Genomic DNA, 57,671 nt, shown 5'->3' with positions numbered 1-57,671 from the left:
AAAAGGATAACTTACGCCCACATAGTGACGCTCACCATCATCATTATCAGCGTATTCGAGGCGGCCTCGATAACGTGTAGACATAATATTAGGATCATCATAAACAAAGAGATAACCAGAGCGGTCTTGATCTTTTGTATGAGTGAGTGAAAGGCGCTTACCCCAACCGAATAAATTACTTTCACGAAAGCCAATTCGTGATGAATTTTCTCCTCCGCTGCGGCTAAAGCTTAAATCTGGTAGCAGTGTCCATAAATCTCGGGTCACCACAGTTACTGTGATATTGCCTTCGCAGTTTTCATCTGCATAGACTCGTGCATCATACAAATAGCTTTGTTTTCGCAGTAGACGTTCTGACTCTACAATTTTTTTGATTGAGTATTTATCTCCTTCTGAGAATAACAACAATGTCATTATGACCGTCGGTTCAGTGGTAATATGGGCTTGATTGGCAAAGCGAAATACTGGGTTATCTTCTGCAGGAATACTGGTATCAAACACATTTAACTGTGCTAGTTTTATGTGCGATATTGTTTTGTTGTGTCCCTCTTTAGGTAAATCTGTATTGGCGTCAAGCTGCCGAGTGAGGGTGATATCATTATCGGTAACGTGTGTTTGACTTACACACGCTTCTGTATGGAGGTGGTCAAGCACTGAGGGGGCACTATAACTTAAGAAAGAGCAAAAACAGCATAATATGAGCGTTATTTGTGTTTTTATACTCACTTTCATAGCACTCCAAAATGATCAGCAATAAATAGTACTAACGAGACACGTACGACAGTTGATTATTTAAGTTTATCTGATTATTGGAAACTTGTTAGTAAATATTTAGATAAATTAATGAGTTGCTCTTGTGATCCCGTGCCTTCAGGCGCTATCCATATACTGTCTGTATAGTGTTCAAAGTTAATGTTAAATGTCCCATTTTCATAGCTGAAGCGGGTTTGGTGGCGATCTGCACCTTCAAGCTCTTCTACGATAGTAATATCAGGTTGGTGTAAAAATAGCTTAGCCCAGAATAAAAATTCGTCTGCTTCAGGGATCTCAGTAGGCGTAATTAATAAGACATGATGGATTGGATCTAGTGTTATGTTGGTCATAAGTAGCTCTGGGTATATTTAACTTGTGGCTAGGTAGTTGCGGATCAGTTGCATAAAAGGCGCACCGTATTTACTGAGTTTGGTAAAGCCAACTCCAGATACAGAAAGAAATTCGCCATCGGTTGTGGGTGTTAATTGGGCCATTTCTGCAAGGGTTTTATCGTTAAAGACTACATAAGGAGGTACATCATCTTCATCAGCGAGCTGCTTACGCAGGCTACGCAATTTGGCGAAGAGTTTCTTATCATAATTAAATTGGGCTAATTTATCCTGATATATGTGCTTAGCTTGTAAACGCGGCTCTGCTAATTGCAGTGCATATTCATCTTTTAAAACTGAACGGGCTGCTTCGGTGAGCTTTAAACTTGCACCTTGCGTGATGTCTTGCGTTAAAAGACCATGATGGATCAACTGTCGTAAGACACTTAACCAAAATTCATTACTTTTGTCTTTGCCAAGTCCATAGGTGCTTAATTCATGATGTTGATTATCTCGAATACGACTGGTGTTTGCCCCTCTCAACACATCAACAATATAGCCTAAGCCAAACCGTTGTTCGGCGCGGTAGACGCAAGAAAGTGCCTGCTGTGCGACTAAAGTGCCATCAAACCTTTTTGGCGGGTTGAGACAAATGTCACAGTTGCCACAAGGCTCTCGTTGATATTCACTAAAATAGTTGAGTAATATCTGACGTCGGCAAGTCTGTGCTTCAGCAAAACTGGCCATAGCATTAAAGCGCTGTTCTTCAACACGTCGGCGTTGCTCGTCTTCGATGTCTTCAAAAAAGCGTTTCACTCTGCCTATGTCTGCAGGGTCGAAATACATGATGGCTTCAGCGGCTAAACCATCACGGCCTGCTCTGCCGGTTTCTTGATAGTAAGCTTCAATACTTTTTGGAATATCATAATGCAATACAAAGCGCACATTGGGTTTGTTGATCCCCATACCAAACGCTACGGTGGCGACAACAATATGAATATCATCACGCGCAAAGGCACTTTGCACAAATTGCCTTTGTTCATTACTCATACCAGCATGATAAGCTGCGGCATTAAAGCCTGCATCAGCGAGCTTTTCTGATATTTCATCAACGCGTTTACGGCTGGTGCAATAAATAATACCGCTTTGATTCTGTTGTTCTTTTAAATACCGCATTAATTGCGATAGAGGTTTAAACTTTTCTTCGATGGTGTAACGAATATTCGGTCTATCAAAACTACCAGTATGGATATACGGGTTCTGTAAACTCAGCTGGTTGACTATATCATAGCGAGTTGCAGTATCTGCTGTCGCAGTTAATGCCATCATGGGGATCGCTGGAAAGTGCTGTTTTAATTCGCTCAAGCGGCAATAATGTGGTCTAAAGTCATGTCCCCAGTGCGATACGCAGTGCGCTTCGTCTATCGCGAATAAACGGACCGGTAAATGATGCAGGCGTTCAATAAATTCGTACTGCAGTATTTTTTCTGGGGCAACATAGAGTAGCTTTACATCGCCATCATGGACTCGTTGATATATAGCATACTGTTGTTCTCGAGGTACGCTGTTATTTATAAACTCAGCATTGACCCCTAATGCTTGTAATTGCGCTACTTGATCTTGCATAAGTGAAATGAGCGGAGATACCACCACAGTGATCCCATCAAGTACCAATGCAGGGACTTGATAACACAGTGATTTACCACCTCCTGTAGGCAGTAGTACTAAGCTGTCTTGACGCGCTAAAGCAGCATCGATCACCGCTTTTTGACCATCTCGAAATTCACTGTAACCAAAAATATTTTTTAGTACAGAGTCCGCGTTATGTTGAGTATGTGCAAGAGTATCCATCGAGGGGCATTTTAGAGGTTTTTTAGCGCCTTGTCTGTAACTTTCCTGACTTGAAAAAAGTAGCGAACCAGCGTAGCTTTATCTGGTCAGATGAGTTTGAGGTGAGTATGGATAAATCACAAGTAATGAGTACCGTAACCAACATATTTGTTAAACAAATGCCATTTAATCAATTTCTCAGTATCACGGTTCGCCATTTAGATGCTGAGCGCGCCGAAATTGAAATGCCATGGCAAGATAATTTTATTGGTAACCCATCACAGAAAATTTTGCATGGTGGTGTTATTTCGGCTGTGCTCGATAATGTTGGGGGCATGTTAGCAGCTGCATCTATCGTTGATAAATTGGCTGAAAGTGAGCTACAAGGGGTCCCAAAAAAACTGGCAACCTTGGGCACCATTGATATCAGAACAGACTTTTTAAGGCCTGGCCGAGGTGAGTACTTTATCGCGAGTGCGAGCTTGATCCGTTCAGGCAATAAAGTGTGCGTATGTAGAATGGAATTACATAATGACCAAGGCACTCAAATTGCTTTTGGAACTGGTACTTATTTAGTTGGCTAGTGAATTTACCGTTTGTCAGTGCATTATTTCATAATTAGCACGTATAATACTGGCCTCTTTGCATCCGGTATCATTGAATATGCCAAATAGTAATAACAGCCAAGGCTATCTTTATGCAGTACTTGCCTTCGTAATGTGGGGACTTGCCCCTATTTATTTTAAACAGCTCGACCAGATAAATGCACTCGAAATTTTAACGCATCGTATTGTGTGGTCAGTGCTATTTCTAGCTTTGATCATAGCGGTCACTAAACAGTGGCATAAAATCGCACCTGTCATTAAACAGCCGAAGTTAATTTTGTTGCTGTGCTTAAGCTCCAGCTTGTTAGGCTTTAATTGGGGACTGTTTATTTGGGCAGTTAACAATGGGTATATGCTTGATGCAAGTTTGGGTTATTATATTAATCCTCTATTGAATGTGCTTTTGGGTGTGTTGTTCTTATCTGAACGTTTACGTTTATGGCAAAAAGTGGCAGTAGGTATGGCATTTGTTGGTGTTACTTTGCAGGTGCTTAGTTTTGGTTCATTCCCTGTGATTGCGTTTTCATTGGCAACCTCGTTTGCAATTTACGGATTGCTACGTAAAAAAATGCCTGTGGAGTCGATCCCTGGCTTATTACTTGAAGCGGCTATTTTGTTACCCGCAGCACTGATTTATTGGTGGGTGAGTGACCCTTCAGCCACAACCAACATGGCGAATAATACGGATTTAATCAACGTATTATTGATCAGTGCGGGTATTGTGACGACGTTACCTTTGTTGTGTTTTATTGCGGCAGCGAAACGGTTACCTTATTCAACTTTAGGCTTATTTCAATATATAGGTCCTAGTATCATGTTTGTTTTGGCCGTTGTGCTTTATGGCGAAACATTTACAACTGAGCGAATTTTAACGTTTGCGTGTATTTGGACTGCACTTGCTTTGTTTAGCTGGGACAGTTATCGCGTTTCAAAGTAATGGTTATGTAATTACTTATAATAAAACAGGGCCAGACAGGTGGCCCTTAATGTATAATTCTGTTTCTGCCTTGCTCTTTTGCATCATACAGTTTTACATCTGCGGCCTTGAGTAACGCATCAATTTTTTGTTCTACCATAGAAACAAAGCCGATGGAGATGGTGAAGTGAATTTTATGTGGGGTTAAAGACACACTATTTGAGTCTAAATATTGCCTAAAGAGTTCTAATTGATTTAGATTGTCTTCAATAGAACCTTGTTGAAAAAAAATTGCAAATTCTTCGCCGCCTAATCTAGCTTCCAAATCATGCTCAAAAAACTTATTAAATGTTAATGCAAGGGCGCTGAGTACGTCATCTCCTGCATCGTGTCCATATTGGTCATTGATACTTTTGAAGTGATCAATATCAATCATCGCGAGCGTACTATTTTGCTTTTGTATTGCTCGTAATTTTAGCGCTTTTGTTGTTTGCTCGAAGAAATACCGGCGGTTTGGTAATTTCGTTAAGTAGTCAGTATTTGCTTGTAATCTAATGGTGGCGATATTGTCGAGCATATCAACGTTTTGGCTTAATCGACAATAAAACTCCTCGGCGTTAAAAGGTTTTCTTAGGTAGTCATTGGCACCATTTTTCAAAAATCGGGCAGATAAATGCGAGGTATGGGACCCTGAAATTCCAATAATTGCTTTATCATCGTTGCTGTACAGCCGACGAATTTCTCCACATAACTCAACACCGCTCATTATGGGCATTTCATTATCTGTAATTATCACCGAGATATCAGGGTGTTTTTGTAATACATCTAAACCTTCTTGGCCATCTCCAGCTTCGAGCACTTGATACTTATGCCGTTCTAGCAAGCCACTTACGTAGCGCCTAGTTTGACGAGAATCGTCTACCACTAAAACTTGGACGCTTTCATTACGTGGCAAACGTTGTAGCTGCCTTTTTAGATACTGGTAAGCCTGCTTATTCTCTTTGGTGATGTAGTCAATGATAGGGTATTTTTCGACTATTTCCCGGGTTTGACTGTCTAAATTACCAGTCATAACAATCGTTGGTATTTCAGCTTCAATAGCACAAGGGATTGCCTCTCCATTTGGGGCGTCAGGCAAGATAAAATCAACCACAGCGCAAAAATAGTGATTTTGACTAATGAGTGCTGTTGCTTCCGCGAGTGAGCTCGCAATATCCGCAGCATACCCAGAAGACACGGCGATGTGCTTCTGAACTTTGGCAATTGTGGGTGTATCTTCAATGATAAGTATTCGTCGAGTCACTTAAGTAAGCCTAGTATATTCGCTAATACGCACATCCTAGTTGTAAACCTATCTGGTGAAAAAAGCAACGCTTAAATATCAGGGATAAGTTTATAACTAATTGTTTTTCGTTATATTGTAATAATACTAGTCTAAATATATACGATGGCAAGTAGGTAATGAGATGTCGTGGTAAGTTATGCTCCATTTTTATCGTTTATGTGTCTTACTCACGTATGGCTGAGTATTTAAGTAGATTCTTTGTGTAATTAGTGTGTTGAATTACAGAATATCTTTTGGCCCATGCCGCGATTATGTGGGTGTAAGTCGCTTGTTTCGCTTTAGGTAATTTGAGTACATACGCCGTGATCTCTGCACTTGGTAAATTCGCTAAATGATTGTTCGTCATCTATCCCTTACATACAGTATGTGTACTGTGGTTTTTTACTGTGTGTCTAAATGCGCCTTTGACACCTATTTAGGGGGTAATGTGGATATTGAGCTACTAAAAACTTTTTTAGAAGTGGTCAAAACACGGCATTTTGGCCGTGCCGCAAATAATTTGTATATCACGCAATCAGCGGTCAGTTGCAGAGTGCGGCAGCTAGAGCAAAATCTAGGCGTGAGTTTGTTTTCTAGACAGCGAAATAATATTCAGTTAACGGTATCGGGTGAGTGCTTACTGCCTCATGCAAAAACAATATTAGCTGATATGCAGCGTGCAAAAGCAGATGTTGCGCTCACGTGTGATCAGCCTATGCAATTCACATTAGCGGCGACCGCCAATGTGTGGGAAGTTTTTTTACAAAATAAAATGCATCAAATCGTCAGGTCGCTTCCTGATACCGCTTTATTAGCTGAGGAGAAGGGGCGGCAAGAAAGCATAAAGCGACTATTTGATCACTCGTTAGATTTGGCGTTTATGTTTGATCCACCTGACGTCGATGAGCTGGTTGTTAAGCAAGTTCAGACATTATCCATTATTGCTGTGAGTACGGTTGCCAGTCAAAATATGGCAACCTTCTTTAATGAGCAGTATGTCTTTGTGGACTGGGGAAAAGCATTTTCCCAGTGGCATGCCAAGCAATTTAAGGAGGTAGGAATACCGCGTATCAGCACCAGTACTGAAAAGGTTGCACTTGATTTAATATTAGCGTTAGGCGGAAGTATGTTTATGGATAAATCGCACGTCGCTCACAAGTTAGCCTCCGGCATATTACATCATGTGACGCAGGGACCTCAGTGCCCAGTCGCTATTTATGCTGTTTACCATAAAAATACAGAACAAGTTGAAAATATCTCTAATACGTTATGTGATTTCACTTAAATGTATTTTTTATGAATAAATCATGTTGTTTTTTTATTCTTTATTTTTATTTAAGCTTTTGTTTTTTATTTTATTTTTTATTTCAGTTTCATTTTGGTTTCATTTTTAAGGCAAAATATTGACTGCAATAATGTCAGTGTAATATTTCTGTCATTATGAGCTGGCACACTGCGCCTGTCTAAAAAATTACGTGTTACGATATTGAGGAATATAAACATGAAACCAGTTAAATCAACGCTTTTATTATCAGTATTAAGTGCCCTATCTTTCAGCGCTCAAGCTGATGTGACAGTGTATGGTAAAGCAAACGTTTCTGTGCAATCGAGTGATGAAGGTGAAGGGTCTGTTACTGAATTAAAGAGTAATGCTTCACGTTTTGGGTTCAAAGGTGGTGAAAAGCTCGATAATAATTTGGAAGTTTTCTACCGTTTTGAGTTTCAAGTTGATATTACAGACGCTGATTCTAAAGGTGACAAAGACAATATCACAGCACGTAATCAATATGTGGGTGTTAAAGGTAATTTTGGTGAAGTCCTCATTGGTCGAAAGGACACGGTATTTAAAGTGTCTCAAGGCCGAGTAGACTTATTTAACGATGTTGAAGGTGATATCAAAAACCACCTTAAAGGTGAGAATCGTTTAGGTAACTCAATTACTTATAACTCTCACAGCTTCAATGGCTTTAAGGTCCATGGCACTTTCATAGCCGAGGATGACGCGGATGGCAAAAATGGTTACTCGGCGGCAGTATCTTATGGCGACAGCAAACTGAAGAAAAGTAATATTTATGGCGCAATATCTGCTGACAGCGATGTAAAAGGCTATGATGCAGTCCGTTTAACCGTGCAGGGTAAAGTGGCTGATGTAAAGCTAGGTGCAATATACCAAACCCAAGAACGTGTTGATGGCTCAGATAAAGCAGATGGTTACGTATTAAGCGCTTCTTATAAAATGGGCGCCAATACGCTTAAAGCACAATATCAAGTTATGGATTTTGATCAAGGAGATAAAATTGATGGTGTCTCTGTGGGAATTGACCATAAATTAAATAAAGTAACGAAGATATATGGTTTTTACACTTCATTCGACGGTGATAACCAAGTTGAGCGTAACTATTTAGCTGCAGGTTTTGAATATAAGTTCTAATATACTGAGCGCTTCGTATAATCGATATTATATATGGGTTATACGAAGCGTCTTTACCTCATTAGCCCTGCTGAGTGAGTATTAGATACCTTTCAGCTAATGTCTCTAAGCTTTCTCGTTTATTGGGATCGGGTTTAATACAATCAATGGGACACACGCTTACGCAAGTAGGTGAATCATAATGGCCGACACACTCGGTGCATTTGTCTGGGTCTATCTTATATATTGTTTGACCAAAATAAATGGCTTGATTCGGACATTCCGGATCACACATGTCACAGTTAATGCATTTATTATTGATTAACAAAGCCATACTAAATCCTATTTAAATGGGGTTACGCGTATCTTGGTTTTCACCTAAATTACGCATCAAAATCGCATGCTCTAAGTTAATGTCTTCCGGTAATGGGATCTGCACAATATGACCAGACCCTTTTGCATCTGTAATACGCTGCCCTTTTTTGTTTTCTATATGCGTCAAATTAAAGGCAATATTGCCTTTTGGTGTCATCAGTTCAAGGCTGTGGCCTGTACAAAATTTATTTTTAACGTCGATTTCAACTAACCCGTTGGCGTGTCTACCCAGTACTTCCCCCACAAATTGCTGTTTATCACTGATTGAATGCCCGTATTCATAATTTTGATAATCTTGATGTGCATGTCGTTTTAAAAAGCCCTCGGTGTAGCCTCGATGTGCCAGATTTTCGAGTGTACGCATTAATGTAGGATCAAAAGGTTTACCTGCCGCTGCATCGTCTATTGCTTTTCTATACACCTGTGCCGTGCGCGCAACATAGTAAAAAGATTTGGTTCTGCCTTCAATCTTAAGGCTATGCACCCCCATTTTGCTCAGTTTTTCGACATACTGTACCGCGCGTAAGTCTTTGGAATTCATAATATAGGTACCGTGTTCGTCTTCAAAAGCAGGCATGTATTCGCCTGGCCGCCCGGGTTCTTCTAGCATAAATGTAGCGTTGGTAGGGGCACCAGAGCCAAGTGTCGGGAGTACCTCTCTGGGGTCAATTTGATGTACAAGATCGCCCGTTTCGTTTTCTTTGGCAGGCTTTGCATCATATTCCCAGCGGCACGCATTGGTGCAAGTTCCTTGATTTGGATCGCGTTTATTGATGTATCCTGATAGTAAACAGCGGCCTGAGTAAGCCATACACAAAGCGCCATGTATAAATACTTCTAGTTCAGTATCTGGGCAGTGAGTGCGAATTTCGTCAATTTCATCAAGCGACAACTCTCGAGATAAAATGACCCGTTCTATCCCTTGTTGTGCCCAAAACTTCACACTCGCAAAATTGACGGCATTGGCCTGTACAGATAAATGGATCGGCATATCAGGCCACTTTTCTCGCACCAGCATGATCAATCCAGGATCTGACATGATCAATGCATCAGGCTGCATTGCAATGACAGGTTCAATGTCTCTTAGGTAGGTTTTTACTTTACTATTGTGTGGTGCAATATTGGATACGACATACAGCTTTTTATTTTGTTGATGTGCTTCATGGATCCCCAATGCTAAATTGTCTAAATCAAACTCATTATTGCGTACCCTTAAACTGTAGCGGGGTTGTCCGGCATAAACTGCATCGGCACCGTACGCAAAAGCGTAACGCATATTCTTTATACTACCGGCAGGTGAAAGGAGTTCTGGTATAAGCATAGTAAATAAACCTCATCATTGAACTGGGTTCAAGCCAGCTGTGGGGTCAATAATTGACGTAAAAGTTAAAAGCGGCGCAGTATAATGGGCGTTTGCTTGTTCTTAGTTGACGCAGATCATCATTTCATTGACTGTTGATTTACTTTGCTTCTCTTTTCCCTATCAAGATAGCGGGCGAATCTAGTAGGTTTTTTCTGGCAAAAGGCGTATAATTCGCGGCCGTTAATATTCATAAACTATTTTGGAGCAAAAAAGATGGCTTTAGAGCGTACTTTTTCAATCATCAAGCCTGATGCGGTAGCTAAAAACCACATCGGTGCAATCTATAACCGTTTCGAATCAGCTGGTCTTAAGATCGTTGCTTCTAAAATGGTTCACCTTTCTCAAGAGAAAGCTGAAGGTTTCTATGCAGAGCACAAAGAACGTCCTTTCTTTGGCGCACTTGTTTCTTTCATGACGTCTGGCCCAGTAATGGTTCAGGTTCTTGAAGGTGAGAACGCAGTACTTAAAAACCGTGAAATCATGGGTGCTACTAACCCTGCTGAAGCACTAGCCGGTACTTTACGTGCTGATTATGCAGACAGCATCGATGAAAATGCGGTACACGGTTCAGATGCTCCAGAGTCTGCTGCACGTGAAATCGCTTACTTCTTCGCTGAAGAAGAGCTTTGCCCACGTACTCGTTAATATCGAGCGAAAGCAAAGGAAAGAAGGGCTTTCGGGCCCTTTTTTTGTCTTTATTGAAAGTCTGTTTTGCAAAATGTTTAGTCAGTCTTAGGTATGAACCTTTTGCAAAGCAATCAACAATGATTGTTAATTTAGCCTGTTTTTTGTACAATGCGCGGCTACCTTATCGTTGTTATACCGTCACCTGAATTGAGGTTGTTTCATGGCCACTACTGAGAAAAAAATTAATTTACTTGATCTAAATCGCGAGGGGATGCGCGAACTTTTTGCATCTTACGGAGAGAAACCGTTTCGTGCAGATCAGGTGATGAAATGGATTTATCACTTTGGTATTGATGATTTTGAGCAAATGAGCAATATCAATAAAAAGCTTAAAGCAAAATTATCTGCTGATTGTGAGATTGTTGCGCCAGAGATTTCAGTTCGACAAGAAGCCAGTGATGGTACTATTAAATACGCTTTGGTACTCGAAGGCGGTCAAGAAGTTGAAACAGTCTGGATCCCAGATAAAGATCGAGCCACATTATGTGTCTCTTCACAAGTTGGCTGTGCGCTAGAGTGTACATTTTGTTCGACAGCTCAGCAGGGCTTTAACCGCAATTTAAAAGTCTCTGAAATTATTGGTCAAGTATGGCGAGTGGCAAAAGATATTGGTTTGCATGACGGAGACAGCACTAAGCGTCCGGTGACGAACGTAGTAATGATGGGGATGGGTGAGCCTCTACTTAACGTGAACAACGTTGTTCCTGCGATGGAATTGATGATGGATGATTGGGCATTTGGTTTATCTAAGCGCCGAGTTACATTGAGTACGTCTGGGGTAGTACCTGCACTCGATATTTTGAAAGAGCGTATTGATGTCGCGTTGGCCATTTCGCTTCATGCGCCAACAAATGATTTACGTGATGTGTTGGTACCGATTAATAAAAAATACCCAATTGAAGAATTTTTGGCTGCATGTCGTCGTTATATTGATGGCTCTAAAGCGAATAAAGATGTCACCATTGAATATGTTATGCTGCAAGGTATTAACGACAGTACAGATCAAGCCCATGAGCTCGTGAAAGTATTAAAAGGGACACCGTCAAAAATTAATTTGATCCCATTTAATCCATTTCCAGGCAATGAATATGGTCGTTCAAGTAATAGCCGTATTGATCGCTTCTCTAAAGTATTACAAGCCGCAGGGTTAACCTGTATTGTTCGTCGTACTCGTGGTGATGATATTGATGCAGCATGTGGTCAATTAGTCGGTGACGTTGTCGATAGAACGAAACGTTTAGCTAAAAAGCAAATGCGTGAAGATAACGCCATTGCGGTTTCTGTTAAGGCCAGTTAAGTAAATCAGTTTATAAAAGCCCTTTTGTCTAAAAAATAGATGAAACATAAGGGCTTTTAGGTAATATAGAGGCTCGATGTTCTTACATAATGGGTGGTGCATGCGTTCTTGCTTAATATTATCTGTGGTTTTGCTTTTTCTTTCAGGGTGTGTGACAGAAACGAGCTCTGTTACACGTAATAACCCCAGTGCTAAAAATACAGTTAATAATCAAGACGCAGCGAAAACTCGAATCGCATTAGCGTTGCAATACCTTAATGCTGGTAACACCACACAAGCAAAATTTAATTTAGAACGAGCCGCTTCTTTTGCACCAGAATTACCAGAAGTACACTATGCGCTAGCTTATTATTATGAGCAAGTAGGTGAACCACAATGGGCAAAAAAAGCGTATGTAACTGCACTCTCTCTTAATCCCAACGACCCCAATGCGTTGAATAATTACGGGACGTTTTTGTGCCGTATTGAGGACTACGATGGGGCGTCAGAGCAGCTTTTAAAAGCGATTAGTATTCCCAGTTACCTACGTGTTGCTCAAAGTTATGAAAACTTGGCGTTGTGTGCGGTAAAACAAGATAAATTTGCCCTTGCACTAGAGTATTTAGAAAGTGCAGTTCAACATAATGGCAGACGACCTTCAGCACTGATCGCTTTGGCTGCTTTGTTTTATGCAAAAAGTGACTTACACCAAGCTGAAGGTGTTTTAAAGGTATATAAAGAACGCGGCTTTATGTCGGCGCGTGCCTTGTTGTTAGAACATTTATTGCATCAGCGCATGGGGCATTTACAACAAGCACAAACGTTATCAGATAGCCTGATCAAAAACTACCCGAGTTCACGTCAGGCATCTTTGGTGTTGCGAGATGAGTTGAAGCGCTCTGAATTTGAAAAGCTAAAAGAGCAATACCGTCAGGCACAAATCAAACAAATTACGCAAACCGACACAACACATGTGGTGAGCCAGCCAAAGATAAAAATTACGCGCAAAAAAGCATCCAGTTTAGCAAAACCAGCAACTTTTAAAAAAGCTGCGTTAACTGCGAATTCTGGCAGTGTTTCTTTACGCCGAGAGCCAACTCAGTTCACAACGAGTTCACCTGCCACGGTTACAATACCGCAATTTAAAGAAGCAGTAGAAAATGATAATGTGGTGCGTAATGTGGAGGCTGTAGATGTAAGTGACACGGTGAGTAAGAACGGAGTCGATGATGAAGTGACAGTGATATCATTTGGTGATAGCGTGGAAAAAAGTGGACCTTCAGAGAGTGTTGTACAGTTTTATACGACAGATCCAACTGAGGTTGTGTTTTCAGAGCCGAGTACGTTGAATACTCCGACCTTTAATACTGCTCTTACCACTGACCAAAATAATATAGCACAACGACACATGCCATTACTCAATGGTGAAGTAATTCTCCCTAATGTGCCTTTTCACATTGTGAAGGTAGCCGAAAACTTATTTAGCTTGTCGGTTCGCTATGAGATTAAAATGGCTAAATTGTTAGCTTGGAATAACCTTAAAGCGTCTGACAAAGTGTCAGCGGGACAAAAGGTCTTTTTAAATAATCCTCAGATCACGCATAACATACGATCTGATGATACTTTACTGAATATTGCGACTCAGCATGGATTGCAGATCGATGATTTAATGCGATGGAACAAATTGACACCTGATGTTGCCTTAATTGAAGGCCACAGTTTACTTATTGTAGATCCGAATAGTTACGTTTTATGAATCAAGAATCAATCGAAACAGAAGAGATATCTCCGTCTTTAGGACGTGCATTACAAGTAGCGCGTGAAGCTGCTGAATTATCTGTTGATGAAGTGGCGGAGCGCTTAAAGCTCAGCCCACAGCAGATCCGTCAGTTGGAGCAAGATGATTATAACAAACTCGGGCCGCTGACTTTTGTGCGTGGGTATTTAAAAAGTTATTGTGCGGTACTGGGTTTACCAGTGGAAGATACGCTGACTTTATTTAAAGCACCAGAGGTACAAGTGACAACGAAGCATATGCAAAGCTTCTCACGTCGCACAGAAAAAGAGGCCAGTGATAACCGTTTAATGATCATCAGTTACGTTATTTTAGTGATCATCCTCGGTGCGCCGGGGATTTGGTGGTGGCAGTCAAGTACAACAGTGTCAACGCCCGAGGTAGCTAATACGTTACCGGCGAGTACAGCAGAAAAACAAGTCATAGAAACCATAGTTGCAGAGCGAGGCACGTCGGACGCAGTTGTGACTGAGTCCGCTGAACTTGAGCAAGTTGAGCAGGTGACAGTTGAGACCCCTGCGACTATTGAATCAATACCACAGACTGTTACGAGTGAGCCGGTAAATACCGTCAATGAGGCCGAGAACGCAACTGGCTTAAGTACCATAGTAATGCGCTTTAGCGATGACAGTTGGGTTGAGATTTTTGATGCGACGCAAGAGCGCGTTGCGTTTGGTGTTAAAAAAGCTGGATATACGATGACTGTGCAAGGTGAAGCGCCATTTTCAGTCGTACTTAACAAGCATTTGATGGTAGAGGTTGAATTAGATGGTAAATTAATTGATTTGACCGCCCTACCGAAAAACCGATTAGCAAAATTTAAATTACCGTTAGTAGAGTAACCGTCATGTTTTCAGAATCTCCTATTAAACGCAGAAAATCGACCCGAATTAATGTAGGTAATGTGCCTATTGGTGATGGTGCGCCGATTGCTGTGCAATCAATGACGAACACCAATACCATGGACATTGACGCGACGGTCGCACAAATTCAAGCGATACAAGATGCGGGGGCTGATATTGTACGTGTTTCTGTGCCGACGATGGACGCTGCTGAAGCCTTTAAGAGTATAAAAGAGCAAGTTGATATTCCATTGGTAACAGACATTCATTTTGACTACCGCATTGCGCTTAAAGTGGCGGAGTATGGTGCGGATTGTCTGCGTATTAATCCGGGAAATATTGGCAGTGAAGACAGAATACGCGCCGTGGTTGACGCGGCGGGAGAATGTAATATTCCTATCCGTATTGGGGTCAATGGCGGGTCGCTAGAGCGCGATTTACAAGAAAAGTACGGCGAGCCGACACCTGAAGCGTTACTCGAGTCTGCGATGCGCCACGTTGAAATATTACAGCGTTTGAAGTTTGATCAGTTTAAAGTGTCAGTGAAAGCGTCTGATGTCTTTCTTGCTGTGGGTGCTTATCGCTTGTTAGCGAAAGAAATTGATCAGCCATTGCATTTAGGGATCACTGAAGCAGGTGGTTTTAGATCGGGCTCAGTGAAGTCAGCTGTTGGCCTCGGCATGCTGCTAGCCGAAGGGATTGGAGATACATTGCGTGTGTCTTTGGCAGCTGATCCTGTCCAAGAAATTAAAGTGGGCTTTGATATTTTAAAATCATTGCGTATTCGTTCACGAGGCATAAACTTTATTGCGTGTCCAAGTTGTTCACGTCAAGAGTTTGATGTTGTCAATACTATGAATCAGCTTGAAGAGCGGTTAGAAGACATCGTGACTCCGATGTCTGTTTCAGTCATTGGGTGTGTCGTAAATGGACCAGGTGAAGCTTTGATTAGTGACATCGGACTGGCCGGTGCCAATCGCCGTTCTGGGCTTTATATTAATGGCGAACGTCAAAAAATGCGTATCGATAATGATAATATTGTTGAGCAATTAGAAGCGCAAGTGCGAGACTTTGTCGCTAAAAAAGAAGCACAGCCAGTGATTGATATCAAAATAGTCGAATAAATACAGAAACGATGTGATTCACGCACGGATTATCGGTGTAGAGTCGTTTACGTTTTAAGCGAGCACGGTATAATGAGCGATTAATTTTCAACGCATTATTGTGCGTTTATCGTGCTTGTATCAGTTTTAATAATTATTAGTTAGGATTTTCAGTGGCGAAACAAATTCAGGCAGTTCGTGGAATGAACGATTGTCTGCCAGGTACTACACAGATTTGGCAGAAAGTAGAGCAAACATTACGTCAAACGGTGGCGTCTTATGGATATCAAGAGATCCGTTTTCCTGTTGTTGAATCTACTGATTTATTTAAACGCTCTATTGGTGAAGTAACCGATATCGTTGAAAAAGAAATGTACACTTTTGAAGATCGTAGTGGTGATAGCCTTACACTACGTCCTGAAGGCACCGCCGTATGTGTGCGTGCGGGAAACCAAAATGGTTTGCTTTACAACCAAGAACAGCGTTTATGGTACATGGGCCCTATGTTCCGTCATGAGCGTCCACAAAAAGGCCGTTACCGTCAATTTCACCAGTTTGGTGTTGAAACCTTTGGCATGGCGAGTGCTGACATTGATGCGGAAGTTATTTTATTAACCGCACGTTTATGGCAAGCATTTGGTATTACGGATCACGTACGTTTAGAACTTAACTCTCTTGGCTCAAATGACGCGCGTGCTGAGTACCGAGATGCACTAGTAGCCTTTTTAGAGCAGCATATTGAACACTTAGATGAAGACAGTAAGCGCCGTATGCATTCAAACCCATTGCGTGTGCTAGACAGTAAAAATCCAGATGTGCAAGCTATTTTGGTGAATGCTCCGAAGCTATCGGAACACTTAGATGAAGAGTCTCAAGCACATTTTGCAAATTTATGTGAACGTTTAGATGCCGCTGGCGTCGAATACCAGGTTAATGAAAAGCTGGTACGTGGCTTAGATTATTATAACCGCACCGTATTTGAATGGGTAACTGACAGCTTAGGTGCACAAGGCACTGTCTGTGCTGGTGGTCGTTATGACGGCTTAGTTGAGCAACTGGGAGGCAAAGCAACTCCAGCCGTTGGTTTTGCAATGGGGCTAGAGCGTTTAGTGCTTATGTTGCAAGAGTTAGACTGCGTGGGTGATATTCGCCGTAATGCCGATGTATATGTGGCGGCTATGGGTGAAAAAGCCAGTATTCAAGCCCCTGTGATTGCTGAGGAACTACGTAGCGACGTAGCTGGATTACGTGTTATGGTGCATGCTGGTGGCGGCAATTTCAAAAAACAATTAAAACGTGCTGATAAAAGTGATGCTTTAGTTGCATTAATTTTAGGTGAAGATGAATTGGCTGAAGGTAAAGTAACCGTTAAGTATCTTCGCGAACAAAAAGAACAAGTGACCTTGTCTGTTGCAGAGGTGAAAACCTTACTTGCAGACTTGGCTGAATAAGAGGTAACAATGGAAATTTATTCAACAGAAGAACAACAAGCAGAAGCAATCAAGCAGTTTTTCCGAGACAACGGTGTTTCATTGGCTTTAGGTATTGTGCTTGGGTTAGGTGGCTTATATGGTTGGAAAGCGTATAACCAAAGTCAGATCACTAACGCAGAGGCTGCTTCTAACGCTTATAGTGAGATCGTAGAAGGCGAAGAAGTGTTAGCCAATGCTGAGTCGTTCATTGCCAATAATAGCGACTCAAATTATGCAGTATTAGCAGCATTTGTTGCTGCAAAAGAAGCGGTTGATAAGCAGCAATATAGTGTTGCGACGGAAAAACTACGTTTTGCTGCGGATACAGTTAAAAACCTTGAACTTAAAGCTACAGCTTTAACGCGTTTGGCGCGCATTCAATTGACACAGCAGAAGTTAGATGAAGCATTGGCAACGTTAAATACGCCAATGCCAGCTAGTTTTGATGCTCAAGTGTCTGAAATTAAAGGTGACGTGTACCTCGAAAAAGGTGATAAGCAATCAGCCCGTACACATTATCAAGCGGCGGTGAGCGCCAGTAAAGATGCCAATAATACGTTATTGCAAAACAAGCTAGATGATTTAGCCACTGCACAGCCTGCAGCATAAGGAGCTAACATGAAACAGCTTAGTTTGGCCACTTTGGCGTTATGTATGGCGTCATTATTGAGTGGGTGCTCGTCGAATGACGATGATGAAGATGTTTTAGTTCTGCCTGAAATAAATAATCAATTTGACACTCAGGTTGCATGGCAAGAAAGTATAGGGAGTGGCGTTGAGCATTATTTTTCTCGCTTAACGCCAACTGTGTATGAAGACAAAGTGTTTGTCGCTGAGCGCAATGGTGAAGTGAAAGCCCTAGACATTAATACGGGCAACACATTGTGGGAAACTGAAACACGAAAAACCCAAGCATTTTGGCCTTGGGAAGACAGTGACAGTGCCAAGCTCTCCGGTGGTATTTTACAAGCGTTCGGTAAGATCTACATTGGCTCAGAGCATGGTGAAGTTATTGCGTTAGATCGCGAGTCTGGTGAGATTATTTGGCGTAAGCCTGTGCCAGGTGAAGCGTTATCTTCTCCTGCTGCAGGGGATGGTTTGATTTACGTGAATTTAGGCTCAGGTAAATTATTAGCATTACACCCAGATACAGGCGAAGAGCGTTGGCGCCATGAGCAAGAGGTACCAGCGTTAACACTGCGTGGTTTAAGCTCGCCAACAAGTGCAAATGGTGGTGTGCTGTTCGGTGAAGAAAGTGGTAAACTATCGGTCTTAATTGCAGAAAATGGTTACTCTGCTTGGAGTGCTGATGTTGCGCTTGCAAAAGGTGCGTCAGAATTTGAGCGATTAGTTGATGTTGATACCAAGCCGATTGTTAGTGGTTCGAACGTATATGCGATTGCTTACAATGGCAATTTAGCTGCAGTTGATGTACGAAATGGTAATGTTATTTGGAAACGTGAATATAGCAGTTACCGAGATTTTAGCATTGAGTTGAATTCCATCTATATTGTAGATAGCGAAGGTGTTGTTTATGCACTAGATAAAGACTCAGGCATTGAGCGTTGGAGCCAACCAGCGTTGCGCGGATGGTACTTAACGACGCCAACGGTTGCTGGGGATTATTTGGTGGTAGGGGACCAAGAAGGTAACTTACATTGGTTAGATAAACAAAGTGGTCAGCTGGTATCAAGGGAAAGCTTTGATAGTTCAGGTTTCTTTGTAGAACCTGTTGTTTATGGCGACAAGCTAATTTTATACACCCGAGATGGTGAAGTTAGCGCCGTTAAAATTCCATAACACTTAGTTATTATTAAGTTTGTTAAGGCTTCGCTTTGCGAAGCCTTTTGTTGTTTATTAAAGAGGTAGTCTATGCTTCCTGTGATCGCTCTTGTCGGGCGACCTAATGTGGGTAAATCCACGCTATTTAACCGTTTAACACGTACTCGTGACGCGTTGGTAGCGGATTTCCCTGGTCTTACACGTGACCGTAAATATGGCCAAGCCAGTTACGATGGATATGAATTTATCGTAGTGGATACCGGCGGTATTGATGGCTCTGAAGAAGGCATTGAAACCGAGATGGCTGAACAGTCGCTATTAGCGATTGAAGAAGCTGATATCGTCTTGTTTTTGGTGGATGCCAGAGCAGGTATGAACGCCGCGGATCAGGCTATTGCACAGCACCTTCGTAAACAACAAAAGAAGTGCTTTCTTGTTGCGAATAAAACAGATGGTATCGATGCAGACTCGAACTGTGCTGAGTTTTATCAATTGGCTATCGGTGAGGTGTATCAAATCGCCGCAGCGCATGGTCGTGGTATTACCCAGCTGTTAGACCTGACGTTACAGCCTGTTATTGCTGAATTAGCCGCTGAAGAAGATGAACTTGTACAAGATGATGCAGACTTAGCTGAACTTTACCTAGAAGGTGAAGAGGGCGCACACGAAGATAGCAAGACTGGGTTTGAAGACAAGCCAGTTAAACTTGCCATTATAGGGCGTCCAAATGTGGGCAAATCGACGTTAACCAACCGTATTTTGGGTGAAGAACGGGTGATTGTGTATGATATGCCTGGTACAACCCGAGATTCAGTTTATATTCCAATGACGCGTAATGAACGTGAATATGTCTTAATTGACACCGCAGGTGTTCGTAAACGCAAGAAAGTCAGTGATGTTGTTGAGAAGTTTTCTGTAATCAAAACATTGAAGGCCATTGAAGATGCCAACGTAGTATTGATTGTGGTGGATGCCCGTGAAGGTATCTCTGATCAAGACTTAAGTTTACTTGGCTTTGCATTGAACGCAGGTCGTTCATTGGTGATTGCGGTTAATAAGTGGGATGGTCTTGATGATTACGTGAAAGATCGTATTAAGACTGAACTTGACCGCCGTTTAGGCTTCATTGATTTTGCACGCTTACATTTTATTTCAGCACTGCATGGCACTGGTGTTGGTCATTTATTTGAGTCAGTGGATGAAGCCTATGCTTCTGCGACTAAGCGGATCAGTACTGCGATGCTGCGCCGTATTATGGATATGGCACAAGCCGATCACCAACCCCCCTTGGTACGTGGTCGCCGGGTGAAGCTTAAATATGCTCACGCTGGGGGCTATAACCCGCCAAGGATCGTGATACACGGCAACCAAGTACACGATTTACCTGATAGCTATAAACGTTATTTGATGAACTATTATCGTAAAGCGCTGAATATCATGGGTACACCGATTAAGATTGAATTTAGAGAAGGGGATAACCCATTCTCAGGTCGTACCAATAAGATGACGCTGTCGCAAAAACGTAAGCTAAGAGCATTTACGAAAGAGAACCGTAATAAATAAGCACGTTTTTCTTACTGATAAAATGGCGCCATTGAGCGCCATTTTTTATGGGTGAGAGTAGCATGCATGACTATGTGTATCAAAGTTAGAGTGTGTGATTTACTTAGGAGTCATTTGAGTTAAGCGATCTAATGTAACAGATATACGCACCTATACCTGCTGTTGGTAGTGTTAATAATATTGCCCACCTGCTGTATAAGCGACTGCTAGTATCATGCCTATATCATAATTAAACAGTCTGCAATCAGTAGGTAAAACCGCCTTGACAGTACACTGTAGTATGGTTGATGTGAGCTCTGCACTGAGCGAAATGAGTAAAGGTAATATCGCTATTGTTGCGAAGAATATTGCTAATCTTTGCATTTTTATTGCAGAGACATTCTGTATTTCCTTATATTAAACGACTTCAATTTTGCAAGTTACGTCATTGAATGTCTGATCTTAACGATTCGTCGGTTAATTATATGGCGTAGTAGATATTTATATAACCACTTTTTAGCACCGGATAGATTTCGATGCTGCTGGTAAAAGCAATCCGGATCCGCAAAGTACCCTAGTGAGGTAATAATGCTCTCACGCTGAATATATGTACTTTGCCCGTGAAATTGATTTTTGGGATTTTGTAAGCAGGGAGTAGCAATCCCATACCCAACAAAGCGACCATGGTGTGTTTTAAATCGGGATTGAACTGCACTTAAATAAGCATTATCAATAATATAGCCTTCTAACTCTAACCACGTACCATCGAGATATACTTCGACCCAACTGTGAATTATCTGAGCAGGTGCTAACGCAAGAACCCATCTCGGCATAACACCCCGTTTTAAGTTATTACGGATGGTGAACCCTTGCAATCGACAAGGGATCCCGACGCCTCTTAATAGCGTCATAAGTAACGTACCTTTGGTATTACACTGACCATAGCCTTGGTGCAAAACTGTTGATGCGTTGAGCGTATCTTCGCTGCTGTAACCAAATTTTATATCATCCATCACGAAATTATAAATTGCGGTGAGCGCTTGCTGTGGGTTAAGTGACAACCACTGCTTTTGTGTGATCAATGTTTGAATGTGATGATGGGTATAGTTCAATAAATAGGTATTTAGTAAATACTGTTGCATGGTATTTTTCCTCAGAGTTAATAGAGGTACTTTGCCTTAACTTTAAAATCAATAATTGAATAAACTGGCTATCGGTGGAGAAGATATGGGCTACTCAATACTGGCGATTAAAGTGTATGTCTTTAATCCAAGGGAAGCTCAAATGGGTCTGACAAGTATTACCTGTTATTTAATGCGGTCAATTTTTGTAATGTAATCCCAAAGTGTTTTTTAAACGTGCGGCTTAAATGGGCGCTATCGGAAAACCCAGCCATATAAGCGGCTTGTGTTGCACTATGGCCTGCCTTTAATGCCGTGATAGCGCAAATGAGTCGCCGCCATAGTAGATATGCGCGCCATGGTAACCCCATATTTTCTTTGAATAAATGTAAAAACCGACTTTGCGAAAGATTAAGTTGTTGAGCAATGTCTTTGGCTAACCAGTGATCAGGCTTAATGCAGGGACCCGCTAAGCATTGATCGAGTTGCTTAAGCAGTTGGCTGATCCGTGGGTCATATTGATGAGTTTGCTGCTGATAGCGTAAGTTAAATAGCCCAAGGAGGGTGGTTAGAGGACTGAACTCATTGGGCACATGGGGTATGTTCAGTGAGCGTGTTTCTCGCCCTGCGAGCATAGCGCTCACTTGTAAACCCACCTGACTTGTAGGCTCGATAAGTATGACCCAGCCTGAGTGCATGGTGAGCTGGTGAGGCACATTTTCTTTGAGTACGAGTGCTGTATCACGGTAACTTCGTATACCGTCAGTGGTAGGAGTGCTCAGGTGAGCTGACCCTGTTGGTAATGTGAGCTGCTGCAAAGCGTGTTGGTGGCTCGCGGTATCGAGTACTTGAGTATGTACAGCAAGAATACCTGGCTCAATGAAAATTATAGGCATTCAATTACACTAACAAAAAACCGAAGCAATCGCTTCGGTTTTTTATGGTACATAGGCTATTTAAGCAAATGCATCTTGTAGAGGTGGTACTACTTGCTTTTTACGGCTTAGCACACCATCTAGCCATACACTACTTTGCTCTGGCGTTACTTTGTACGCTGTTTCAATAATGCTTTCATCATCAGATGCGATCAACATTTGTGATCCTTCTTTCATGATATCGGTAAGTAGTAACAACACAGAGTGGCGGCCACCCTCTTCTTTCAATTTAGCAATATCGGCTTCTAAATCAGCTTTAATATCGTCAAATACAGATAGGTCGATAACTTCTAACTGGCCAATACCAACGAGTTTGCCATTCATATTAAAGTCTTTAAAGTCACGCATTACTAGGTCTCGAGCGGGTGTGCCTTCAACCGCAGACTTTACTTTAAACATGTCCATGCCAAGTTCTTTTGCATCAGCAACACCTGCTATTTCAGCCAATGCTTCAACACATTTAATGTCGGCCGTCGTACAGGTTGGTGATTTAAAAATAACGGTGTCGCTTAAGATTGCGCATAACATTAAGCCTGCGATATCTTTAGGGATTTCGACGTTGTAAAAGTCGTACATCATCTTGATAATGGTGTTACTACAGCCTACTGGGCGGATCCAACACTCTAATGGTGTTGACGTCGTTAAATCACCAAGCTTGTGGTGATCAACTACGCCAACGATAGTTGCTTCGTCAATATCATCTGGCGCTTGTGTCTTTTCAGTATGATCAACAATATAAACCTCTTCGCCTGCGTAGCTCAGTTTTAACTCTGGCGCGTCAAAGCCAAAACGGTCAAGGATAAATTGTGTTTCAGGAGAAACATCACCAAGACGTGTTGGAACGGCGGCTTCGCCAATTTGGTTTTTTAAATACGCAAGTGCAATTGCGCCACAAATAGAATCTGAATCTGGGATCTTATGACCCACTACATACATTGCCATGGACGGAGCTCCTTAAATTTTGCCCAATATTCTATCAAACTATGTTGGTAATAAAATAGCTTTGTATCGTTAAATTAGACATAAGTGCTAGCGAATAAACATATAGCGAGTATGGATCACTGTTTTGTGTTTTTTCAGTGGCGTGACTTTAATGGTATTTTTATGATTTAAGGGTATCCTTGTTACTTTTTGTTAACAAAAGTGGTGGATGACATTAATTAAATATGCCCAGTTTTACAGCATACTGGCAGGCCCTGAGCTATCGTGACGGAAGTGCATTAACGTATTAAGGTGTACACAGATTGAGTCTGTGATGTTTGTTTGTGTGGTTAAATATGGCTACACTGCAGACATCATTTTTTACAGGAAAGTTAATGGGCCTTAGTCGTAAAGCGTGGAATAACGTTGTCATTTTTTCGATGCTACTAATGATTTTTTTTCTCAATGGGGTGCATCATAAATTAAATCCGAGCAATGAAGTCAGTGGGCCGCAGCACTTACTGCCAGAGCAAAGCTTTGTGCTTACATTGGCATTCCCAGGCTATAAAGTTGAGCGAATCGGCACATCTTGGCGTATAGATGGACCTTGGCAAGCAAAACCAGAGCAAGTGCAAGCGCTGGTCAATGCGTGGTTAGCAGTAAAGTTAGAGGTGGCTGATGTGACTTTAAGTGCGGACAAAGCCCTTTCCGTTGCGCGCTTTTGGCTAGCAGGACAGGAATTACCTGTGAGTTACCAGCTATATCTGGATCAAGGGCAATACTATCTGTTTGATAAGCAGCAGCAGCTTTGGTTGCATGTGCCCAAAGAATTAGTCCAAACACTATTTTTACCTTTAGATATTGGCCAGTCACAACAGTGATAGGTCTAAAAATATATTACAGAGAACATAATGCCTGAATTACCAGAAGTAGAAGTGAGCCGTTTAGGCATAAAGCCCCATATTAATGAACAAGTTGTGAACAAAGTGCTTATCCATAATACGCGACTCCGCTGGCCTGTACCTGATGAGGTTAAAACCATTGAAACGCTCAAAATCATTGATGTGCGTCGTCGAGCTAAATATTTATTGTTAGATACCGAAATCGGCAGCGTTATTTTACATTTGGGGATGTCAGGTCATTTACGGATTGTGCCCATTGAAGAGCCATTAAAAAAGCACGATCATGTGGAGCTGCATTTTGCCAATGGTAAGGCGCTGAGGTTGAATGACGCACGCCGGTTTGGCGCATGTTTGTGGCAAACGCCGGGCTGTGATCATACGTTATTTGCTAAATTGGGCCCTGAACCATTAACCGACGACTTTACCGCTGTGCACCTGTATGAACGTTCACGTGGCAAAAAGGTGGCGATTAAACAGTTCATTATGGATAATCATGTTGTTGTTGGGGTAGGGAATATTTATGCCAATGAGTCACTGTTTAAAGCAGGGATCCATCCACAGAAAGAGGCGGGCAAGGTCTCACTGAAACGTTTCCAACTTTTGACTCCTATCATTAAAGACACGTTAGCAGCGGCAATTGAGCAAGGGGGCACTACGCTAAAAGACTTTTCACAATCAGATGGCAAGCCAGGGTATTTTGCACAGCAATTATTGGTTTATGGTCGCAAAGGTCAGCCGTGTATGAGCTGTGAAACGATTTTACAAGAAGTGCGATTAGGGCAGCGCAGCACCATATTTTGCAGTCAATGCCAAAAATGATGCTTAGCAATTAAACCGTTAAGTTGAAGGTGCGAGTACTGAGGAAACGTGGGGGTTTGTTGTCACGTCTTTGCCATGGCACCACGCGAGAAGGATACGAGTGACCTGCGCCACTCTTAGCTCAAAGCTAGACTTAAGTGCGCGCTCATGCATAGTATGGTCGCCGTCTCCATAAGGGCCAAAACCATCCAGAGTAGGTATACCTGCAGCTGAGACAGTATTCGCATCAGAGACGCCGCCACGATGTTCAACGGGCAGATCATGCTGTAAAATCTCAGCTATCTCTTCAAGTAATTGCGCTTGCGGTGGCGTAGGAGTCATCACTGGACGTTGTAATCCACCACTGATTGCGATTTCAACACCGGTAATTTCAACCGCCAAGCAGATGCTTTCAATGCCTTTTAGCAAACGTTGTTGTTCTGCTTGTGTTGTAAAGCGTGCCTCGACTAACATATTAGCTTTAGGTGAAATGGTATTAGCCCCCAGACCGCCAGAAATTTTGCCGACATTCACAGTACTACCCTGTTTAAGGTTTGTTAGGCTCGTCATTTCCAGCAGCAAATTGGCAAGGGCAAAATTAGCATCAATTCCGTCACTGTAATGGTTCCCCGCATGGGCGGCTTTACCTGTCACTGTAATATTAAATGTTGCTATACCTTTTCTGGCGACGACGATTTCATGGTCTTTTCCTGCGGCCTCAAAGACTAAACAGGCATCGTAATTTTTGGCCAGTTCAGTAGTGAGTGTTTGGCTGTCATCACTGCCAATCTCCTCATCACTAACCAGTAAAAAATCAACATTATATAAGGGGCCACATTGCTTACGGAGTTCTCTCAAGGCATTGAGTGCAACAAAGTTCCCTCCTTTCATATCGCATACTCCAGGCCCATACACCCATTCACTGTCTTGTTGAAACTGAGTGAATGTACCTTCAGGAAATACGGTATCTAGGTGGCCGAGTAGCAGGACTTTTCGACCGGCTTGTTTGGGCGTGTGAAAGAGTAAATGATCGCCAATGTTATCTCTTTGGTAGCGCGTTAATGAAAAACCAAGGGGTGCTAGTAACTCAATCATCTGCTCACCATGTTGGTCAACATTCACTTTATTTTTACTGTGTGAGTTGCAGCGGATCAGTGCTGCTAATTCATCATAATTTAACTGCGTCATTATCGATTCCCTGAGTTTTGTTATTACCGATCCTCGCTAGATCCAGTTGCATTTAAGTGAAGCTTTTATGAACAAATTTTGTCTGTGGCTTTTGGTCAAAAATATGTCATACAGATCCTTTTAAATTAGCGCTCAGTTTAAAAGCTATGCAGCTCACCAAGGAGAAAATTGTGACAGCACCTCATGTTGGTATTTGGATGTATGAAAATGGCGGTGGCTCAGCCATCGAACACAAACTGGTTCATGCACTTGCTGAACGCGGGATCCAAACCAGTACCGGGTTGAACTTACGCGATGCACGCGCACAAGGGGGTGAGATTGTGTGTAATGGTGTGGCTATGGAGCAACTCGATGCGTTTTTAAGTTACAACGCAGGGCAGCAGACTCAATATCAGTTGTATTTATATCAAGTGCTTAGCCAGACTATTCCTACCTTAAATAATTTTAATGCTTTTTCATTGGCGGAAGATAAATTTCGCACTGCACATTTATTGAGTAGTCACGGCATTGCCACTGCGGATTACCGTTTATGCCATAAAAATGATATCGATGGGTTAAAAGCGGCGATTAGAGACTTTGGCGGCAAGTTAGTATACAAACCAACCGATGGGTGGGGCGGGGTCGGTATTGTAAAAATTGACAGTGAACAGGCGCTTGATATGTTGCTGCCATTTTTGAGTCGCACTGATCTGAGGTACTTTTATGTAGAACGTTTTATTAATTATGACAATACGGATTACCGCATTGATATTGTCGATGGTAAATGTGTGGGCTGTTATGGCCGCAAAGCGCCAAAGGATGATTGGAAAACGAATATTACCAGTGGTGGAACAGTATTTATCCGTGAGCCAGGTCAGGAGGTGATTGATTTAGCTATTAAAGCAACGCAATTACTGGGACTGGAAATCGCAGGGGTCGATCTCATCTATGACCGAGACAAAGAAGAATATGTGGTACTAGAAGTGAATACCATTCCAGCATTTGCAACGCCAGAGCAAGAGGCGTTGGGGATCAACTTTAATCAGAGCAAACTCGATGCCATGGTCGATTTAATCGACAGCACGGTTCAACGCAAACTCGCACTTCATTCAGCCAAGGTGGCCTAAACAATGACTGTAAAATCTTCATTACCTAAAATTGGATTATTGTATTTAGATTACGTACTACGCTTTTTTGATAAGTCTAACTTTAAAGGCTGGCCCGATAAAATTGAACAAGTGACCTATCATTGGGGCGATGATAAAGCGCGGTTCATCAGTGAAGTGAAAAAGAAAAAAATAGAGGTATTAATTGGCAATATTCCTGCGACGGCGTACGAGGCATTTCGTGATATTGCGCGCGCGTTACCTGAAGTGCGCTTTTTACCTTCACTAGATAGTCAGTTTTCTAATAAGTCTAAAGAAAATGTTACCCATTTTTGTCGTAAATATGATTTACCAACCCCTCATACTGAGATTTTTTATATCCCAGAAAAGGCAAAAAATTATTTAGCCAGTGCCGAATATCCAAAAATTATCAAACGTTCCTATGGACCTTCCAATTATGGTGGCTATTTTGTTCATAAAGTTGATAGTGCTGCTCAAGCGCAGCAGTTGCTTGGTGAAAAACGATACTACCCGGTGTATGTACAAGATTTTGTGCCCATGGAAGCCGATATTCGGGTTATGTTGATAGGTCATAAACCCGTATGCGCCTTCTGGCGTCGACCGCCAGAAGGCGAGTGGTTAACGAACACCAGCCAAGGTGGCAGTATGGATTACCAAGCTGTGCCTAACTCAGTACTAGAGCTGGCTATTCGCACTTCAAAAGCAGCCAATGCTGAATACTGGGCGTGTGATATTGCACTGGGTAAAGATGGTAAGTTACGAATTTTAGAGTGTGCGACAGCCTTTGCTGCTTTTCCATATATACGGGATTGGATTGGGCAGTATTTGATGTGGTTATTGGGGGATGGTCGTTTTGCGTTACCGCATATTCCAATTTATAACTGGGAAGAGCTAGGTAAAATTGATATGCGACTTTTGCGTACCATGCGCCACATTGGTTTTTCTCGTTATACACCTAGCCAAGATTGCGGTGAAATGTTCACGGATCTAGATGAGAAAAATTATCCAATTTTAGATACGCAGCCTATGTCACAAGAAGAGTGGCCGAGTGAAGTGTGGAATTTACAAGATAACTTTGTGCTTAAGCACTCGGTGAATATAGCCCAGCCTATGCTGCACAGTGTGGCGGGAGGAGATGAAGCCGCCAATGATAATGCTGAGCAGTTACCGATATATAGTGATGTACAAATACGGGCAATATTGTCGCAAGTCAAAGGCATTGGCGAGAAGATGCTCGATGAGATCATGCATACTTTTGGTGCGCATGGCGTGGTTGATGTTCTGAACACTGAGCCTGAAAAGCTTTGTGTGGTGAAAAACCTTAAAGATAAAAAGCTACAAAAAATTGTCTCTCATTGGCAGCAAGTTGCCATAGGAAAACCATGTCATTAGGCATGGTTTTTTTCTCTTTGCCACTTTCAGCCATTAGGGAACACTATGAAAATTCAATACGCTTCGTATCAAGATACCATCGATTTTTTGCAGCAGGCTATGAGCGAACATCCCCACTTGATCCGATTACAAAGTATTGGTCAAACGTGGGAAGAACGACCTATTATGCTGGTCACGTTATCACTTGATGTTACCTATGCTGATGATAAGCCAGCTTTGTTATACACAGGGTCGATCCATGCAAGAGAGTGGATTGGCAATGAATTGGCGATTAAATTTATAGAATATGTGATTGATAATTACCGCTTCAACCCTAAATTACAAACGGCATTAACACGAAATACCCTCTATATGGTGCCATGCTTGAACCCTGATGGGTTTGAATATTCTCGTAATCACTTTTCATTTTGGCGTAAGAATCGTCGCAATAATGGTGATGGTACTTTTGGCGTGGATTTAAACCGTAACTTTGATGCCAAATTTATGCGTAATCAAAATACGCATATGAATACTTATGGCGGCCCTCATGCCTTTTCTGAACCAGAAACATGTGCGATTAGAGACTTTGTTGAATCACACGACAACATTCGTATCGCGTTAGATTACCACTCACAAGGCAACGTGTTTTTTCCGGCACATAAATTTAATCATGAAGTAGAGATTGAAGGCACGGATTTAAATGTATTGTGTGCCAATATGAATAATGAAATTCGCAAGGTAACGGGGCGACAATATGGTATTCATCGCGGTAAGCCGCCTGCTCAGTTGATCCAAGGTAGTGGCAGAGAATACTATTATCGCAAGGGGATTATCGCCACAGTAGTCGAAGTGGGCACCCGCAATATTCCTGATTATATGAAGAATATGTCGCAAAGTGTGGCAGAGAATATTCCCGCAGTTGTTCATGCGTTAAGTGAAGCAATAAACTACTCTCCTCTGGCGCCAAGTCGGGTGTCAGATTTTACCATTGGAAAAGTGACTCATGACACGGTTGAATTGCAGTGGCAGTATGATCAGCGTGATGATATTTATTTTGAAGTCTATCGTAGTGAGCACAATAAAAGTCCATGCACGGAAGAAAACTTAGTGGCGATCACTAAGTCACAGACCTTTATTGATACTCAGTTAAACAGTGGTCATTTTTATTTTTATAATATTCGCGCCGTAGACAAGGTCACTAAAATTAAATCACCTTTTCGGCCTGAACTGCGTTTAAAAACCACATTAGCAACGCATCAATGTGGGCGTACGCTGTTTCCTGCTAGGGAGCAAGTTGGTTACTTGTCGCAAAATTTTAGTACGAAGAATAAAGAACATTTTGGTTATAACTCGATGTTTATTGGCGTTGATAAAAACCGCGGCGTGAGCTTAGGGGTCGTGGCATATGATTTAAGTACCATTCCAATAGGTTCTACTATTGAAACCGCGCAGTTTTTTTTATATCCCATGAATCGGGTTGCCACCAAAATAGAAAAATATGGCGAGTGGTCAATCTCAATTTTAGACTCGACCTTGATCGATGATATCTATGACTTCAATAAAATTGCTGAAGCAACGCCGTTACACACTTTAGGGCAAACTATTGAATCAGATAAGATGACTCAAGGTATTTGGTTAAAGTGGGCTTTTAATGGGGTTGAACGCACATTATTGAATAAGCTCCTCGGTGATAAAACCGTGTTGTTACGCCTGCAGGGCCCAGATAGTTTACCATTGGGTAATGACTCTCAAGTTATGCAGTTTGACATCGGCTATGGCCCGTTTGGCAGCGGCTTGCATTACCGTCCTAATTTAGAATTGATTTATCAGCTGCCAGAACAAACGGTGGCGCTGGCAGTTTCTTCATGTAATACCATTTATCAAGACAAAGTTGTGAATGATAAATTGGCCTCAGGGTTTGATACTCAAGGTAATATTGTTTATGGGCAATTAGCCTTTGAGCATTTACAGCAGCTCGACCCGCTGAGAACCGTGTTTACTCAGGCATGCTTAACATTATATAGCCGCAATAGTTTGTCGTCAGCGAAAGATGTCCGCTTTACGGTTGAGTTGGTTGAGCTAAAAGATGTTGATTTTAAACATGTAAAGCAGCGGCAAAAAATCGAATATATTGGCTATGAAGTCAGCAACGAGCAACTCAAAGAGCGCAGCGCGCATAACTTTATTTTTGATAGTTATTCTTTACAAGAATTAGCTCGTTTGCATAAAGCACAAACACCTTATTACTTTATTATTCGTGCGACGGCAGAATCTCAAGCACGTAATGCCTTAGTGAATTGGGCTGATTGTTATGCAGAGCAGGCTGCGACGCTCAATATTAACTATATTGAACGGCGCAATGAGCCGTTACCAGCGCCGACTAACTTGCAAACTCAAGTCGAAAATGGGGTGGTAAAACTCATGTGGGATAACCCAGATAGCGGTGATTTAGTGGGGTGTTTTGTGGTTAGAAATCGTTTTCACCCACCTCGTTCTCCATTTGATGGCGTGAAGCTGTATGGTGGGCCCGATATGTATACATTGGATAACTTTGGTAATGCAGATTTGAGTAAGTACTATGGTGTATTTAGCTACGATCATGCGCCGAATTATTCTGAACCTGTCGTCATCTATTACCCAGGTAAAGACGGCAAGTAACTCAAGCTAGCGGGTGCTTACTTAAAGATCAGAAGGGTATATAGTTTATCATTCGATAGAAAAAACCATATTCTACTGAGTGATTTAATGCCATGATATGGCCTTTATTGATGTCTAATGAAGGAAAAGTCATGGCACAAATTAATGCGCTATTTGTGATTGTACCATCGGCTCACACGCCAGCTATTGTGTCGAATGAAAGCTATGCGCCAGCATCGTTAACACAAGAAGGCTATATTCATGCTTGTGAATATCACCAAGTTGATGACGTTGTTAGCCAATTTTTTACTGATCAGACCGCGTTATCTTTATTGGTGATTGACCCGACTTTACTTGATGCTGAGGTACGTTATGAAGCACCGTCACGCAGCATGAATTCAACGGATCTGTTTGCACATATTTATGGTGTGTTAAATCGTGATGCAATTGTCGACGTGTGTGAACTGGTACATTTTAAACATCAGCCTATTACACCACAGGTAATGGCGGTATTACGGCATTATCGGTTTGAACGTTTGCCGGTTGAAAGTACGTTATTTAAAAGTACATGGCGTTCTAGTTGCAATAATACACTGGGTGAACCCGTTGGTACGGCAATGATTGGACTATATTGTGACAGCTTAACCAGTATATCGTGCTTTCATAAGCTGACTTTTGACGAAGTGTGGCACTTTTACGGTGGTGATCCACTCGAATTGACCCTTTTACACCCGGATGGTCGCTCTGAGCAAGTGGTACTGGGTGCTGATTTTGCCAATGGGCAGGTTTGTCAATACCGCATTCCTGCGGGAGTGTGGCAGGGGGGCTGTTTAGTCGAAGGCGGCCAGTATGCGTTATTTGGTTGCACAATGGCACCTGGTTTTACCGGTAATTGTTTTACGGCGGGGGTTGCTGATGCATTGATTAAAGACTATCCAAATGAAGAGAAAATCATTAAAAAGCTCTCTATAAATGGCCATCAAACAACCATGCCTGAAGGGTTTGCGACCTAGTATGATGTAAGTTGCGTAGATGGAGTATATTCGCGACTATTAGTTTAAATTATCATTATAATTGTCTATTTAGGGGGTTTTATGATCCTTGATTTTGAGAGTTTGTCAGCAAATAAGGTATACCATACGTTAACGCAAACTGTGGTACCTCGCCCTGTTGCATGGGTATTATCTAAAAATAAAACAGGTACATTGAATTTAGCGCCATTTTCGTACTTCACAGCAGTCAGTTCTGATCCTGCTTTGTTGATGTATGCGGTGGGGGTAAAGCCCTGTGGTGAATATAAAGATTCTGCATTAAATGTTGAAGCCACAGAAGAGGTCGTTATTCATATTGCGGACAGTCGTTTAGCGGATGAAGTGACCTTATCAGCAGCAACTTTACCTAATGACCAATCTGAATTGGACTCACTTGATTTAACGCTTAGCGATTTTTCAGGATCAGCTTTACCCAGAGTTGCGCAATGTAAAGTGGCGTTTGCATGCAGGCTACATAAAGTAGTTGAAATGGGCGAACTACCCATGAAGCTGATGTTTGTACAAGTGACACATGCGTACATTGACGATGATATTGTAAAAATGGACAGTAAAGGACGTAGTAAGGTGGATGCACTCGCGCTAGATCCGATCGCACGATTAGGTGGTGGTGAGTATGCAAGTTTGGGGGATGTGTTTAAAATCACTCGTCCAGCATGATAACACAGTGCAGTAATACGTTATTTTTACTGCACTGTTTATTAAACAATTTATGACGTGTTTGGTTTATAGCTCGAAAGGCGCCACGCCGACGGCTTGCATGGTGTAGCCTGTTTGCGCTAATTCACCTTTCCATGTTTCTACTTTAATTGTGCCAGTAACTGTAATGGCATCATAAAGGCTATCAATAGGGACGCCATTTTTAATCTTTACATGCACAATTTGATTCGGTGGTGGCGGCGGTACATGAATACAAGCACCAAAGTAAGGGACTAATAAGAACTCAGTGATGATCTCGTTATCACCTTCGAGCGGCACGACAAACCCGGGTAGGCTGACGGATTGCCCGTCTAAACTTTTTACGACGGGGGCATTCAAATCAGGCTGCACCCAGTTTTGATCTGCGCCATCATGACTGGCAGCATCTTGGTTACTGATCTGTACGTGTCCTTTAGGCACTAAATCGTCCCAAAAAATCTCTTTTGGGGCTGCGGTATGGCCAAAAAAGCTCATTGCAGCGAGCAGTATTAAGGTAAAAAATCGCATGTTATTTATTGTACTCCTAAATTTTAATGCTCATGCCATCAGCCAGTGAATAAAAATAGGCTCTTGCAGCGGGGAGCAACCCCATTAACGTACCGGCGGACATAATAACGCCTAACAGCGTGAGTTCATAGTTTGACAGCCAGCCAATGGTTAAGCTGATGCCAAATTGGCTTTGTAATAGCGGATTGGCGGTGAGCAGTAGTCCGTAAAATAAGATGCACCCAGCTACACAACCCATAAAGGTGATGAGAATGGCTTCACTGCTCATTAAGGCGAATATATGAATGGGTCGTGCACCTACGGAGCGCAAAATAGCCAATTCTCTGCGGCGCTGACTGAGTGTAGCAAGTAAGGTTGTTAACATACCCAATAAGCTTACGAGTACCACGACGATAGAAAATAAAAGTAGGATTTTTTCTACAATATCGAGCATGTCCCATAACTCTCGAAGAGTAAGACCCGGCATAATGGCCAGCAAAGGCTCTGCTTTATACATGTTGATATTACGTCTGACTTGCAATGTATATAACGGAGAGTCAAAGCCCATTAAAAAGGCGGTTATTTGGTTTGGGGAACCGACTAAATCGCTAGGCTCGGAGTCAAGCGTGCCATGAGGGTGGTCATGTTCATCATGTTCGTTATGTTCATTATGTTCATTATGTTCCTCATGTTCATTATGTTCATTATGTTCATCATGTTCATTATGTTCATTATGTTCATTATGTTCATTATGTTCATTATGTTCATTATGTTCGTTATGATGCGAGTTGTTATCCTCCGCATGTTGATGTGTATTGCCGTGTTGATGTTGTGCATGGTCGTTTTGTTGTGATTTTTTGCCAATCATCATCGGTTGTGTATGGCTTGACTTATGCATTGCATCGACAGCAATTAAAGGAATATGCAGTGTTTTGTCTACAGGGGTTCCAGTTGGCGCTAATATACCTACAATGGTCATTGGGTTATCATCATGATGATGAAAACTGGTGTTGCCCATACCATGAGATATAACAATTTGATGCCCGATATGATAATGCAGCTTGTTGGCTACGTCGCTGCCAAGTACCACCTCTTGCGCGTTATGAAAAGCTCGACCGTGTTGAAACGCCAAGTGTTGTTTTTTTCCGTAGCGATAGTGCGTGAAGTACGTTGCATCAGTGCCAAGTACAGCATGCCCTTTATGACTATCACCTAGACTGATAGGGATGGTCCAGGCAACCCCTTTTCTCTCTTTGATATCTAGGTAACTTTTCCATGAAACGGCATTGTTGGTATGTCCGATGCGAAAAACACTGGATAGCAGTAGTTGAATATCTCCTGTGCGGGCGCCAACAATTAAATCTGTGCCTGAAATTGTATTACTAAAACTGCTTTTTGCATCGTGTCTGACACGTTCGATGCTTAACAATAACATGACGCTGATTGCGATGGTGCAAAGTGTAAGTAACACGCTGGCTTTACGGTTTAAGGTACTTTTTATCGCGAGTTTAAGCAATGTCATGTCATACCCCATTAATATCTAATAAACTGATCTGACGATCAAATAACGAAGCAAGGCTCTTATCATGGCTTACAAACAACACGCTGGCTTGATAATCTCCAGCTTGATTAAATAGTGTTTCGATGAAGGCATGACGGCTATCTTCATCCAGCGATGATGTGGGTTCATCGGCAATGATAAGTTCAGGTTCACCGATAAATGCTCTGGCGGCGGCAACACGCTGTTGTTGACCTATACTGAGTTTTGACACGTGTTGCGTGAGCTGAGAGTCATTTAATCCGAGCGCTTTTAAAAGCCGGATGGCTTCGGTTGTCATATCGGTTTTTTTGTCAGTCAAACGTTTACGTCGTTGTTTAGAAAACTCACATCCTAGCGTCACATTTTCGAGGGGATTTAAGTAAGGAAGCAAGTTAAAACTTTGAAATATAGTGCCAATGTGATCAGCTCTGAAGCGGTCTTTATGGGTATTTTTTATTGTGGATAAATCGGTATTTAAGATTTTTATCTGGCCTGATTGTAGCGCATTGATACCGGCGAGCAAGCCGAGTAAAGTCGATTTTCCGCAACCGCTTGGGCCATGCAAGAAAACGCGTTCCCCTTTGTCGATGTGTAACGCTTTAATGTTGAGCGTGGGGTGAGACTGGGTAGGCCAAGTATGAATAAGGTCTGTGATTGTGATCATAATGAAACCAAGCGGGCTAATGTCAATGAGATAGTATTACAGTTTTCATCTTAGCAACACCGAGTTTGGTTTAAATGCCGACTTTTGGCGATGAAACACCAACCTGATGGGATCCTGTTTAGTGGCTGTGTTTTCGTACGAACTTTTCGGCTATAGATTGTGATTTAAGCCCTAAAAGCTTATTATAGCGCCTCCTAACCCCCTCATATTTTTGTGCCCTTTAGCAAGGTGCATCCGGCCTTGGAGTAATAATGAGTAGCTACAAAGTTTTAGATGTAAATGATGATCTGCCAATTCGCACCAAAGGTGCAGTACATAGCGGTAAAGTGCGTTCAGTATATTGGTTAACTGATGCAGACAGCGCCCGTTTAATTGCAGATAAACAGTACGATGTACCCCATGGAACTGAATTAGCGATTATGGTTATTTCAGATCGTATCTCTGCTTTTGATTGTATTTGGCAAGGCGAGAATGGTTTGAATGGTGTACCAGGTAAAGGTATTGCCTTAAACAGTGTAGCAGCGCATTGGTTTAAGTTATTCGATGACGCGGGCCTTGCTGGCAATCATATTGTTGATATTCCACACCCATATGTGTGGATCGTAAGAAAAGCCAGTACAGTTAAAGTAGAAGCAATCGCTCGTCAGTACATTACGGGTAGTATGTGGCGCGACTATAGCAAAGGTGTGCGTAATTTCTGTGGTATTGATTTACCTGAAGGTCTAGAAGCGAATCAAAAGCTAGATGATGTTTTGATCACGCCTTCAACTAAGGGGATCATTACGGGTGTTGCAGATGTACCAGCCGTTGATGATGTGAATATTACCCGCAAAAATATTACTGATAACTTAGCTGCATTCAATTTTAATTCTGAGCAAGATGTTGCAAAATATGAGCAGCTACTTAGCGAAGGCTTTGCACTTATTAGCAATGAATTGGCTAAGCTCGATCAAATCTTTGTGGATACCAAGTTTGAGTTTGGTTATGTCGAGCAGCAAGATGGCAGCCAAAAGTTGATTTATATTGACGAAGTTGGTACGCCAGATTCAAGTCGGATCTGGGATGGCCCAGCGTACCGTGATGGTAAGATTGTTGAAAATTCAAAAGAAGGTTTCCGACAATTATTAATTAATAACGTGCCAGACAGTGACGTGCTACTTAATAAAGATCGCATGACTGAGCGTGAAGCGCTTGCTCATGGCTATAAACTGCCTGTAGATGTGTTGATGTCGGTATCTGATACCTATGTCGGTATTGCCAGTAAAATAGTGGGTAATCAATTGACTATTCCTGCTGATCCGCGTGCTGAAGTGATTGCGATCCTAGACCGTGATTACGGATTAATTACCGAGAAATAAAGCCAGTCAAACGTATGGTATTTGCCCAATAAACAGTAATTTAAATTGTTTATTGGGCGTTATCTCGCAAATACCTTGCAATTAAGCTACCTGTCACTTTTACTTAGGGTTATAAAGTAAAACTCTGATGGCAAGGTCAGCCTTTCATGTTTGTTACTCGTAGTGTTATTATTTTGTGTCTTATCAGTCTTACGGCTGCGCATGTGTGTGCAAAAACACTACAGATAACAGACCAAAACGGTCAACCATTACCAGGTGCTGTGGTGGAGGTTGAGCATGACATTATCATGGCCGCAGACACTACAATCGCCGTTATGGATCAAGTGGGTAAGCGTTTTTCTCCTCGGTTATTAACCATTAATAAAGGGCAAGCTGTACGGTTTCCCAATAGTGATGATATTCGTCATCATGTTTACTCTTTTTCAAAAACAAAGCCCTTTGAGCTAAAATTATATGCAGGTACGCCTAAAGCCCCCATCAATTTTGAACAAAGTGGGATAGTTGTGTTAGGTTGCAATATTCATGATTCGATGGTTGGCTATATTTATGTGGCTGATAGTCAATCAGTTTATGTGAGTAATGCGCTGGGTAATATAGAACTGCCTGATTTTACACAGCGTTATACTGTATGGCATGAAAGGCAAACGCGAGATATAAGTGAGCGTATTGAGTTCAACTGGCCTATTCGGCAGCGACATCAAAAAATAATAATTACAACGTCAGTACCTTTACCGCGCAACACCTTTGGTGAAGTATTTAAGGAACATCATGGGCACTAGTTTAAAAAACCGTATCATTTTATTGTGTGTGGGCTTGGTTTTACTGACCTCAATGGCAAGTTTAGTGAGCTTTTGGTGGTCGACTAGCCACTTTAATGAAAGACAGGTTCAGCAAGATTTAAAAGTGGCACAGAATGTTTACCAGCAATATTTAAAAGCCAAAGAACGTTTATTGGTGACAGCAGCCACTGTATTGACGGCTGATTTTGGGTTTAAACAAGCTGTTGCAACTCGAGATGCCGACACTATTCGCAGTGTGCTATACAACCACAGCCAGCGTATTGACGCAGATTTAATGCTGTTGCTTGATGTACATGGCAAGATGATCTCCGCAAATCAAGTTGATATTGTTCTCCCTGATGATAGCCGTGCGTTGATGAAAGCCTTACTGGCAAATGGTGAACGTTCGACTTTCATTGTGATCAGCGGCAAACTCTATCAAGCCATTATTCTACCCATAAAAGCACCAAGAACAATTGCATTTAGTATTGTAGGATTTGCGATTGATGAAACCGTTGCATTGGAACTAAAAGACCTCACCAGTATGGAAATGAGCTTTATTGGCCATGCCAGTGGTTTGAAAGCCAGCTCTATAATGGAATATCCGTCTGAGCAAGGTTTATTGGGGTACATTCATGGCCAAAGACTTAACCGTTGGTTTAAAGAACATCCGGTATTTATTAGTGCGGAGGTACCTTTAGCCGCGTTAGAAAGTAACCCGATTAGTGTGGTATTAAGTGCTGATTTGAGTCGTCATTACCAAGAGTTTGACCAATTGGTTCTCACCATTATTCTGTTATCTTGCGGTACGATTGTTTTAGGTTTTATTGCCAGCGGTATATTGGCAAATAACTTAACGACACCACTTCAACAACTCACGGTGATGGCTAAGCAGTTCGCACAAGGTAATTATTTGGCCACGCTTACTGAGACCAAACCCAGTAAAGAAATTTGTGAACTGGTGGATGCATTCCACGAGATGGGTGAAGACATTCAAACGCGTGAGAAGCAAATTCGTTTTCAAGCACGCCACGATAATCTTACCGGATTTTATAACCGCTCTGCTGCGTTGGATTTATTAAGCAAGCATTTATCTGGTTCTGAACAATTTTACTTGGTGGCCATTGATATTAAAGGTTTGCGTCATATCAATGATAAGTTAGGGCCGAGAGTTGGTGACAGTTGTATTCAGGCTGTAGCTGAGCGGATGAAAAGTGTCACAGAAGCAATGAAAGGGTTTAATGCACGCTTGGGAGGAGATGAATTTTTAACGGTGTTATCAGCGAAGCCTGGCAGCACGAAACAGGCGTGTGTAACTCAATTACTGAGCTTACTGACTGATTGCTATACCATTCAAGGGCTTGATATTACCCTGCGTTTTAGCGTCGGTGTGGTTTGCTATCCAGAACAAGCACAGACCCCTGATGATTTGATCCGTAGAGCGTTAATAGCGGTCGATACTGCAGCGCATGCGGGTGATGAAGTTTACTATTATCAAGATGGCGAAGATGAAGAACACTTAGAACGATTACAGATCATTGATGAACTGAAACAAGCCTTGATTGCCGACGACGGGCAATTATTTATGACGTACCAGCCTAAGCTTAATTTAAATAATCAACAAATCGATAAAGTCGAGTCACTCATTCGTTGGAAACGCAGCAACGGGGATTGGGTCTCGCCCGAGTTATTCATTGATTTAGCGGAGCAGTCAGGGTTAATCGTTGAATTAACTCAATGGGTGGTCAGCACGGTTGTGATGCAAGTGAGTGAATGGTTATCACAAGGTTTGACAATGAAAGCAGCCATTAATGTATCAGCACAAGATATTGCCGACGATGGTTTTTTACCGCATTTGAAGCGAATATTAGCTGATAATACTGTGCCAGCGAATCTCATCACTATTGAGCTAACCGAGCGAGATATGATTGAGAATGAGGCGAAAGGCATTGCGGTGTTACAAGCCCTTAAATCGTTAGGAGTAATGATTTCTTTAGATGATTATGGTGTGGGCCAAACTTCGTTAGGGCGTTTGAAAATGTTACCTATTGACGAATTGAAATTGGATAAAGTCTTTATTTTAAAATTAGACGAGTCTCATCAAGATCAGTGCATTGTTCACTCTACAATCACTTTGGGGCATCAATTAGGGTTTTGTGTGGTTGCTGAAGGCGTAGAAAATCAACCATCACTGGATTTATTAGAGCAGATGAAATGTGATTATGCTCAGGGTTATCATTTGAGCCGGCCCTTAGCTGCCGCGGATTTTTCCAAGTGGTTGGGCCGTTATCATGAGGTGGGCTAAGTACGTTATCTTACTGTGCGGGTTTTTTATAGAGGCGAAGGCTGCTGAAGGTAAGCTATTAGCCACACCGGGCACTTCATCAATTGATGGCAGTGCTGGTGGCGGGATAGTGCCTTGGGCGCAATTATCTAATTATGCAAGTGACAATGAGTGGGGAGGGAGTGCGTTTTGTAGTGGCGCGGCGCTCAGTGATTATCGCCTGAATGTATGCGGAGCGCAGCTTAATCTATTCGATAGGTTAGAACTCAGTGTTGCTGATCAAGCTTTTACGGTAGTCGCGACGGATACGATGATCAAGCAGTCTGTATTGGGTATGAAAGTACGATTGTATGGTGATGTGGTGTATAGCCGCTGGCCGCAAATGAGCGTGGGAGTTATGCACAAGTCATTGTCTGATGATGCAGTTGCCCAGCAGCTAGGCGCATCTGAATCGCAAGGCAATGATCTTTATTTCGCAGTAAGTAAGTTACAATTAGGCGCGATCGCAGGGTATCATTGGTTTTGGAATGCGACTACGCGATATAGTGAAGCGAATCAAAATGGTTTGTTAGGTTATGGAGGGCCAGATCACTCGAGCCGTTGGCACTTTGAAGCAAGTTCTGCAATTTTCCTGACTCCACATATGGCCGTTGGCTATGAATTTAAAGAAAAATCTCAAAACCTTGGGCTTGGCGAATCACATTGGCGTACTGCTTTTTTGGCTTGGTTTCCTAACAAATCGATGACAGTGACCGCTGCTTGGTTAAATTTTGGCTCAATCGCTGGGTCTAAATCACAAAAAGGGGTGTATGTGTCACTTACGGGGTACTTTTAAGCTGATGCAACGTTTTTTTAGAAGCGTGACCTTATGCATTACTCTCATAAGTCTATTTGGGTGTCAGACGCTCCATAAGCGTAATTCGTTATACCAACAATTTGGTGGTCAGGCCAAAATTGAACACGTTATAGATGCGTTTATTCTACGGATAGGGGCTAACTCACAAATTATTCATTACTTTTCAGACAGCAATATATCGCACTTTAGAGCTGGCTTTATTAATCATATGTGTGCTTTATTAGAGGGACCCTGTGAATATAACGGCGATTCAATGGTGAAAATACACACAGGGATGAATATTAATGAACGAGATTTCAATCTGGTGGTTGAATTATTCATCAATGCGATGACTGATGCACATATTCCTTATCAAATACAAAATAAAGTACTCGCTAAACTCGCCCCATTACGCTGTGAAATCATCGAGGTTTAATGACTTTGTTCAAATCCCCAGAAATTTTTTTACGTTGTAAATACATGGCAATTCGGTGCTTTGCATTTCTTAAAAAGGTGCTTCTATTAGAATGAGCCCCAGCATTCGCGTTTGCAATTTCGCTTATAAAAGAGAGGTCTTCACTGAGTGGGTATGGCTTAATTCCGACTAAATTTAGATTTACTTCACTGTGAAATTGGATATCAACGTCTACAGGTCTGAAAAAAGGTTTACGCTGTAAAAGCTTTTTAGCGCCAGATAAGCTAATGGCATAGCCTTGAGTCCCATTGGGGACCTTAAAGTAATTGCCTAGTGTTAGTGGTGTGGCTAAAGTGAAACTTTCAATAAAAGGGTTTGCTCGATTATCAGATAACTTGATCATATCCCAGTTGTTGAGCATATTTAATTGGTCGATTGTTTTACTGAGATGTTCCTCAATGATTAGGTCATCTTCTAAAATGATAGCCGCGGGCATATTTTTATCGTGTATATGCTGCCACACACGCATATGGCTAATGTAGCAACCTATTTCACCTGGAGTCATATTTCGATGGTGTTTACGTAAATTAGCGTCAGCATCATACCATGTTGAGATTTCAGCTTCGCTCAGTGATTTTCCTACGGTTGCTTCAAATCTCACACACTCTAAGCCTAAGCTATGCAGTCTACTATGGGTTTTCTGCCAGCGCTCGGCGCTGCTCTTCATATTAATAACAAAAATTGGTAGCGGCATGTCGATACTACGTAAACTAAATATTTATATATAATACCGAAAATACAAATAAATGTAGAGTGTTAACGATTTAATAACCTCAGTCCTGCTTTTACAATACCATGTGGCGTAATTGAGGTGATAATGTTTGACTCAATGAGACTGGTACTATTACTTCTAATGGCAATGAAATTGTCATTTTTAGGTTCAACAATAGACCAAGGTGATGTACCAAAACCGACCAATGCGATACATGGAGTACCGACAGCACAGGCCATATGCATAGGCCCAGAATCAATGCTTATCATTAAATCCATTACCGCAATGTTATCAATAAGTATGGGTAAGGTTGTTTTACCACTTAGGTCTGTTATTTGCACCTCATGATGGTAGTGAGCATGGCGTAAACATGCGTTATCTTGACTTTCGCTTTGATCTCCAAAAACAAAAAATTGGCACTGAAGTTGTTTGGTAAGCTGTGTAATTACTTGTTGAGCAAGTTCTGTTGGATAATGACGGCTCCCCTTATTTTGACCACCAAAATATAGCCCGACCTTTAATGCCGAGTTGTCAGGTAAAGGGCTCTTTAGAGGACTAGAACGCAATTTGGGTGCTGAATAAGTCTCGAACGGTTGCCCATGAGTGTCATTCACTAACCTACAGTAGCGATGAATATAATGATGGCATGGATTGAGTTTGAGTGCATGACTGAGAAAACCTGAACGTAAATTTTGCGCATATCCTATGACATGCGAAATACCTACGAACTTACATAAAATAGCTTCTCGTAGGGAGCCCCTTAACAGTAATGCAAGTGAAAAATGATAACTTTTAAGTAGGCTAGCTAAGTGCCAAAACGACTGTTTTTGACCTTTTGTATATCGGTTGTCTTCAATCACTTCTATATTTGGGATGGTCGTCTTTTGCAATAATTCGATTAAATGGGGGCGAGCGAGTAAATAAATATGCTGCTCGGGGTATAACTTACTCAGTAACTCAAGTGCAGGCAGAGTATTAATAACATCCCCAATAAATTTAGGTAACACGACTAATAGTGGGCCTGTAATGAAATTCGGGTTTATTATTTTCATAGCAATGAGTAAGTTTATTACTGTTTTTATTCGATTTAATATTACAGTACATGATATCTGAAGTTAAATTATAACATAGAGCTTTTATGAAAAACTTGAAAAGTTGTGCATGGGTAGCAAAGCATTTAGAGAGTGTTTTGGTGTTTGATGCGGGGATTGTGAAACCAGGACAAGATGAGCCCTATAAGCCTTTTACAATTGTTAAGGGGGCGCAACGCTTTGATATTAGTTACGCTTTGTCTGAAGAGAATACGGCACTGTCTAATATGATGTGTGATCAATACCAATTTCAGGCTCACATGCGTCAATTGGGTGTGAACCAAACTGATACCATTGTGGTGTATGACGATAAAGGGCTTTTTTCAGCTGCGAGGGCTTGGTGGATGTTAAAAAGTATGGGATTTGAACAGGTTTTTATTATGGATGGGGGCTTGCCAGAGTGGGTACGGTGCGGCTATGCAACTCAGCAAGCGTATAGCAAAACAAACGAAATTGGTGACTTTATAGCGCAACCTGATATCACCAGAACGTATTTTATTGACAAAGAAAAGGTGCTTAACTCTATACCTGACAGTGATAGTTTGTTACTTGATGCACGCAGCCCGCTGCGCTTTTCTGGGGGGGAGCCCGAGCCCCGCATAGGTATGCGTGGTGGTCACATCCCGAACAGCAAAAATTTACATTACAGCGCTTTATTATCTGAAAGTGGGTTAGTTCGGCCGTTAGCTGAATTACACATTATTTTTAATCGATTGGATTGCACAGACAAAAGCTTACAGTTTAGCTGTGGATCAGGTGTGACGGCATGCATATTGGCACTTGCTGCGGATGAATGTGGGTACCGTGATTTATCCGTTTACGATGGCTCATGGAGTGAGTGGGGGAATTCGGCACTCAGTGGCGAACTTCCTATTCACTGTGATGAAGGGTAGATCAGAGTGTGTAATTCGGATAAGGCAAGTTGCGGCGTAATTTCTAATGTGTTTGTACTATTCGGGTCTAGCGCAGCTTGCAATGGCAGAGTTGAACACCCTTTTAACGCGATATTGGCGTCATCAGTGCTTTGATTACACGAATAACTTTACGCTCACCGTACTGCGAGATAGAGGGAATAAAAGGCCATAATTGTGCAAGCAGCGAATTTCACAACCAGTCAGATGTGTCACCGCCGATAATAATTGTTTGCGGATTCAGTAGTGACTCAATGGTATGTATAGCCAGTCTCAACGGCTCTTTCGCTTTTATGAGCCAGTTAGCGTGTTGTGTAAGGGCAATACCGGCAATTATTACCACAGCATTTTCCACGTTTTAAATGAGCCCATCGCGTCATAACCATAAAACCTTCTTCCATGTCGTAATCAAGCCCTTCAATAAAAGAGTTTGAGTGGGCGTATTGTTTTGCCAACTTTACTTGTTGGCGGATCGGCTGGTTTGCCATTTTTTCAATTTTTTGACGAATAGATGATATTAAACAGGTGCGACACAGGCAGCCTTTATCTGTTTGTAATGGCATAATATTAGGCATGTCCATGCACCAGCAGTGTTCACTGTTGCGACAAGTGAGTATTTGTTGGCAGTGATTACAGTGCATACGGTGATCTCCTGAGGCTGAACAAACATCAAGTGACGCATAATACCACAACTCGCTTTTTAGGTTTTTATGTTGATGGTTTTAATGCAAAAAGAAGATTGGTTTTTTCTATTGTAATAATATCGGTAACTTAATAATGACTGACAGATTCACCCATATTGAGGCAATTAAAGCCGTGGTTTTTTTCGGCGAACAGCGCAATGATGCATTTTCAGCCTTGTTGCAATTTGAGCAAAGCCAAATAGTTTATACGGTAACGAATGCTGACTTAACCTCGGTATTACAACGGGTTTTGTCATTAGAAATAAACTGTGATGATTTAGCGTTATGGGCAAACTTATTGGAAATTAGAGGTGATATTGATCATACACAGGTTGAAGGGGCGCTTTATGCGTTAGCCAACCCAGATCAAATGGGGGCACTCACGATGGATAAGGTGAGCAAGCTGATAGCCTTGATCGACAAATAAATAGAGGGATACATAAAGCGATGATAATGAGTGTGTTATGTCCTAAGGCGGTGTTTGATAAGTACGAGGATGCGACCTTTAAACTGGTAATGCTAGAGCCAAGTGTGGCGTTACAAGACTACGAGGTCGTGATGCGTAACCAGGTTAGGCTACGCGCTTTTTTTAAGGGTATAATGAATTGGCCAAAAGCAGACATGACATTAGCAGAAAACACGGCGTCTTTGGCCCACCATCAAAGTGAGTTTGAGCAACGAGAGGCGTTTGCATTTAGCGTGTTCAAAGTAGCCACTAGAGCCTGTATTGGCAGTGTTTATGTCGATGCAAGTCGCAATATTGAATTTGATTGCGAGCTTTACTTTTGGCTTGATGAAAAAGAGTTACAGCTTGAGCCACAATTGGCGAACGCATTATGTGATTGGTTACAACAAGACTGGGGTTTATTAAGAGTCGCTTTGGTGGGGAGGGAAATATCATTGTCAGATTGGTTAAGAGATATAAAAGCTCAGAGTTAAGCATATCTTAGCTAGTTGAATAGCAGTGCACACTATGATTCAACTAGCTTTAACAGACTGAATTACTTATGGTAATTTAGGCAGGTTTCTACTTCATTCTTAGAGCCTAAAATCACCGCAACACGTTGGTGGATTGCATCTGGTGCAATATCCATAATACGTTGCTCACCAGTATGGGCGATGCCACCGGCTTGCTCGACGAGCATTGCCATAGGGTTGGCTTCATAAAGTAAACGTAATTTGTATGGCTTTTCAGGGTTTTTCGTATCTGTAGGGTAAGTGAAAATGCCACCGCGGCATAATACCCTATGTACATCACCTACCATGGCGGCGATCCAGCGCATATTGAAGTCTTTTGCTCGCGGGCCAGTACTTCCAGCCTGTAAATCATTGATGTAGTTTTGCATTGCCGGTTGCCAATGGCGCTGATTTGACGCGTTAATTGCGTATTCTTGCGTGTCTTCAGGGATTTTTGCAAACTCTTCTGTCAGTAAGAAACTGCCATGCGTTTTATCAAGGGTAAAGATGCGGGTGCCTTTACCAGTGGTGAGTGCAAGCGTCGTGCTCGGGCCATATAAAACATAGCCGGCTGCAACTTGCTGGTGGCCAGGCTGCATGAAAATAGCAGGGTCTGCAGGATCAGCCTCTTTTGGTGCAGCCATAATTGAGAATATAGTGCCAACTAAAGAGTTAATATCGGTATTTGATGAGCCATCTAGGGGATCAAAAGCCACGATATAGTCAGCATCAGGGTTACCGGCGACCGTATAATCTTCTTCTTCAGATGCGATGGCTTTGACGTATCCAGACTCTAGTAAAATGTCTTTTAGCAGTTGATTTGATAAAACATCTAACTTCTTTTGAGTCTCGCCTTGGATATTCTCATCCAGTGTTGAACCTAATACGCCAGAGAGTGCACCTTGACCAACACGAAAGGAAATTTCTTTACATGCCGCTAAGATAGTACGAATAAGTGACAGTAATTCTCTAGAGCAACCATCTTCAATTAACACCGGGGGCAGTCTACGCATAATTTTTGATCCTGATAACGTTTTGGTTGCTGTTTATTTATGTGAGAGACAACAACAACCGCGCTGAATTTCGTCTTAAAATGGCTGAACTTTGTATACAATTTTATATACTAGGCGCATTACGACCATTAAAACCTCTAATAACAAAGGTAAGAATATGCAAAAGTCTAAGTTACTCCCTTATATTCTCTGCACTTTGCTAGGCGCTATGATAACCCAAGCGCACGCAGCAATTAAGTCTATTGATGAGTTTACTGACAAACTTAATCACTTTCCTGGCTATTATTCATTTTTTGCCGATAACCATAGTGGCAAAATTTACTTAGATGTAGATAAGTTTAAACAGCCATTCTTATTACAGCATAGCTTGCCATATGGGGTTGGTTCAAATGATATTGGCCTAGATCGTGGGCAATTAGGTGGCACGTACATGGTGCAGTTTGAACGCTTTGGTGACAAAGTGATGTTGCGAGCGCTAAATACGTATTATCAAGCAAGCTCAAATAATGCGGCTGAACAGCAAAGCGTAAAAGAGGCGTTTGCGTCGAGTGTATTACATGGTTTTAAGGTGGTTGCAGAAGACAATGACAGTGTGCTTGTCGATTACACCCCTTATTTATTGACGGATGTACATGGTGTAAGCCGTACATTAGCGGCGAGAAAGCAAGGTAGCTTTAGCTTAGATAGCGCAAGAAGTGCGGTGTTTATGCCGCGTTCAAAAGCATTTGTTGATAATACCGAGTTAGAAGCATTACTCACATTTAAAGGTAAGAACCCTGGCGAATATGTGCGTCAAGTCAGCGCAGATCCTCATGTATTAACAGTGCATCAGCATCACTCTTTAGTGAAGCTGCCGGATAGTAATTACACACCTCGCAAGTTCCATCCACAATCAGGTTTTTGGAGCATTGAACATAAAGATTACTCAGCTCCTTTGAGTAAGTCGATGTTTGTACGTTATATTCCTCGCCACCGTTTAGCGAAAAAAGATCCGACACAGGCCGTAAGTGAGCCAGTTAAACCGATTATTTATTATTTAGATCCCGGTGTTCCTGAGCCGGTTAAAACAGCCTTATTAGAAGGTGCGCAGTGGTGGGATGAGGCGTTTGTGGCGGCAGGCTATAAGAATGCTTTTCAAGTAAAAATGCTGCCAGCGCATGCTGATCCTATGGATATTCGTTACAACGTGATCCAATGGGTGCACAGAGCAACGCGTGGCTGGTCATATGGTGCTTCTGTTATTGACCCGCGAACTGGGGAGATCATTAAAGGCCACGTTACATTAGGTTCGCTGCGTGTTCGTCAAGATATTCTTATTGCCCAAGCTTTGGCTGCGCCTTTTGCCAAAGGGGACGAAGTGACTAAAAACTTGCATGCCATGGCACTTGATCGCATTCGTCAATTAAGCGCACATGAGATTGGTCATACATTGGGGATTGCGCATAATTTCTCTGCGTCAGCAAAAGAGCGTGCATCGGTGATGGATTATCCTCATCCATTGGTTGGCTTCGATGGTCAAGGCAAACTAGATATTACCCAAGGCTATGCCAAGGGCATGGGAGACTGGGATAAGCAAGTCGTAAAGTATGGATATAGTGACTTTGGTGCCAATGATGAAGCGCAAGCATTAGCAGCAATATTGGCAGATAATCGAGCGCAAGGGCTGGAGTTTATTTCCGACAGAGATGCAAGAGCGCAAGGTGGTGCGCATCCAACGGCACACTTATGGGACAATGGTAACGATCCATCCGCGGAATTATTACGCGTACTCGATGTACGAAAGCAGGCTCTCAGTACGTTTGGGATCACTAATCTAAAACAGGGAGAAGCCTTGTCTCAGCTTGAGGAAAAGTTAGTACCATTGTACTTGTTCCATCGTTTTCAGGTTGAGTCTGCGGTTAAACTCATCGGAGGTGTTGATTATGACTATGAAGTGCGTGGTGAGCAGCCTGTAAAAGGCGCACAGGTAGTACCAAAAGCGCAGCAGCAGCAAGCATTAGTTGCTATGCTAGCAACTTTAGAGGTAGGTGCATTACAAATACCAGAATCAATATTAGCAATCTTGCCGCCTAAGGCGTACGGCGAGTCAAAGACACGTGAAAGTGTATATGGGCGCACAGGTTTAACATTTGATGCAATGGCATTGCCTGAAGCGTCAGCCAATCATACTTTAAAATTACTTTTCAATTCACAACGACTGAATCGAATTGCGCAGCAAGGTGCGAGATCACCAAGTGCATTGAGTTTAGATGACTTACTCAGTCAAACGTACGATCACATCTTTAATAATAAAGAGCAGCTTGCAATGGGTAAGAAATTAGCGCAGCGCGTGCAATTTCTAACCGCGAAAAAGCTGGCGGACTTGAGCATTAGCGAACAGGTCGACCCAGAAGTGCAGGCGCAGCTACGTTTTTATTTAACTCAATTAGTGGAAGAATATACGCAATCAGGGTTATTTAATGATGTTTCTAAAGGAGAGAGTGCATTTAAGCAGTTTTTATCTGAACACGTGCAGTATTTTTTAGCATCTGGGCAGTGGCCAGTGAATTATAAGGCAATTAAAACGCCACCAGGCTCTCCTATTTAAATCGCCATTAAGAGGTCACTTCCTCAATTTAAAGCGCTTGTATTTCGTCAAATACAAGCGCTATTTTAGCAGCTTTATTCAAAGCAACAACTTTGAATAAGTTTGCTGATGATATTTTTCGACGGTTCTATTTTTTCCATTGCGAGGTACTCATCAGGCTGATGTGCTTGTTTAATTGAGCCAGGCCCCATGACGATGGTTTCGCAACCAAGTTGCTGTATAAAAGGCGCTTCAGTGCAATAATTGACGGCGACAGCTTGTTCTTCTGATATTTTTTCTGCGAGTTTGACGAGTGCATTATCATTTGAGCCACTAAAAGCGGGTATAGGTTCATGCATATCAACAACAGATACACTATTAGGAAACTCATCGTTAATGGGTTTAATTGCATTGAGTAATAATAGCTGTAGTTCTTGAATACTAAGTCCTGGCAGTGGCCGTATGTCTATATGTAATTCACAACAGCCACAAATTCTGTTGGCGTTATCACCGCCATGAATATGACCTAAATTGAGTGTTGGGTAAGGTATTGCAAAATGCTCGATTGAATATTTATTCTTTAGTTCTTCTTTTAGTTGCAACAATTTTGCAATCACAGTGTGCATGATCTCTATGGCATTCAACCCCCGCTCAGGATCTGAGCTATGGCCAGAGCGCCCCACAATTCGAATTGCGCATGTCATATGACCTTTATGCATAAAAACCGGCGTCATATCGGTCGGTTCTCCTATGATACAGCGTGCAGGCTTTAGGGTCGGGTGTTTGGCAATTTCTTGTGCCCCCGCCATCGTGGTTTCTTCATCCGCAGTTGCAAGAATTAAGATAGGTTGGGTTTGCTTACTGAGGTCGAACTCACTTATTGCATCAATTACAAAGGCAAAAAAACCCTTCATATCAATAGTTCCTAGCCCATAAAACTTATTGTCTTTGATTTCAAGGCTAAAAGGGTCTTGGCTCCATCGGCTATCGTCAAATGGCACGGTGTCAGTGTGCCCCGCTAACATAAGTCCGCCTTCACCGGCGCCACGTTTAGCCAGCAAGTTATATTTCCCTGGTGCACTTTCTAATTCTGTTATCTCTATGGTAAACCCTAAATTTTCGCACCAGCTTGCCAATAAGTTGATGGTGCTGAGGTTGCTCATATTCAGCGACTCATCTAATGCACTAATGGAAGGGCTTGCGATCAATTGTGTGTACATAGATAAAAAACTGGGGTTTTGCATTATTTTTCCAAAATATTTATTCAAAGTAATTGCATAACAATGTAAAGGTGTTTAAGATGAATATCAATTCACTTTTTTAGCATAAATATACTTTAGGGGCTGGCATGCGACGATATTCATTCACTATTTAATTCCACAGTAAGTATAAAAATGCAATTGATAATTAAGAGTAAGTAGCAAAATGATGAATGTAGTGATTATTGGCGCCAGTGGATATAGTGGCGCAGAGCTTGCCAGTTTAGTCGCCAAACACCCCGATTTTTCCCTAGCGGGTTGTTATGTGTCGGAGCAAAGTCTGGATAAAGACAAGTTACTAAGTGAGTTGTATCCAGAACATACGGGTTTGCTCGACACCCTTTTATTACCGTTAACTGAAAAGGCTTTTTCAGTTATTGAGCAGCAAGCGGATTATGTTTGCTTGTGTACCGACCATAAGGTAAGCGTGGAATTAGCCCCAAAGTTTTTAGCTTTGGGCAAAAAGGTCTTTGATTTGTCAGGTGGATATCGTTTGGCAAAAACCAGTGACTACGATACATATTATGGCTTTGAGCATCCATATGCGCAGTGGCTTGAACAGGCGCAATATGGCTTGGCTGAATGGTATGCTCAAGATATTGCTGATGCACAGTTAATCGCTGTGGCTGGCTGTTACCCCACTGCAGCACTGAATGCACTCAAACCTTTAAAAGAGGCCAATTTACTTACCGACGATCAAGTGATCATTAATGCCGTATCAGGCGTTACAGGGGCGGGCAGAAAAGCCAATATTGCGACGCACTTTTGTGAAGTATCGTTGGCCCCCTATGGCTTATTTACACATCGTCATACCCCTGAAATAGCGCAATATTTAGATCACCCTGTGTTGTTTACACCTCACTTAGGCAACTTTCCTCGTGGGATTTTAGAAACCATCTACCTTACTTTAAAGCCGGGTACACGTAGTGAAGATGTAGAGAAGGCTTATCAAGTATTAGCGGATGAGCCGTTAATTCGCTTAAAGGGCAGCACGATCCCGACGATTAAAGGTGTGGTTAAGCAGCCTTATGTTGATATTGGTTGGCAGCAGCAAGGTGAGCAACTCATTGTGGTTGTTGCTATCGACAATTTACTTAAAGGCGCAGCAGGACAAGCTTTACAATGTATGAATATTGTCAATCAAAAGCCTAGTTACATTGGCTTAAAAGGAGTGTGCTGATGAAAACCTGGGTTATCAAAGTGGGGGGCGCCGTTTTAAATACCGAGGAAGCTGCAAGCGAGTTGTTTTTAAAAATGGCCGAGATCATATCCCATTCGTCAGACAATCAATTTGTGTTGGTACATGGCGGCGGTGCTTTAGTTGATCGCTGGCTTAGCGATGCTGGTTTTGCGAGCGCAAAACATCAGGGGTTACGGATCAGTCCTAAAGAGCAAATGCCTTACATTATTGGTGCACTTGCTGGGTGTGCTAATAAGCAGCTTATGGCGCAAGCGATTGTCGCAAATTTGCAACCTTTCGGTTGTAGTTTATATGAAGCAGGCATAACCACCACGCAAAAGCTGAAAGCTTTGGCACAGGTTGGCGAGTGTGGCACAGGTGGTTGCAGCGTTCTACCAGAACTACTGGCAATGGGGAAGTTACCTGTTGTGAGCTCCATTGGTATTGGCAATGACGGGCAGTTGTTTAATGTAAATGCTGATGAAGCAGCGGCGGCCATTGCCAGTGAACTAAACGCTGAACTGATTTTTATGACAGATGTAGAAGCCGTACTAGATGCTGAAAAAAAACCGCTGCATCACTTAGATGAACATGAAATAGAACAACTTATAGCAAAAGGAGTCATCGTGGGCGGAATGGAGGTCAAAGTGAAGACCAGCCTTCGCGCAGCCCAACATTTACGACGAGGGGTGTATATCTCAAGTTGGCAGAAGCCACAAAACCTGGCAGCCCTAGTTAATGGGGAACATGTTGGAACAAAAATTACACCTTAGGAATAGTAATGACGATGACACATTTTTTAACTGGCCTTGAGCTAGATAAGAGTCAAGCATTATCCTTGCTTGATTTAGCACTGAACATAAAACAACAGCCGCAAGAATACAGCCAAGCTTTAGCTGGTCAATCTGTGGTGACTTTATTTGAAAAGCCAAGTTTACGGACTCGCTTATCATTTGATATTGGCATAAATAAATTAGGCGGCCATGCTGTTTATTTAGATCAACAAAATGGCGCAATGGGTAATCGTGAGTCGGTGCAAGATTTCGCACTAAATATAGCGACCTGGGCTGATTGCTTGGTGGCGCGTGTAAATCAACACAGTACACTGAAGACACTGTCTGAAAACTCCTCGATTCCAATCGTGAATAGTTTATGCGACTTATATCACCCTTGTCAGGCATTGGCTGACTTTTTAACACTCAAAGAAGTGTATGGTGATGTGAGCCAGCTTAAACTCGCTTTTATAGGGGCTGGTAATAATGTAACGCATTCATTGATGTTGTTGGCTGCAACACTAGGCACTGACTTTGTGGTTGTGTGCCCTAAAGGGTACTCACCTGATGCGCAAATTGTTAAGCAGGCAGAACAAATTGCTGCAGTTAATGGCGCGTCAGTATTGATCAGTGACCGTGTGGAGGCTGCTGCGGGTTCTAATGTGTTATATGCAGATACTTGGGTTTCTATGGGTGATAGTACACCGCTTGAACAAGTAAAGCAGACTTTTCTACCCTATCAAATTAATCAAGCTTTAGTTGAGCAAACAGGCGCGAGCAGTATTTTGCATTGCCAACCTGCTCACCGTGAATACGAGATCACGTCTGAAGTGATGGATGGGAAGCATTCAAAAATTATTCAACAAGCCGAAAACCGGATGCATGCACAAAATGCACTACTGGTATCGTTGTTAAATCCAAATTATGTGTAAGGAAAATCATGAATAAATTTAAAAAAATCGTACTGGCATACTCTGGCGGGTTAGACACTTCAGCAATTGTGCCATGGTTAAAAGAAACTTATGGGTGTGAAGTCGTCGCATTTGTTGCTGATGTAGGTCAGGGTGAAGATGAGCTTGCGGGTGTGGAAGAAAAAGCCATTGCATCTGGCGCATCTGAATGCCACATCGTTGACCTTAAAGAGGAAATGGTCAGTGATTATATCTACCCTACTTTACAGACGGGTGCTATTTATGAAGGCACTTATTTGCTCGGTACTTCGATGGCAAGACCTATCATTGCCAAAGCGCAAGTTGAAATTGCGCGTAAAGTAGGTGCTGATGCACTGTCGCATGGCTGTACAGGTAAAGGAAATGATCAAGTTCGTTTTGAAGCCTGTTTCGCCGCTTTAGCACCCGATCTTGAGGTGATTGCACCATGGCGAGAATGGGATTTGACCAGTCGAGAATCGTTACTAGAATACCTCGCTGAGCGTGACATTCCATGTGCCGCCTCAGCCACAAAAATTTATAGCCGTGATGCCAATGCATGGCATATTTCTCATGAAGGTGGTGAGCTTGAAGATCCTTGGAATCAACCGAGTGATCAAGTATGGACTATGACCAATTCTCCAGAAGAAGCGCCGGATACCCCTGAGTTTGTTTCTGTTTCAGTCGAAAAAGGCCAAATAGTTGCTGTGAATGGCGAGCGTTATAGCCCCTATAACTGTCTGGTCCAGCTTAATAGTATTGCAGCCCCTCATGGTGTTGGTCGTGTCGACATTGTTGAGAATCGTTTGGTTGGCATGAAATCTCGTGGTTGTTATGAAACCCCGGGTGGGACGGTCATGATGGCTGCATTGCAAGCGATTGATGAACTCATTTTAGATAAATCAAGTCGTAAATGGAAAGAGACACTGGGGAATGAGTTTGCACATTTAGTTTATGACGGGCGTTGGTTTACACCATTAAAGGCGTCTATTTTAGCCGGTGCTGAAGCACTTTGCGAATTGGCAACGGGCGAGGTGGTATTGAAGCTTTATAAAGGTCAAGTACACGCAGTGCAAAAGCAGTCGGTCAATAGTTTATACAGTGAAGATTTTGCCACATTTGGTGATGATGACGTTTATGACCAATCGCATGCAGAAGGATTTATTCGATTGTTTTCGTTATCTAGCAGAATCGCAACCTTAAATAAGAAGTCTAAGTAGTTGAGTTAATAGTACTGAGTTCGGAGAGTAGAAATGGCATTATGGGGTGGCCGGTTTTCAACAGGCCCAGACGCTGCATTTAAACAATTTAATGATTCACTGCCATTTGATTATCAAATGGCAGTGCAAGATATTATTGGTTCGATTGCATGGGCTGGGGCACTGAAGCAAGTGGATGTTTTATCTGATACAGAGCACCATGAATTAGTAGTTGCGCTGCAACAGTTACGTATTGAGGTGGAGGAAAACCCACAAAGTGTCGCGACTGCGGGGTATGAAGATATTCATTCGTATGTGGAAGCTATGCTGATTGAGAAAGTGGGCGCTCTTGCCAAAAAGTTGCATACTGGTCGCAGTCGTAATGATCAGGTCGCAACTGATTTTCGGTTATGGAGCCGCCAAACCGCAGAACAGATTTTAAGTGCTATTGGCGAATTGAAAGCTGAATTTATCGCCACTGCTGAGCGTGAGTTAGGGACCATTTTACCAGGCTACACGCATTTACAGCGAGCTCAACCGGTACTTTTTAGTCATTGGTGCATGGCCTACGTAGAGATGTTAGAGCGCGATGAATCGCGTTTGAGCGATGCAATAAAACGTTTAAATGTTTGCCCTCTCGGCAGTGGTGCGTTAGCAGGCACCGCGTACCCAATTGATCGTGATGCGCTTGCGAGTGAACTCGGCTTCAGTGAGGCATCACGCAATAGCTTGGATGCAGTTTCTGACAGGGATTTTGTGGTTGAATTATTAAGCTGTGCGAGTATTTCTATGATCCATTTATCTCGCTTTGCGGAGGATTTAATTTTTTATAATTCCGGTGAAGCAGGGTTCATAGAGCTTGCAGATAATGTTACATCGGGCTCTTCATTAATGCCGCAGAAGAAAAACCCAGATGCCCTTGAATTGATCCGAGGTAAAACAGGACGTGTGTTTGGTGCATTTAGTGCCATGATGATGACCCTAAAAGCGTTACCTCTTGCTTATAATAAAGACATGCAGGAAGACAAAGAGGGGCTGTTTGATGCCATGCCAACGTGGTTAGCATGCATTCATATGGCGCAAGCGTGTTTAAAAGGCTTAAAGGTGAACGCTGAACGTACTTTATCTGCAGCCCAAGGTGGACACGCTAATGCAACCGAGCTTGCTGATTATTTAGTTGCGAAGGGGATCCCTTTTCGAGAAGGGCACCACATTGTTGGGCAGTTAGTAAAGATTGCGATTGAAAAGCAAGTAAATCTAGAGCAACTGGCGCTAGATGAGTTTAAAGCTGTATGCAGTGTGATAGAAGAAGATGTATATCCCGTTTTAGAAATTGACGCCTGTATTGCCGCTCGGCAAGCATTAGGTGGCACATCTTTGCCGCAAGTAAGTAGTGCGATTAAGACAGCGAAAAAAAAACACCAAATTACGGTAAGGGACGCAACTTTAAATGATGTCGAGGCAATCGCGGGTCTAGTGCAGTATTGGGCCAAAGTGGGTGAGAATTTACCTCGGGCAAAAAGTGATATGGTGCACTCTATCAATGAGTTTGCAGTCACGGAAGTCGACGGCAAAGTCACAGGCTGTGCCTCTTTGTATATTTATGACACAGGGTTAGCGGAGATCCGCTCGCTAGGGATCAACCCCAAGGTGAATGCAAAGGGGCAAGGGCAGCAATTGGTTGATTATTTGTTGTGTAAAGCTAAAAGGTTAGCGCTGCATCGGATTATTGTGTTAACCAGAGTGCCTGGGTTTTTTACAAAGCAGGGGTTTACTGACTGCACTAAAGAGAGTTTACCAGAAAAGGTAATGAAAGATTGTGAATTATGTTTAAGAAAAGACAATTGCGATGAGGTGGCGATGGAGTACATGCTAACCTCTAAGGCTAGTAATTTCATATCTTGTCGGTATGTTGCGTAACTAGAGTAATCGTAAAAAATATAGTATTATGTCATTTATTGGTATTGTTTTTTTTGTTTTTTACCTAGGTGTTAATTTTTTTAACATCTTGGCTTGGTCTTTGCTTAATTTCAATGGTATTGGTTTTTTTGACACTTCGGGCATGGAGTGTCATGAAACGAGCATTGAAACTGAGGAAAGTTCATGATAAAAGTAATTAAAGCGTTATTAAAAAGTAGAAACTCATCGCAAAGCACTAGTCAAAATAAAACCTTTTCTGATAAGGTTTTAGATATCAATACTTTACGCACAGTATCGGGGGCTCGAGGCGGCGGTGGTCTGCACTGTACGGAGAACTGTAGGCCCTAGATAAACAATGCATTTTAGGAAGGCAATATTTTTACATTAACAGAATTAGGTTTACACTTCGACACGATCATTCTGATTGGTATGGTTCTAGGGTTTCTCCTAAATCTATTTTTCTTTATATCTGGAGTTAGCAAAGATTTATCTTTATTGCTAACTTCAGGTGTGATGGCTGCTTCTTATTTTATTAGTAATCATTTTATTTCATTGAGTGATATTGGTGTTTGGGTTTATATTGAATGGGCAATTTATGATTTATTGACGATTTCTTCTATTCTTTTCTGTCACTATTTTTTCTCTAAAAAATTCTGTGTGGCAGCTTATTATGTCTTTTTTGGTCTTTTCATTAATACTTTTTTGTATTTTCTTATATTTTCTGATTTTTATTTTATGAAAACAACAGAGCGCTGGTGGTTTTGGAGCTTTTATACTATCGCTGTTAATGTTGTAGATGTAGTGATGGTTGCTGTTTTGATTGTAAATAAAGATTTTATGTTTCTTGTCAAAGGGAATGGTATTTTAAAAAAAATTTTAGCTAAGTTATAATTTTTTTTAATTTACTCCCGAATTCAACATCGAAG

At 42.0% G+C, this 57,671-nt stretch carries 55 protein-coding genes (1 of these 55 running past the window's edge); 36 read left to right on the top strand and 19 right to left on the bottom strand.

Features of this window, described 5'->3' with window-relative positions; translation table 11 throughout:
• The 3 genes from CWC18_RS11180 to recQ form a co-directional block, all read right to left on the bottom strand.
• Nucleotides 1-732: the beginning of a hypothetical protein gene (locus CWC18_RS11180; protein WP_138675275.1), read on the bottom strand. The gene continues 975 nt to the left of window position 1, outside the view; 732 of the gene's 1,707 nt are visible here — the first part of the coding sequence; the start codon lies at nt 730-732; its stop codon lies off the left edge, out of view.
• Between the two features lie 74 nt (nt 733-806).
• Nucleotides 807-1,103, bottom strand: coding sequence for a DUF3630 family protein (locus CWC18_RS11175; RefSeq protein ID WP_138675274.1), 297 nt, complete (start codon nt 1,101-1,103; stop codon nt 807-809).
• Between the two features lie 18 nt (nt 1,104-1,121).
• Entirely contained in the window at nt 1,122-2,933 is a 1,812-nt protein-coding gene (recQ, locus tag CWC18_RS11170) for a DNA helicase RecQ (RefSeq protein WP_138675273.1), read from the bottom strand.
• 107 nt (nt 2,934-3,040) lie between these two features.
• On the opposite strand from recQ, the gene CWC18_RS11165 reads away from it, so the two are divergent.
• On the top strand, nt 3,041-3,496 hold the full coding sequence (locus CWC18_RS11165) for a thioesterase family protein (protein ID WP_138675272.1): 456 nt from the start codon (nt 3,041-3,043) through the stop codon (nt 3,494-3,496).
• A gap of 79 nt (nt 3,497-3,575) precedes the next feature.
• Nucleotides 3,576-4,454 (top strand): EamA family transporter RarD, encoded by an 879-nt coding sequence (gene rarD / locus CWC18_RS11160; protein WP_138675271.1) that lies wholly within the window; start codon nt 3,576-3,578, stop codon nt 4,452-4,454.
• 46 nt (nt 4,455-4,500) lie between these two features.
• Here rarD and CWC18_RS11155 read toward each other — a convergent pair whose 3' ends face one another.
• Entirely contained in the window at nt 4,501-5,736 is a 1,236-nt protein-coding gene (locus CWC18_RS11155; protein WP_138590977.1) for a diguanylate cyclase, read from the bottom strand.
• Nucleotides 5,737-5,941: 205 nt separating this feature from the next.
• The gene (locus CWC18_RS11150) at nt 5,942-6,124 is read right to left on the bottom strand and encodes a hypothetical protein (RefSeq protein ID WP_138590975.1); all 183 of its coding nucleotides are present in this window, start codon (nt 6,122-6,124) and stop codon (nt 5,942-5,944) included.
• 81 nt (nt 6,125-6,205) lie between these two features.
• Here CWC18_RS11150 and CWC18_RS11145 point away from each other — a divergent pair, with 81 nt between their 5' ends.
• A complete protein-coding gene (locus tag CWC18_RS11145; RefSeq protein ID WP_138590973.1) occupies nt 6,206-7,042 on the top strand; it encodes a LysR family transcriptional regulator in 837 nt (278 codons plus the stop codon).
• Between the two features lie 216 nt (nt 7,043-7,258).
• On the top strand, nt 7,259-8,188 hold the full coding sequence (locus CWC18_RS11140; RefSeq protein WP_138590971.1) for a porin: 930 nt from the start codon (nt 7,259-7,261) through the stop codon (nt 8,186-8,188).
• A gap of 61 nt (nt 8,189-8,249) precedes the next feature.
• On the opposite strand, the gene CWC18_RS11135 is transcribed toward CWC18_RS11140, so the two are convergent.
• On the bottom strand, nt 8,250-8,501 hold the full coding sequence (locus tag CWC18_RS11135) for a YfhL family 4Fe-4S dicluster ferredoxin (RefSeq protein ID WP_138590969.1): 252 nt from the start codon (nt 8,499-8,501) through the stop codon (nt 8,250-8,252).
• A gap of 12 nt (nt 8,502-8,513) precedes the next feature.
• Nucleotides 8,514-9,863, bottom strand: coding sequence for a tRNA 5-hydroxyuridine modification protein YegQ (gene yegQ / locus CWC18_RS11130; protein WP_138675270.1), 1,350 nt, complete (start codon nt 9,861-9,863; stop codon nt 8,514-8,516).
• 255 nt (nt 9,864-10,118) lie between these two features.
• Between yegQ and ndk the strand changes: the two genes are divergently transcribed.
• From ndk to der, 9 genes are all read left to right on the top strand, one after another.
• Nucleotides 10,119-10,550, top strand: a complete 432-nt coding sequence (gene ndk / locus CWC18_RS11125; RefSeq protein ID WP_010364190.1) for a nucleoside-diphosphate kinase — start codon at nt 10,119-10,121, stop codon at nt 10,548-10,550.
• Nucleotides 10,551-10,752: 202 nt separating this feature from the next.
• Entirely contained in the window at nt 10,753-11,889 is a 1,137-nt protein-coding gene (locus CWC18_RS11120) for a bifunctional tRNA (adenosine(37)-C2)-methyltransferase TrmG/ribosomal RNA large subunit methyltransferase RlmN (protein WP_010364188.1), read from the top strand.
• A 100-nt stretch (nt 11,890-11,989) separates the two neighbouring features.
• A complete protein-coding gene (gene pilW / locus CWC18_RS11115; protein ID WP_138675269.1) occupies nt 11,990-13,624 on the top strand; it encodes a type IV pilus biogenesis/stability protein PilW in 1,635 nt (544 codons plus the stop codon).
• Nucleotides 13,621-14,505 carry a RodZ domain-containing protein gene (locus CWC18_RS11110; protein WP_138675268.1) on the top strand — a complete coding sequence of 295 codons (885 nt, stop codon included), beginning with the start codon at nt 13,621-13,623 and terminating at the stop codon, nt 14,503-14,505. Before pilW ends, CWC18_RS11110 begins: the two co-directional genes overlap by 4 nt.
• A 5-nt stretch (nt 14,506-14,510) precedes the next feature.
• Nucleotides 14,511-15,629 (top strand): flavodoxin-dependent (E)-4-hydroxy-3-methylbut-2-enyl-diphosphate synthase, encoded by a 1,119-nt coding sequence (gene ispG, locus CWC18_RS11105; RefSeq protein ID WP_138590961.1) that lies wholly within the window; start codon nt 14,511-14,513, stop codon nt 15,627-15,629.
• A gap of 152 nt (nt 15,630-15,781) precedes the next feature.
• Entirely contained in the window at nt 15,782-17,059 is a 1,278-nt protein-coding gene (hisS, locus tag CWC18_RS11100; RefSeq protein ID WP_138675267.1) for a histidine--tRNA ligase, read from the top strand.
• A gap of 9 nt (nt 17,060-17,068) precedes the next feature.
• Nucleotides 17,069-17,689, top strand: coding sequence for a YfgM family protein (locus CWC18_RS11095; RefSeq protein WP_138675266.1), 621 nt, complete (start codon nt 17,069-17,071; stop codon nt 17,687-17,689).
• Between the two features lie 9 nt (nt 17,690-17,698).
• Nucleotides 17,699-18,880, top strand: a complete 1,182-nt coding sequence (bamB, locus tag CWC18_RS11090) for an outer membrane protein assembly factor BamB (RefSeq protein WP_138675265.1) — start codon at nt 17,699-17,701, stop codon at nt 18,878-18,880.
• A 72-nt stretch (nt 18,881-18,952) separates the two neighbouring features.
• On the top strand, nt 18,953-20,425 hold the full coding sequence (gene der, locus CWC18_RS11085) for a ribosome biogenesis GTPase Der (protein ID WP_138675264.1): 1,473 nt from the start codon (nt 18,953-18,955) through the stop codon (nt 20,423-20,425).
• Between the two features lie 419 nt (nt 20,426-20,844).
• Here der and CWC18_RS11080 read toward each other — a convergent pair whose 3' ends face one another.
• The 3 genes from CWC18_RS11080 to CWC18_RS11070 all read right to left on the bottom strand — a co-directional run bounded on the left by CWC18_RS11080 (nt 20,845) and on the right by CWC18_RS11070 (nt 23,402).
• A complete protein-coding gene (locus CWC18_RS11080) occupies nt 20,845-21,546 on the bottom strand; it encodes a transglutaminase-like domain-containing protein (RefSeq protein WP_138675263.1) in 702 nt (233 codons plus the stop codon).
• A gap of 158 nt (nt 21,547-21,704) precedes the next feature.
• The gene (locus CWC18_RS11075) at nt 21,705-22,421 is read right to left on the bottom strand and encodes a helix-turn-helix domain-containing protein (RefSeq protein WP_138675262.1); all 717 of its coding nucleotides are present in this window, start codon (nt 22,419-22,421) and stop codon (nt 21,705-21,707) included.
• Between the two features lie 60 nt (nt 22,422-22,481).
• The gene (locus CWC18_RS11070; RefSeq protein ID WP_138590945.1) at nt 22,482-23,402 is read right to left on the bottom strand and encodes a manganese-dependent inorganic pyrophosphatase; all 921 of its coding nucleotides are present in this window, start codon (nt 23,400-23,402) and stop codon (nt 22,482-22,484) included.
• A 374-nt stretch (nt 23,403-23,776) separates the two neighbouring features.
• On the opposite strand from CWC18_RS11070, the gene CWC18_RS11065 reads away from it, so the two are divergent.
• Together CWC18_RS11065 and mutM are read left to right on the top strand one after the other, a co-directional pair.
• Nucleotides 23,777-24,262, top strand: coding sequence for a hypothetical protein (locus CWC18_RS11065; protein ID WP_138591023.1), 486 nt, complete (start codon nt 23,777-23,779; stop codon nt 24,260-24,262).
• Nucleotides 24,263-24,292: 30 nt separating this feature from the next.
• Nucleotides 24,293-25,102 carry a bifunctional DNA-formamidopyrimidine glycosylase/DNA-(apurinic or apyrimidinic site) lyase gene (gene mutM / locus CWC18_RS11060; protein WP_138590943.1) on the top strand — a complete coding sequence of 270 codons (810 nt, stop codon included), beginning with the start codon at nt 24,293-24,295 and terminating at the stop codon, nt 25,100-25,102.
• 18 nt (nt 25,103-25,120) lie between these two features.
• Here mutM and CWC18_RS11055 read toward each other — a convergent pair whose 3' ends face one another.
• A complete protein-coding gene (locus CWC18_RS11055; protein WP_138590941.1) occupies nt 25,121-26,269 on the bottom strand; it encodes a M20 family metallopeptidase in 1,149 nt (382 codons plus the stop codon).
• A gap of 170 nt (nt 26,270-26,439) precedes the next feature.
• On the opposite strand from CWC18_RS11055, the gene CWC18_RS11050 reads away from it, so the two are divergent.
• The 5 genes from CWC18_RS11050 to CWC18_RS11030 all read left to right on the top strand — a co-directional run bounded on the left by CWC18_RS11050 (nt 26,440) and on the right by CWC18_RS11030 (nt 33,092).
• On the top strand, nt 26,440-27,375 hold the full coding sequence (locus tag CWC18_RS11050; protein ID WP_138590939.1) for an ATP-grasp domain-containing protein: 936 nt from the start codon (nt 26,440-26,442) through the stop codon (nt 27,373-27,375).
• Between the two features lie 3 nt (nt 27,376-27,378).
• On the top strand, nt 27,379-28,767 hold the full coding sequence (locus tag CWC18_RS11045; protein ID WP_138675261.1) for an ATP-grasp domain-containing protein: 1,389 nt from the start codon (nt 27,379-27,381) through the stop codon (nt 28,765-28,767).
• Between the two features lie 45 nt (nt 28,768-28,812).
• A complete protein-coding gene (locus CWC18_RS11040) occupies nt 28,813-31,404 on the top strand; it encodes a M14 family zinc carboxypeptidase (protein ID WP_138675260.1) in 2,592 nt (863 codons plus the stop codon).
• A 131-nt stretch (nt 31,405-31,535) separates the two neighbouring features.
• Nucleotides 31,536-32,396 carry a cupin domain-containing protein gene (locus CWC18_RS11035; RefSeq protein WP_138675259.1) on the top strand — a complete coding sequence of 287 codons (861 nt, stop codon included), beginning with the start codon at nt 31,536-31,538 and terminating at the stop codon, nt 32,394-32,396.
• 81 nt (nt 32,397-32,477) lie between these two features.
• Nucleotides 32,478-33,092, top strand: a complete 615-nt coding sequence (locus CWC18_RS11030) for a flavin reductase family protein (RefSeq protein WP_138590932.1) — start codon at nt 32,478-32,480, stop codon at nt 33,090-33,092.
• A gap of 66 nt (nt 33,093-33,158) precedes the next feature.
• Here CWC18_RS11030 and CWC18_RS11025 read toward each other — a convergent pair whose 3' ends face one another.
• Genes CWC18_RS11025 through CWC18_RS11015 form a run of 3 tightly spaced genes read right to left on the bottom strand, consistent with a single transcriptional unit; the run spans nt 33,159 to nt 35,821 of the window.
• Nucleotides 33,159-33,638 carry a DUF3299 domain-containing protein gene (locus tag CWC18_RS11025; protein ID WP_119860007.1) on the bottom strand — a complete coding sequence of 160 codons (480 nt, stop codon included), beginning with the start codon at nt 33,636-33,638 and terminating at the stop codon, nt 33,159-33,161.
• 16 nt (nt 33,639-33,654) lie between these two features.
• On the bottom strand, nt 33,655-35,139 hold the full coding sequence (locus tag CWC18_RS11020; RefSeq protein ID WP_138675258.1) for an ABC transporter permease: 1,485 nt from the start codon (nt 35,137-35,139) through the stop codon (nt 33,655-33,657).
• A gap of 1 nt (nt 35,140) precedes the next feature.
• A complete protein-coding gene (locus CWC18_RS11015; protein ID WP_138591682.1) occupies nt 35,141-35,821 on the bottom strand; it encodes an ABC transporter ATP-binding protein in 681 nt (226 codons plus the stop codon).
• A gap of 251 nt (nt 35,822-36,072) precedes the next feature.
• On the opposite strand from CWC18_RS11015, the gene CWC18_RS11010 reads away from it, so the two are divergent.
• The 5 genes from CWC18_RS11010 (at nt 36,073) to CWC18_RS10990 (ending at nt 41,513) form a co-directional block, all read left to right on the top strand.
• A complete protein-coding gene (locus CWC18_RS11010) occupies nt 36,073-37,179 on the top strand; it encodes a phosphoribosylaminoimidazolesuccinocarboxamide synthase (protein ID WP_138591681.1) in 1,107 nt (368 codons plus the stop codon).
• A gap of 146 nt (nt 37,180-37,325) precedes the next feature.
• Entirely contained in the window at nt 37,326-37,958 is a 633-nt protein-coding gene (locus tag CWC18_RS11005) for a methylamine utilization protein (protein WP_138675257.1), read from the top strand.
• Nucleotides 37,948-40,263: a bifunctional diguanylate cyclase/phosphodiesterase gene (locus CWC18_RS11000; protein ID WP_138675256.1), complete on the top strand. Its 2,316-nt coding sequence runs from the start codon at nt 37,948-37,950 to the stop codon at nt 40,261-40,263. Before CWC18_RS11005 ends, CWC18_RS11000 begins: the two co-directional genes overlap by 11 nt.
• Nucleotides 40,250-41,077 (top strand): DUF3034 family protein, encoded by an 828-nt coding sequence (locus CWC18_RS10995; protein WP_138675255.1) that lies wholly within the window; start codon nt 40,250-40,252, stop codon nt 41,075-41,077. The genes CWC18_RS11000 and CWC18_RS10995 overlap by 14 nt, the downstream gene beginning before the upstream one ends.
• On the top strand, nt 41,052-41,513 hold the full coding sequence (locus tag CWC18_RS10990; RefSeq protein WP_249930105.1) for a group I truncated hemoglobin: 462 nt from the start codon (nt 41,052-41,054) through the stop codon (nt 41,511-41,513). Before CWC18_RS10995 ends, CWC18_RS10990 begins: the two co-directional genes overlap by 26 nt.
• Here CWC18_RS10990 and CWC18_RS10985 read toward each other — a convergent pair.
• Both CWC18_RS10985 and CWC18_RS10980 read right to left on the bottom strand, forming a co-directional pair.
• Complete coding sequence (locus CWC18_RS10985) at nt 41,500-42,246, bottom strand: glycosyltransferase family 25 protein (RefSeq protein ID WP_138675254.1); 747 nt, start codon at nt 42,244-42,246, stop codon at nt 41,500-41,502. The genes CWC18_RS10990 and CWC18_RS10985 overlap by 14 nt on opposite strands.
• Nucleotides 42,247-42,308: 62 nt before the next feature.
• The gene (locus tag CWC18_RS10980; RefSeq protein WP_138591677.1) at nt 42,309-43,316 is read right to left on the bottom strand and encodes a glycosyltransferase family 9 protein; all 1,008 of its coding nucleotides are present in this window, start codon (nt 43,314-43,316) and stop codon (nt 42,309-42,311) included.
• Between the two features lie 86 nt (nt 43,317-43,402).
• Here CWC18_RS10980 and CWC18_RS10975 point away from each other — a divergent pair, with 86 nt between their 5' ends.
• On the top strand, nt 43,403-44,248 hold the full coding sequence (locus CWC18_RS10975; RefSeq protein ID WP_138591676.1) for a sulfurtransferase: 846 nt from the start codon (nt 43,403-43,405) through the stop codon (nt 44,246-44,248).
• 320 nt (nt 44,249-44,568) lie between these two features.
• Here CWC18_RS10975 and CWC18_RS10965 read toward each other — a convergent pair whose 3' ends face one another.
• Entirely contained in the window at nt 44,569-44,907 is a 339-nt protein-coding gene (locus CWC18_RS10965) for a DUF5522 domain-containing protein (RefSeq protein ID WP_138591675.1), read from the bottom strand.
• Between the two features lie 136 nt (nt 44,908-45,043).
• Here CWC18_RS10965 and CWC18_RS10960 point away from each other — a divergent pair, with 136 nt between their 5' ends.
• Complete coding sequence (locus CWC18_RS10960) at nt 45,044-45,376, top strand: hypothetical protein (RefSeq protein ID WP_138591674.1); 333 nt, start codon at nt 45,044-45,046, stop codon at nt 45,374-45,376.
• Nucleotides 45,377-45,402: 26 nt separating this feature from the next.
• A complete protein-coding gene (locus CWC18_RS10955) occupies nt 45,403-45,888 on the top strand; it encodes a hypothetical protein (RefSeq protein WP_138675253.1) in 486 nt (161 codons plus the stop codon).
• Nucleotides 45,889-45,950: 62 nt separating this feature from the next.
• On the opposite strand, the gene CWC18_RS10950 is transcribed toward CWC18_RS10955, so the two are convergent.
• Nucleotides 45,951-46,919, bottom strand: a complete 969-nt coding sequence (locus CWC18_RS10950; protein WP_138675252.1) for a class 1 fructose-bisphosphatase — start codon at nt 46,917-46,919, stop codon at nt 45,951-45,953.
• A gap of 157 nt (nt 46,920-47,076) precedes the next feature.
• On the opposite strand from CWC18_RS10950, the gene CWC18_RS10945 reads away from it, so the two are divergent.
• Nucleotides 47,077-49,506 carry a zinc-dependent metalloprotease gene (locus tag CWC18_RS10945; RefSeq protein ID WP_138675251.1) on the top strand — a complete coding sequence of 810 codons (2,430 nt, stop codon included), beginning with the start codon at nt 47,077-47,079 and terminating at the stop codon, nt 49,504-49,506.
• Nucleotides 49,507-49,580: 74 nt separating this feature from the next.
• Here the strand turns inward: CWC18_RS10945 and argE are convergent, their stop codons facing one another.
• Complete coding sequence (gene argE, locus CWC18_RS10940; RefSeq protein WP_138675250.1) at nt 49,581-50,729, bottom strand: acetylornithine deacetylase; 1,149 nt, start codon at nt 50,727-50,729, stop codon at nt 49,581-49,583.
• 184 nt (nt 50,730-50,913) lie between these two features.
• Here argE and argC point away from each other — a divergent pair, with 184 nt between their 5' ends.
• The 7 genes from argC (at nt 50,914) to CWC18_RS10910 (ending at nt 57,636) form a co-directional block, all read left to right on the top strand.
• Nucleotides 50,914-51,924: an N-acetyl-gamma-glutamyl-phosphate reductase gene (argC, locus tag CWC18_RS10935; RefSeq protein WP_138591685.1), complete on the top strand. Its 1,011-nt coding sequence runs from the start codon at nt 50,914-50,916 to the stop codon at nt 51,922-51,924.
• Nucleotides 51,918-52,697: an acetylglutamate kinase gene (argB, locus tag CWC18_RS10930; RefSeq protein WP_138591670.1), complete on the top strand. Its 780-nt coding sequence runs from the start codon at nt 51,918-51,920 to the stop codon at nt 52,695-52,697. The genes argC and argB overlap by 7 nt, the downstream gene beginning before the upstream one ends.
• Nucleotides 52,698-52,705: 8 nt before the next feature.
• Nucleotides 52,706-53,629 (top strand): ornithine carbamoyltransferase, encoded by a 924-nt coding sequence (locus CWC18_RS10925; protein ID WP_432760751.1) that lies wholly within the window; start codon nt 52,706-52,708, stop codon nt 53,627-53,629.
• 8 nt (nt 53,630-53,637) lie between these two features.
• Entirely contained in the window at nt 53,638-54,846 is a 1,209-nt protein-coding gene (locus CWC18_RS10920) for an argininosuccinate synthase (protein WP_138591669.1), read from the top strand.
• A 33-nt stretch (nt 54,847-54,879) separates the two neighbouring features.
• Entirely contained in the window at nt 54,880-56,745 is a 1,866-nt protein-coding gene (argH, locus tag CWC18_RS10915) for an argininosuccinate lyase (RefSeq protein ID WP_138591668.1), read from the top strand.
• 183 nt (nt 56,746-56,928) lie between these two features.
• Nucleotides 56,929-57,093, top strand: a complete 165-nt coding sequence (locus CWC18_RS21025; RefSeq protein WP_171041088.1) for a hypothetical protein — start codon at nt 56,929-56,931, stop codon at nt 57,091-57,093.
• Nucleotides 57,094-57,174: 81 nt separating this feature from the next.
• On the top strand, nt 57,175-57,636 hold the full coding sequence (locus CWC18_RS10910) for a hypothetical protein (RefSeq protein WP_138591667.1): 462 nt from the start codon (nt 57,175-57,177) through the stop codon (nt 57,634-57,636).
• Nucleotides 57,637-57,671: the final 35 nt, after the last annotated feature.

It is taken from the genome of Pseudoalteromonas aurantia (assembly GCF_005886875.1).
Lineage (GTDB): Bacteria > Pseudomonadota > Gammaproteobacteria > Enterobacterales > Alteromonadaceae > Pseudoalteromonas > Pseudoalteromonas aurantia_A.
This window is presented reverse-complemented; position numbering and strand designations above follow the sequence as displayed.

Excerpts from the sequence above, each read along its gene's own strand:
- CWC18_RS10975 (WP_138591676.1), top strand. The coding sequence starts at position 43,403 with ATGAAAAACTTGAAAAGTTGTGCATGGGTAGCAAAGCATTTAGAGAGT.
- CWC18_RS11055 (WP_138590941.1), bottom strand. The coding sequence starts at position 26,269 with ATGACGCAGTTAAATTATGATGAATTAGCAGCACTGATCCGCTGCAAC.
- ispG (WP_138590961.1), top strand. The coding sequence starts at position 14,511 with ATGTTTTCAGAATCTCCTATTAAACGCAGAAAATCGACCCGAATTAAT.
- CWC18_RS10990 (WP_249930105.1), top strand. The coding sequence starts at position 41,052 with ATGTGTCACTTACGGGGTACTTTTAAGCTGATGCAACGTTTTTTTAGA.
- CWC18_RS11065 (WP_138591023.1), top strand. The coding sequence starts at position 23,777 with ATGGGCCTTAGTCGTAAAGCGTGGAATAACGTTGTCATTTTTTCGATG.
- CWC18_RS10955 (WP_138675253.1), top strand. The coding sequence starts at position 45,403 with ATGAGTGTGTTATGTCCTAAGGCGGTGTTTGATAAGTACGAGGATGCG.
- CWC18_RS10985 (WP_138675254.1), bottom strand. The coding sequence starts at position 42,246 with ATGCCGCTACCAATTTTTGTTATTAATATGAAGAGCAGCGCCGAGCGC.
- CWC18_RS11035 (WP_138675259.1), top strand. The coding sequence starts at position 31,536 with ATGGCACAAATTAATGCGCTATTTGTGATTGTACCATCGGCTCACACG.
- recQ (WP_138675273.1), bottom strand. The coding sequence starts at position 2,933 with ATGGATACTCTTGCACATACTCAACATAACGCGGACTCTGTACTAAAA.
- CWC18_RS11080 (WP_138675263.1), bottom strand. The coding sequence starts at position 21,546 with ATGCAACAGTATTTACTAAATACCTATTTATTGAACTATACCCATCAT.
- der (WP_138675264.1), top strand. The coding sequence starts at position 18,953 with ATGCTTCCTGTGATCGCTCTTGTCGGGCGACCTAATGTGGGTAAATCC.
- CWC18_RS11030 (WP_138590932.1), top strand. The coding sequence starts at position 32,478 with ATGATCCTTGATTTTGAGAGTTTGTCAGCAAATAAGGTATACCATACG.
- rarD (WP_138675271.1), top strand. The coding sequence starts at position 3,576 with ATGCCAAATAGTAATAACAGCCAAGGCTATCTTTATGCAGTACTTGCC.
- mutM (WP_138590943.1), top strand. The coding sequence starts at position 24,293 with ATGCCTGAATTACCAGAAGTAGAAGTGAGCCGTTTAGGCATAAAGCCC.
- CWC18_RS11015 (WP_138591682.1), bottom strand. The coding sequence starts at position 35,821 with ATGATCACAATCACAGACCTTATTCATACTTGGCCTACCCAGTCTCAC.
- CWC18_RS11040 (WP_138675260.1), top strand. The coding sequence starts at position 28,813 with ATGAAAATTCAATACGCTTCGTATCAAGATACCATCGATTTTTTGCAG.
- CWC18_RS11135 (WP_138590969.1), bottom strand. The coding sequence starts at position 8,501 with ATGGCTTTGTTAATCAATAATAAATGCATTAACTGTGACATGTGTGAT.
- CWC18_RS21025 (WP_171041088.1), top strand. The coding sequence starts at position 56,929 with ATGATAAAAGTAATTAAAGCGTTATTAAAAAGTAGAAACTCATCGCAA.
- CWC18_RS11010 (WP_138591681.1), top strand. The coding sequence starts at position 36,073 with ATGAGTAGCTACAAAGTTTTAGATGTAAATGATGATCTGCCAATTCGC.
- CWC18_RS10965 (WP_138591675.1), bottom strand. The coding sequence starts at position 44,907 with ATGCACTGTAATCACTGCCAACAAATACTCACTTGTCGCAACAGTGAA.
- CWC18_RS11005 (WP_138675257.1), top strand. The coding sequence starts at position 37,326 with ATGTTTGTTACTCGTAGTGTTATTATTTTGTGTCTTATCAGTCTTACG.
- CWC18_RS11120 (WP_010364188.1), top strand. The coding sequence starts at position 10,753 with ATGGCCACTACTGAGAAAAAAATTAATTTACTTGATCTAAATCGCGAG.
- argE (WP_138675250.1), bottom strand. The coding sequence starts at position 50,729 with ATGCAAAACCCCAGTTTTTTATCTATGTACACACAATTGATCGCAAGC.
- bamB (WP_138675265.1), top strand. The coding sequence starts at position 17,699 with ATGAAACAGCTTAGTTTGGCCACTTTGGCGTTATGTATGGCGTCATTA.
- CWC18_RS10980 (WP_138591677.1), bottom strand. The coding sequence starts at position 43,316 with ATGAAAATAATAAACCCGAATTTCATTACAGGCCCACTATTAGTCGTG.
- CWC18_RS11000 (WP_138675256.1), top strand. The coding sequence starts at position 37,948 with ATGGGCACTAGTTTAAAAAACCGTATCATTTTATTGTGTGTGGGCTTG.
- CWC18_RS10995 (WP_138675255.1), top strand. The coding sequence starts at position 40,250 with ATGAGGTGGGCTAAGTACGTTATCTTACTGTGCGGGTTTTTTATAGAG.
- pilW (WP_138675269.1), top strand. The coding sequence starts at position 11,990 with ATGCGTTCTTGCTTAATATTATCTGTGGTTTTGCTTTTTCTTTCAGGG.
- CWC18_RS10920 (WP_138591669.1), top strand. The coding sequence starts at position 53,638 with ATGAATAAATTTAAAAAAATCGTACTGGCATACTCTGGCGGGTTAGAC.
- argH (WP_138591668.1), top strand. The coding sequence starts at position 54,880 with ATGGCATTATGGGGTGGCCGGTTTTCAACAGGCCCAGACGCTGCATTT.
- CWC18_RS11020 (WP_138675258.1), bottom strand. The coding sequence starts at position 35,139 with ATGACATTGCTTAAACTCGCGATAAAAAGTACCTTAAACCGTAAAGCC.
- CWC18_RS10910 (WP_138591667.1), top strand. The coding sequence starts at position 57,175 with ATGGTTCTAGGGTTTCTCCTAAATCTATTTTTCTTTATATCTGGAGTT.
- CWC18_RS10925 (WP_432760751.1), top strand. The coding sequence starts at position 52,706 with ATGACGATGACACATTTTTTAACTGGCCTTGAGCTAGATAAGAGTCAA.
- CWC18_RS11070 (WP_138590945.1), bottom strand. The coding sequence starts at position 23,402 with ATGGCAATGTATGTAGTGGGTCATAAGATCCCAGATTCAGATTCTATT.
- CWC18_RS10950 (WP_138675252.1), bottom strand. The coding sequence starts at position 46,919 with ATGCGTAGACTGCCCCCGGTGTTAATTGAAGATGGTTGCTCTAGAGAA.
- argC (WP_138591685.1), top strand. The coding sequence starts at position 50,914 with ATGAATGTAGTGATTATTGGCGCCAGTGGATATAGTGGCGCAGAGCTT.
- CWC18_RS11165 (WP_138675272.1), top strand. The coding sequence starts at position 3,041 with ATGGATAAATCACAAGTAATGAGTACCGTAACCAACATATTTGTTAAA.
- CWC18_RS11075 (WP_138675262.1), bottom strand. The coding sequence starts at position 22,421 with ATGCCTATAATTTTCATTGAGCCAGGTATTCTTGCTGTACATACTCAA.
- CWC18_RS11045 (WP_138675261.1), top strand. The coding sequence starts at position 27,379 with ATGACTGTAAAATCTTCATTACCTAAAATTGGATTATTGTATTTAGAT.
- ndk (WP_010364190.1), top strand. The coding sequence starts at position 10,119 with ATGGCTTTAGAGCGTACTTTTTCAATCATCAAGCCTGATGCGGTAGCT.
- CWC18_RS11110 (WP_138675268.1), top strand. The coding sequence starts at position 13,621 with ATGAATCAAGAATCAATCGAAACAGAAGAGATATCTCCGTCTTTAGGA.
- yegQ (WP_138675270.1), bottom strand. The coding sequence starts at position 9,863 with ATGCTTATACCAGAACTCCTTTCACCTGCCGGTAGTATAAAGAATATG.
- CWC18_RS10945 (WP_138675251.1), top strand. The coding sequence starts at position 47,077 with ATGCAAAAGTCTAAGTTACTCCCTTATATTCTCTGCACTTTGCTAGGC.
- CWC18_RS11095 (WP_138675266.1), top strand. The coding sequence starts at position 17,069 with ATGGAAATTTATTCAACAGAAGAACAACAAGCAGAAGCAATCAAGCAG.
- CWC18_RS11025 (WP_119860007.1), bottom strand. The coding sequence starts at position 33,638 with ATGCGATTTTTTACCTTAATACTGCTCGCTGCAATGAGCTTTTTTGGC.
- CWC18_RS11175 (WP_138675274.1), bottom strand. The coding sequence starts at position 1,103 with ATGACCAACATAACACTAGATCCAATCCATCATGTCTTATTAATTACG.
- CWC18_RS11140 (WP_138590971.1), top strand. The coding sequence starts at position 7,259 with ATGAAACCAGTTAAATCAACGCTTTTATTATCAGTATTAAGTGCCCTA.
- CWC18_RS10960 (WP_138591674.1), top strand. The coding sequence starts at position 45,044 with ATGACTGACAGATTCACCCATATTGAGGCAATTAAAGCCGTGGTTTTT.
- CWC18_RS11150 (WP_138590975.1), bottom strand. The coding sequence starts at position 6,124 with ATGACGAACAATCATTTAGCGAATTTACCAAGTGCAGAGATCACGGCG.